The organism is Caulobacter sp. GW821-FHT12D05, assembly GCF_058807295.1.
In genome coordinates, this window is record NZ_JBXAQO010000006.1 from 162,731 (window position 1) to 216,168 (window position 53,438).

The following is a 53,438-nucleotide window of genomic DNA, read 5'->3' on the forward strand; positions in this document are numbered from 1 at the left end:
CCGACCCGCACGCCGTGAAGGGCGCGGCGCGAGCGTGGGGGCTGTCCGGCCTGTGGCGGCTGAAACAGTCCGGGCGTGATCGATTGCCGGCGGACTGGACGCAGGCGGACGTGAAGCGTCGCGTCGAGGACCAGCTGAAAGCCGCGCGCGGCGAGGTGAGGGGCCTACCCGTGGCGGCCTTCCCGGCCGTGGCTCCGGCGGCGTTGGCGCGGGCCTATGTGGCTGGGCGTCAGATGGGCGAACTGGAGAAGAAGGCCCGCCTCACCTTGGCGGTGGCGACGGGGAAGCTCTAACCCCCAACCGTTTTCCCGGCGAAAGCCGGGACCCAGATCGTATGGCTGTGAGGCGCATGCAGAAACGCCCGCGATCCTATCGGGGACCGCGGGCGCTCTTGCATCTGGGCCCCGGCTTTCGCCGGGGGAAACGGGATTGGGTTAGATCACTTGCCGGGACGGTTATTCCCCGTCCACTGGTCCAGCCAGTCCAGCACTTCCTTGTGCCACTGCACCGAATTCTGGGCCTTCAGCACCCAGTGGTTCTCGTTCGGGAAGTACAGGAACTTGCTGGGCACGCCCTTGCGCTGGAGGGCGGTGAAGGCGCCCAGGCCCTGTTCGACCGGGATGCGGTAGTCCAGCTGGCCCTGCACGATCAGCTGCGGCTTGGTCCACTGCGCCACGTGATCGACCGGGTTGAACTTGTCGTAGGTCGTGCCCGCTTGCCACGGCGTGCCGCCGTTCTCCCACTCGGTGAACCACAGCTCCTCGGTGGCGTAGCCCATGGCGCGGGTGTCGAAGACGCCGTCGTGGGTGACCAGGCACTTCCACGGCTCGGCCCAGTTGCCGGCGATCCAGTTGACCATGTAGCCGCCGTACGAAGCGCCCAGGGCGCAGGCGCGGTCGGCGTCGAGGAAGCTGTACTTCTGGGTCGCGAACGCCCAGCCCTTCTGCAGGTCCTCCAGCGGGCGGTCGCCCCAGTGCTGGCTGATCGCGTCGGTGAAGGCCTGACCGTAGCCGGTCGAGCCGTGGAAATCGACCATCACCACGGCATAGCCGGCGTTGGCGTAGACCTGCGGGTTCCAGCGGTACGACCAGCTGTTGCTGAACGAGCCCTGCGGGCCGCCGTGGATCAGGAAGGCCACCGGATACTTCTTGGCCGGGTCGAAGTTGGCGGGTTTCAGCACGAAGCCGTGCACGGTCTCGTCGTTCCAGCCCTTGAAATCGAACTGCTCGGGCTCGCCCCAGGCCACGTCCTTGAGGGCCTCGTCGCTGACGCTGGCCACGCGGATCGGCGGACCCTTCTTGGCGGGCAGCAGGAACAGCTCGGACGGGCTTTTCAGCGAGTCGGAGGCGTAGACGATGCCGTTCGGCCCCACGTCGAAGGCGGTGACGTGGCCGTCGCCGGTTAGGGCGGTGACCTTGCCGGTCTTGACGTCGATGGCGAACAGCTTGCCTTGGCCCACGTCCAGGGCGGTGGCGTAGATGGTCTTGCCGTCACGGCTCCAGGCGATGGCGTCGGCCGAGCGGTCCCAGGTCGGGGCCAGTTCGCGCTCGGTCTTGGCCGCCTCGTCCCAGATCATGATCGCGAAGCGGTCGGCCTCGAAGCCCGGGCGCTTCATGGCGCGATAGGCCATCAGCTTGCCGTCCGGGGAGGTGATCTCGACCGTGTCCCAGGCCTTGTTCTTGGCGGTGTAGTTCTCAGGCTTGGCCGAACCGTCCAGCGGGACGCCCCACATGTCGTAGTTGGTGGTCCAGGGCTCGTCCTTGCCGGCGATCTTGGCCGAGAAGATCACGAGCTTGCTGTCGGAGCTGATCGAGAAGTCGTCGTCACCGCCGTAGGGCTTGGTCGGCGTATCGCCGTCGAAGCCCTTCATCAGGTCGACGGGCTGGCCCGCCGCCACGCCGTTGGCGTCCAGGCTCCAGGCGAAGAGGTGGTTCTTGGTGCCGTCGTTCCACGTATCCCAGTGGCGCACGAACAGCTTGTCATAGACCACGCCGGTGGCCTTGGTCGCGGTCTTGGCCGCCAGGCGGGCCTCGGTGCACGACAGGTCGGGGCAGTCGGGGAACACGGCCTGGCCGACGACGATGCTCTTGCCGTCCGGCGCGACCTTGTAGGCCAGCACGTCGAACGGGGCCGAGGTCACCTGGGTCGCGGTTTCGCCGCTGACGTCGGTCTTGAACACCTGCTCGGTCCCGCCGGCGCGGCTGGACGAGAAATAGATGGCCTTGCCGTCGGCGCTCCAACGGCCGCTGGACGCGCCGCCGTCCGAGATCTTCAAGCGGCGCGGGGCCATCTTGGTCTTCAGGTCGGCGACCCACAGGGACATCGCGGCCTTGTTGGCCGGATAGTTCATGGTCCGCACCGAATAGAGCACGAAGCGGCCGTCGGGCGAGACGCGCGGATCGGACAGGCGATCCAGGCTGGCCATGTCCTTGGCGGTGAAGACGTGCGGCTTTTGCGGCGCCTGCGCATGAGCCACGCCGGCGAGGGCGGCTGAGAGGGCGACAGCCGAAGCCGCGAAACGCAAGGTCTTGATCATGAAACCGAAAATCCCGGAAACGGTTATCCCATCTGGCGGCGGAGCCTAGTCCCGCTTTTCGCCACCGGCTAGGGCCGCCGGGCAAGAGATTCCCGACCACGGATCGCCGATCGGCGGTCTGTTTCGGCGTATGCGTTCGCGTGACAAATCCGTAATAAAATCCGTCGCTTAGCGCGTAACAATCCGAAACAGGACTTGCTTTGCCGCGACGCAGCATCCTCCTTACATGCTTAAGCGGGGCGATAGGATAGCCGCAGAGCTGTCCGTCCAACGATAAGGGTCTCTAGTGTCGGCTTCGGGTTATTTTCAGCACACGGTCGCAGGGCCGGTGATCTTTGCGGGGATCGGCCTGCACACGGGCGCGCATGTGCGCGTCGCCGTGCGCCCGGCGGCTCCCGACGCGGGGATCATCTTCGTGCGGACCGATGTGCATGACCGCGACAATCGTGTCCCCGTCACTGCCGAGTCGGTCTGCCAGACGCAACTGGGCACCGTGATCTGCAATGGCGACGACGTTCGCGTCTCGACCATCGAACATCTGATGGCGGCCCTGGCCGCCCTGTCGATCGACAACTGCGTCGTCGAACTGGACGGCCCGGAAGTGCCGATCATGGACGGCTCGTCCGAGCCCTTCGTCCAGATCCTGGACCGCGCCGGCCGCCGCAAGCAGGAAGCCGTCCGCCAATATATCGAGATCCTGGCGCCGATCACGGTCGAGGACGGCGACAAGCGCGCCAGCCTGCTGCCGGCCGATCGTTTCGAAGTGGCCTTCGAGATCGCCTTCGGCTCCAAGGCCATCGGCCGTCAGGCCGTGGATCTGGTCGTCGACGAAGAATCGTTCCGCGCCGAGCTGTCGGACTGCCGCACCTTCGGCTTCGTTCGCGACGTCGAAGCCCTGCGCGCCATCGGCCTGGCCCGTGGCGGCTCGATGGAAAACGCCGTGGTCATCGACGGCGACCGCGTGCTGAACCCGGAAGGCCTGCGTCGTCCGGACGAGTTCGTGCGCCACAAGGCCCTGGACGCCATTGGCGACCTGTATGTGCTGGGCAAGCCCATCCTGGGCCGCTTCGAAGGCGTTCTGGCCGGTCACGGCCTCAATAACGCCGTGGTTAGAGCGTTGCTGTCCCAGCCGCGCGCCTGGCGCCTTCGCGCTCTCGCGTCGGAACTAGCCGAAGCGGTCTAAAGGGGAGCTCCCCGCGTACGGACTTTGCCTTCGCATTTGCGCCTTTCACGGCGTGGTGTAGAAGCCTTGCACGGCGCAGGGGCGCGCGTTTGCTTCGAAGGTGAGAGACTCCGTGCTTCGTAATTTCTCGGGACGTTCGGCCGTCACTATCGCCGCTGTGCTTGCCGCCGTGTCGGTGGCGGGCTGCGCCGGCAAGTCCAAGAAGCCGAGCCTCGCCTACGAAGAGCGCCCCGTCGAGCTGCTGTATTCCACCGGCGCCGATCGCCTGGACCGCGGCAACTGGAACGAGGCCGTCGACTATTTCCGCGAGGTCGAGCGCCAGCACCCGTATTCGGAATGGTCGCGCCGCTCGATCCTGATGACCGGCTACGCCCACTACCAGGGCAACCAGTACAATGAGGCCATCGGCGACGCCGACCGCTTCATCTCGCTGTACCCGGGTAACCCGTCGGCCCAGTACGCCTTCTATCTGAAGGCCATCTGCTACTTCGAGCAGATCGTCGACGTGAACCGCGACCAGGCCGCCACCGAGCAGGCCCTGGCCTCGCTGCGCGACGTCGTCCAGCGCTATCCGAACACCGAATACGCCACCGACGCCCGCCTGAAGATCGACATGGTCAACGACCAGTTGGCCGGCAAGGAAATGGCCATCGGTCGCTACTACCTGAAGAACGGCCAGACCCTGGCCGCGATCGGCCGCTTCAAGACCGTGCTCGAGCGTCACCAGACGACCTCGCACACGCCCGAAGCCCTGTTCCGCCTGGTCGAGGGCTACATGACCCTGGGCCTGCTGGACGAAGCCAAGCGCAACGGCGCGATCCTGGGCTACAACTTCCCGGGCGACCGCTGGTACGCCGACGCCTACAAGCTGCTCAACGACAACGGCCTGCGCCCCGCCGTCGAGCCGCTGAAGGCCGGCACCAAGCGCAATGCGCTGGAACGCGTGCTGACGCGCGACAAGACTACGACCCTGGCGCCCCCCGGCGAAAAGAAGGCCAAGAAGGGCCTGATGGGCGTTCTGGGCATGTAACGACGACAGGATCGGACGTCGGAAACGGCCTGATCCTGTTTTGTTCTGTCTTTGCGCTTTGAAAAACTCTGATTCCCGGCGATCTTGCGTTTCATGCTGATCGGCCTCTCCATCCGTGACGTCGTGCTCATCGAGAGCCTGGACCTTGCCATTGGCGAGGGCCTGACCGCGTTGACCGGCGAGACCGGGGCCGGCAAGTCGATCATCCTGGACGCTCTGGGCCTGGCCACCGGCGCGCGCGCCGACGCCGGCCTGGTGCGTCGCGGGGCCGCCGGCCACGCCTCGGCCACCGCCATGTTCGCCTTGGCGGCCGACCATCCCGCCTTCGCCTATCTGGACGAGAAGGGCCTGGATTACGCCCGCGACGAGGACCTGGTCTTGCGTCGTCAGCTGTCGCCGGACGGCCGTTCCAGAGCCTTCGTCAACGATCAGGCCACCAGCGTCGGCGTGCTCAAGGACCTGGGCGCGCTGCTGCTGGAGGTGCATGGCCAGCACGAGACGGTCGGCCTGCTGGACCCCAAGACCCATCGCGGCCTGCTAGACGCTTTTGGTGGCGTGTCGGTCGGCGCTGTCGGCGCGGCCTGGAGCGGCTGGCGCGCCGCCCGCACGAAAGCCGACGAGCTGCGCGACCTAGCCAGTCGCGCCGCCGCCGAGACCGAGGAACTGACCCTGCGGCTCTCCGAGTTGGACCGCCTGGATCCGCGCGAGGGCGAGGAGACGGCCCTGGCCGACGAGCGGGCGCTGCTCAGCTCGGCCGAGAAAGCCATGGCCGACATCGCCTCGGCTCAGGACGCCTTGGGCGGCGACAACTTCACGGGCAAGCTGGCCCAGGCCTATCGCGCCCTGGAACGGGCCCGCGACCGCGCCCTGCAAGCCGGCGCGCCCGCCGAGGGCACGGCCATGACCCGTCTGTCGGCCGCCTGCGAGGCTGTCGACCGCGCCATCGTCGAAGCGCAGGAAGCTACCGCCGCCATCGACACTGTCGCCGAGAGCTTCGAGTTCGAGCCCGACCGCTTGGAAAAGGCCGAGGAGCGCCTGTTCGCCCTGCGCGGCATGGCCCGCAAGCTGAATGTCCTGGTCGAGGACCTGCCGGCCAAGCGCGCCGAGTTCGCCGCCCGCCTGCAAGCCATCGAGACCTCGGAAGACGCCCTGAAGGTCGCCGACGCCGAGGCCGCCGAGGCCCGCGAGGCCTTCCTCTACGCCGCTGAAGCCCTGTCGGCCGAACGCCGCGCCGCTGGCGACGCCCTGGCCAAGGCCGTCGAGGCCGAGCTGACGCCGCTGAAGCTGGAAAAGGCCAAGTTCCGCGTCGCCGTCGAGCCGCTGGCCGAGGACCGCGCCGGTCCGACAGGCCTGGACCGCATCGCCTTCGAGATCTCGACCAACCCCGGCGCGCCGTTTGGCCCGATGGAGGCCATCGCCTCGGGCGGTGAGCTGGCGCGTTTCGCGCTGGCGCTGAAGGCCGCTCTAGCCACCCGCAGCGGCGGTCCGCAGCCGCTGATGATCTTCGACGAAGTGGATCAGGGCGTTGGCGGGGCCGTTGCTGACGCGGTCGGTCTGCGTCTGAAGCGCCTGGCCGCCAACGCCCAGGTGCTGGTCGTGACCCACTCGGCCCAGGTGGCGGCGCGCGGCGACGCCCACTGGCGAATCTCGAAGTCGGGCGACGACACCTCGACCCGCACCAAGGTCGAACCCCTGACCCCGGCTCAGCGCGAGGAAGAGATCGCCCGGATGCTGTCGGGCGCCGAGGTCACCGAGGCCGCGCGCGCGGCGGCGCGGGCCTTGATGGCATAACCCACACTCCGCTCATCCCCGCGAAAGCGGGGACCCAAGCCGAGTCAGATGTTCGTCCCGAACCGTGCAGCCAGCGGAGAGGCCGCTTGGGTCCCCGCTTTCGCGGGGATGAGCGGTTGTTGGGAACGGCTCTTGATCCACTTTTGCAGCGGCGCATCCACCACGCGCTCGAACACCCAGGCCACGGCGATCGTGGCCGGAATGGCCGCCGCCCACAGCGTCCACTCGGCCGCCGTCGGCAGGCCCAGCTTGGCCTCGGCCATCCGCACCACGCCGAACCACACGGCCGCCGTCAGGGTGTTGGTCAGGAACAGCGAGAAGCTCAGCTTTCCAGCTTGACCCGCCCAAGCCCACGCACGCGGCTTCGAAGCGCCGGCCGCGTAGATCAGGAAGGCCAGCAGGGCCAAGCTGAAGTGGTCGAAATTCCCCAGGCCCTGGATGCCGATGACGATGGCCAGGGTGGCCAGCGCCAGCGGCAGCGCTTGGCGGCGGGCCAGGGTCGTGACCGGCAGGCGGGCGACCAGCAGGCCGATCATGAACAGCGGCACGCCCCGGATCAGGCCGAACCGCAGCGGCAGCTGATAGCTGGGCACGTCGAAGACCATCAGGGCGGTGAAATCGATGGCCACCCAGGCGCAGACGCCCATGGCCAGCAGCTGCAGCGGACGCTGGGTGGCGGCGACCTTGCGCCAGACCATCGGGAACAGGGCGTAGGCGGCGATCAGGGCCGACAGGGTCCAGGTCGGCATGTTCCAGCCCGAGGTCCCCGGCACGAACCAGGCCTGGACCAGGAAGATCTGCGGCAGCAGCTGATCCCAGGCGAACCACTGCGGGTTCTGCGGCGCGAGACCGATGGCCGAGGTGCCGACGAAGAAGGCGACGAAGGCGGCCAGCATCACCAGGTGCGACGGCCAGATGCGCTGCACGCGGCGCTTCAGGAAGGTCAGGGTGTCGACTTCAGCCCCCAGAACGCGCGGACCGTAGGTGCGAGCCAGCACATAACCCGACAGCATCAGGAAGAAGTCGGTCGCCAGATAACCACGCCCAAAGGCCGGCGACAGGCTGAACAGCGACACCGGGGCCCGCTCGGCCACGTGGTAGAGCACAATGAACAGCGCCGCCAGGAACCGCAGGGCGTCCAGCGGACCGTCCCGCGACAGGACAGGCAGGGCGGTATTTGTGCCGGCTTTGAACATCGAAGGCTCCTTCAAGCCTTCGGTCGCAAGCATCGCGCCACGTTGCTAACCTGCCGGAACTTCCCGCCTTCCGGATTCGCCGACGTGTCCCTGATCCCCATCGCCGACCTCACCGAAGCCCAGGCCGTCGAGGAACTGGAGCATCTGGCCGACGCGCTGACCGCTCACGACCTGGCCTATCACCAGCAGGACGCGCCCACGATCAGCGACGGCGAGTACGACGCCCTCAAGCGCCGCAACCTCGACATCGAGACCCGCTTCCCGCACCTGATCCGCGACAACTCCCCGTCCATGCGGGTGGGCGCGGCGCGGGCCGAGCAGTTCTCGCCCGTCGAGCACGGCGTGCCGATGCTGAGCCTGGACAATGCCTTCTCCAATGACGAGGCGACCGAGTTCGACGCCCGGATCCGGCGGTTCCTGCGTCTGTCGCCGTCCGACACCGTCGCCTATACCGCCGAGCCCAAGATCGATGGCCTGTCGGCCTCGCTGCGCTACGAGAAGGGCGTGCTGGTCCAGGGCGCGACGCGCGGTGATGGCCGCGTGGGCGAGGACGTCACCGCCAACCTGCGCACCATCGCCGACATCCCCCACCGCCTGAAAGGCTCGGGCTGGCCCGACGTGGTCGAGGTGCGCGGCGAGGTCTATGTCGAGCTGGCCGCCTTCGCCGCCTTCAACCAGGCCGCCGAGGAGGCCGGCCAGCGCACCTACGCCAACCCGCGCAACTTCGCCGCCGGTTCGCTGCGCCAGATCGATCCCAAGATCAGCGCCCAGCGGCCGCTGCGGTTCTTCGGCTATGCCTGGGGCCTGGTCTCCGCGCCATTCGCCGACAGCCAGTGGGGCGCGCTGGAGAAGCTAGCGGAATGGGGCTTCGTCACCACGGCCCCGCCGGCCAAGCGGGTCGAGAACGCCCAGGGGCTGCTGGAGGTCTACGCCGCGTTCGAGACCCTGCGCCCGACCCTGGACTTCGACATCGACGGCGTCGTCTACAAGGTCGACGACCTGGAACAGCAGCGCCGCCTGGGCTTCGTCTCGCGCTCGCCGCGCTGGGCCATCGCCCGCAAGTTCCCGGCCCAGCAGGCTCGCACCACTCTGGAAGCCATCGACATCCAGGTCGGCCGCACCGGCGCCCACACCCCGGTGGCGCGCCTGAAGCCAGTCACCGTCGGCGGCGTCTCGGTGACCAACGCCACGCTGCACAATGGCGACGAGATCGCCCGCCTGGATGTGCGCATCGGCGACACCGTCGTCCTGCAGCGCGCCGGCGACGTGATCCCGCAGATCGTCGAGGTCGACATCGCCGCGCGTCCCGATCCGGCGCCGCCGCCTTACGAATTCCCCCATGTCTGCGAATGCCCGCTAAAGACGGCCCTGGCCCGCGAGGTCACCGCCTCGGGCCAGGAGTCGGTGGTGCGCCGCTGCACCGGCGAGTTCGCCTGTCCGTTCCAGCGGGTCGAGCACCTGCGCCACTTCGTGTCTCGCCGCGCCTTCGACATCGAGGGCCTGGGCGAGAAGCAGCTGCAGGCCTTCTTCGACGAGGGCTGGATCACCGAACCGGCCGACATCTTCCGCCTGGCCAAGGACGAGGAGAAGCTGGCGGCCCTGCGCGAGCGCGACGGCTATGGCGAGACCTCGATCGCCAACCTGGTCAAGGGCATCGACGCCCGCCGCACCATCGGCATGGACCGGATGATCTACGGCCTGGGCGCGCGCGACATCGGCGAGACGACCTCGACCGTGCTGGCCCGCAACTTCGACCGCTTCGAGGATCTGCAGGCCGCCGCCGAGGCCGCCGCCAAGGGGCTGCCGGGCGAGACCTACCTCGAACTCTCCACCGCCCAGGGCGTCGGCCCCAAGGCGCTGGACCTGCTGATCGAGGCGGGGAAGGGCGGGCTGCTGGCCGACCCCTGGCCGGAAGCCGCCGACCTGGAGATCAAGATCGGCCACGCGGTCCCCAAGCTGACCAAGCCCGCCAAGGCGGCCCTGGCCCAGCGCTACGGGACCTGGGAGGCCTTCGCCCAAGGCTTGGTCGAGGCCGCCTCGGGCGCGCCGGGCGACGACTATCTGCACCTGGCCGCTGTCGACGGCGTCGGTCCGGTAGCCGCCCAGTCGCTGGCCCGGTTCTTCGCCGAAGAGCACAACCGCCGGAAGGTCGACAACCTCGTCGCCGAGCTGGACATCCAGCCGGTCGCCAAGCCCAAGACCGACACGGCCGTGGCCGGTAAGACCATCGTCTTCACCGGCTCGCTGGAGAAGATGACCCGCGACGAGGCCAAGGCTCAGGCCGAGGGCCTGGGCGCCAAGGTCGCTTCGTCGGTGTCCAAGAAGACCGACCTCGTGGTCGCCGGCCCCGGCGCGGGCTCCAAGCTGAAGACCGCTACCGAGCTTGGCATCCAGGTGATGACCGAGGACGAGTGGCTGGAGATGGTCGCCAAATGAAGGTCATCGCGCTGGACTTCGAGACCGCCAACGAGCAGCGGTCCAGCCCGTGCTCCATCGGTCTGGCCTGGATCGAGGACGGTCAGGTGGCGCGGGTCGAGCACCACTGGATCCGCCCGCCCGGCAATCGCTTCGCGCGGTTCAACATCGCCTTCCACGGCATCGGCCCGCAGGATGTCGAGGACGCCGAGGAGTGGCCGGATGTGCTGGCGCGCTTGCGGCCCGAGCTGGAGGGCGCGCTGGTCCTGGCCCACAACGCCTCGTTCGACATCAGCGTGATCCGTCGGTCCTGCGAGCACTACGACGTGCCGGCGCCGGGCTTTGACTATCTGTGTACGGTGCAGGTGGCGCGCGGCGTCTGGCCGGATCTGCCGTCGCACAAGCTGAACGTGGTCTGCGGCCACCTGGGCGTCGACTTCAAGCACCACGACGCGGCCGGCGACGCCTATGCCTGCGGGCAGGTGGCCCTGGCGGCGACCAGCTTGAACAGCCTGGGCCATGTGCGTGAGCTGCCGGGACGCTTAGGGATGAGCCTGGGCCGGCTGGATCACGACGGCTATACGCCCTCGCGCGCGGCGGCGGGCGCTCGCAAAGCCCGCGCCTGGGCCTGAGGCGCATCGCCGCAACCGCAATTCCCGCCTCGTTTTCGCCTTGGCTCTTGTCCTGACTGGATGGATCGCGCAACGAGGGACCCAAACGCGCGTTTCAGCCGCGCACTAGGGAGAAACAGATGATCCGCACCGCCTTGATCGCCGCCGCCCTGACGCTCGTGTCGGGCTCGGCCTTCGCCGCCGACGTCACCGGCCTGTGGGCCACGCCCGGCAACGGCGGCCAGGTCGAGATCGCCCACTGCGGCAACAGCCTGTGCGGCAAGCTGGTGACCTCGGACCACATCAAGACCGACCCGACCCGCAAGGACGTCAAGAACAAGGACGAGGCTCAGCGCGGCCGCACCTTGAAGAACCTGCAGATGCTATACGACTTCACCGGTGGCCCGACCAAGTGGACCGGCGGCAAGGTCTACAACCCCGAGGACGGCGGCACCTATTCGGGCACCATCGAGCTGCTCAGCGCCAACGAGCTGAAGCTGAAGGGCTGCATCGTCGCGCCGCTGTGCAAGACCCAGAAGTGGACACGCCTGAAGTAGGGCGCGTCGACTCGGGGCCAGGTCTGACCTAGCCTTCCCTCAAATCCTTGGGGGAGGTTCCGCATGTACCAGAAGATCGTCCTGGCCTTCGACGGCAGCCACGAGGCGCGCAGCGCCCTGCGTGAGGGGGCGTTGCTGGCCTTGCGCTGCGAGGCCAGGGTCTGGCTGCTCTGCGTGCTGGGCGACAACGCCGCCGTGGCCATGGCCGAGGGCGTGCAGCCCGGCGCGGCCGAACAGATCGCCGCCGCCAGCCAGCAGCTGGTCGACGAGGGCGTCGGCAAGCTCAAGAGCGTCGGGCTGAACGCCACCGGTCACGTCGTCCGGGGCGACCCGTCCTCGGCGATCAGCAACTTCGTCCGCGAGGTCGGCGCCGACCTGGTCGTGCTGGGCCATCGACGCCGCAGCTTCCTGGAGCGCTGGTGGAGCGGCAAGTCGGGCGCCTACATCATCGACAATGTCGACTGCAGCCTTTTGGTCGCCCAGCAGCCGGTCAGCGACGCGGAGTTCGCCGCCGAGATGGCCCTGCACGCGGTCAAGGCGCCGACCTAGAGCGGCGCGCAGACCTCTTCCATCCAGGCGCGGATCTCGGGTTCGACCCGCGGTCCGATCTCGGCCAGCACGCGGGCGTGGTAGGCGTCGAACTGCGCCACTTCCTCGGCCGTCAGCAGGGTCTTGTCGATCAGGCGGCGGTCGATCGGGGCCAGGGTCAGGGCCTCGAAGCGGTGCATCGGGCGGTCGCCGCCCGTGACGTCCTCGGCCGGCATGACGACTTCCAGGTTCTCGATCCGGATGCCGTATTCGCCGTCCTTGTAGTAGCCGGGCTCGTTCGAGACGATCATGCCGGGCTGCAGGGCGATGACGTTCGGAGCCTTGGAGATCCGCTGCGGACCTTCGTGGACGCCCAGATAGACACCGACGCCGTGACCCGTGCCGTGGTCGTAGTCCAGGCCGTGCGCCCACAGCGCCATCCGCGCCAGGGCGTCGATGGCCGAGCCGGTGGTGCCGGCCGGGAACCGCAGGCGGGCGATGGCCAGGTGGCCCTTCAGCACCAGGGTGTTGCGGTTGACCATCTCCGCCGACGGCTCGCCGATCGCGACCGTGCGCGTGACGTCGGTGGTGCCGTCCAGATATTGGCCGCCGCTGTCGACCAGCAGCAGCGAGCCCAGGGCGGCGCGCTCGTTGCTGCGCTCGGTCGGGCGGTAGTGGGGCAGGGCGCCGTGGCCGTTGGCAGCGCCGATGGTGTCGAAGCTGAGGTCCTTCAGCCGACCGGTGGCTTCGCGGAAGCCTTCCAGCTTGGCGACGGCCTCCTTTTCGTCCGGCGGGTTGATCTGGCCTTCGGTGGCCAGCCAGTGCAGGAAGCGGGTCAGGGCCGCGCCGTCGCGCTTGTGCGCTTCACGCGTGCCGTCCAGCTCGATGTCGTTCTTGCAGGCGCGGGGCAGGGTGCAGGGGTCCATGGTCCGCACCACCTTGGCGCCGGCGGCGGCCAGCATGTCGAAGTACCAGGCCGAGGACTGGGTCGGGTCGACCACGACGCTCTTGCCCGAAAGGTCGCCCAGCGCTTCGGCCAGCTTGTCCGGCGTTTCCAGCGACACCTGGTTGCCCAGCCACGCGGGCAAGTCGGCAGTCACCTTGGCCGCCTCGATGAACAGGCGGGCCGTACCATCGGCGTTCAGGATGGCCTGCGACAGCGGCAGGGGCGAGCGGATGACGTCGCCGCCACGGATGTTGAACAGCCAGGCGATCGAGGCCGGGGCGGTGATCACCGTGGCGTCTGCGCCGAAGGCGGCCACCGAGGCGCCGACGCGGGCGCGCTTGGAGCTCGACTCCTCGCCGGCATATTCGACGTGGTGGGGAACGATGGGGGCCATCGGCTGGGCCGGGCGGGCCTCGCCCCAGGCCTGGTCGACCGGGTTGGCGGCGACGGGCTTGAGCACCGCGCCGGCGCGGTGGGCGGCGGCCTTCAGGCCGTCCAGGGCGGCGGGGCTGTGCAGGCGGGCGTCATAGCCGATCACCGCGCCCTTTTCGGCGGTCTCCAGATAGGCGGGCACACCGCCCTCGACGAGGTCGCGGATCTCGAAGACGCCCTGGTCGACCTGGTCGCGGACCTGCAGCGTGTAGCGGCCATCGACGAAGACGGCGGCGCGGTCCTTCAGGATCACGCCGGCCCCGGCCGAACCGGTGAAGCCGCTAGCCCAGGCCAGGCGGTCATTGGCGGCGGGCAGGTATTCGTTCTGGTGCTCGTCCTCGTGTGGCACGAGGAAGCCGTCCAGACCCTGCGCGGCCATGGCGGCGCGGATCAGCGGGACGTGCTTGGGACCAAAGGACGGGTCGGTGGATTCATCGAAGGTCTGGCGCATGCCTCGGATGTAATCCCCCGACCCGAGCCTGGGAAGGGTCGATTATTTCAAGATTACTGCTGGGGCTGCGCGGGCGGGTTGTCCGGCGAGGCAGCCTGGTCGTTGGGGCTGGAGGCGACGCGGTCGGCGGCGTCCTGGGCCGACTGGGCGGCGCTGCGGGCGGCCTGCGCCGTGTCGGCGCGCGCCTGATCAGCCGTGGTGCGGGCTTCGCGGGCGGCGTTCTCGGCGGCCATCTGGGCGTTCTGGGCCGCGCCCTGGGCGCCTTCGACCAGTCCGGCCTGGCGGCCCTGTTCCTGGGCGGCCTGCAACTGGTTCGGATCGTTCGAGGTCGGGCGCATCGCCAGGAAGCCGACGGCGATCACCGCGACGATGGCGATCATGCCGGCGACCAGCCAGCCGCCGACACCGCCGCGCTCGCGGATCTCGACGTGACGCTCGACGGGGCGTTCCTGCGGGGGAAGGTTGGGATCGGTATAGGTCATCGGGGCGGCTCCTCGGCCAATGTCTCTGGCCGAGAAAACGTGACCCCGATGCTGGAGGTTCCTAGGGCCGCTGGAGAACCAGCGTCGCCCAGGCGTCGCGGTGGATGCGCGTGACCACCTTGAAGCCGCGCGAGAGGTAGGCGGCCTTGACCATCCGCTCCTGGGTGCGCAGCAGGCCCGACAGGATGACCGTGCCGCCCGGGACCAGGGCGTGCTTGATGTCCTGGACCAGGCTGATCAGCGGGCGGGCCAGGATGTTGGCGAACACCAGGTCGTAGGGCGCGTTCTGAGCGACCAGGCGGTGACCCAGGCCCGAGGCGTGCACGAAGCGGGCGTTGGCCTTGTTGACCTGGGCGTTTTCCTTGGCGATCCGCACCGACGGCTTGTCGATGTCGGTGCCGACGGCCAGCTTGGTGCCCGTGCGGGCGGCGGCGATGGCCAGCAGGCCCGTGCCGGCGCCGACGTCCAGCACCTTGTTGAACTTGCGCGCCTTCAGCAGACGGTCATAGGCCTGCAGGCAGCCGACGGTGGTGCCGTGGTGACCCGTACCGAAGGCCGCGCCGGCCTCGATGCGCAGGTTGACGGTGCTGGCCGGCAGGCGGCCGCGATCGTGCATGCCATAGACGAAGAAGCGGCCGGCGCGCACGGGCGGCAGGCCCGACAGCGCCATGGCCAGCCAGTCGGCGTCGGCCAGGGTGTCGCGCACGACCTTCAGGTCGTACTCGCCCAGCAGGGCCATCAGGCCCTCGTCTTCTTCCTCGGTCGTCGGGAAGGCGTCGATGCGCCAGACGTTCTTGTCCTCGTCCTCTTCCAGGATCGAGTAGGTCGCGCCTTCCAGGCCAGGGTGGTTGTCGATGGCGTCGGCGGCGGTCTCGGCTTCGACGCGCGTTCCGCGGGCGACGATCTGCTGGGGCGTGTAGTCGGTCATGCGCGCCTGTTAGCCGCAAAGGCGGCGAAAAGCGAGCCTTCAGCGCGAGGTCATGCCGGTGGCCGCGACGTCGGCGGCCTCTGCCAAGACCGTCGGGACGGGCGGCTGTCGCGGCTGCCGGTCCTCGGGCAGGGAGACGTTCAGGATGTCGCCACGCTCGGACGCCCAATGCGGCGCGTCGGCGGGCGGAGGCGGCGTCGCGGGACCATGCTGGGCGACGACATGGGGCGGCACGTCCATCTCCGGCGGCGGCGCATAGGCCGGCTCGTCGTACGAGACCATCTGCACGGGCGGCGGCTGGCTCATCTTCAGGAAGTCGGTGCCGACCACATAGTCAGGCGTCTTGCCGGCCGGCCAGGCGATCGGTTCGGCCTGGGCCTCATAGGCGGCGAGCACGGGCTCCATCTCGGGCGTATAGCCCGCGTCCTGCGGTCCGGTCTTCATGGCGAGACCCGCCAGGATGCCGATGACGGCGCAAGCCGGCGCGCCATAGGCCACCGGGCGGGTGAGGGTGAAGCCCTTCAGCTGGGCCAGCATATGTTCGAGGCGGGCGTCCATGTCGGCATAGCGCGCGAGAGGCCGAAAAGGTTCGCGAGACTCGCCTTAGTGTGAGGGGCGAGGGGACCCCGCATGACCACGACCCGCCCGCTGCTGCGCGAACGCCACAAGCACGAACACGCCCGCGTCACCTATGTGGAGCTGTTCTTCGACCTGGTCTTCGTGTTCGCGGTGACTCAGCTGTCGCATGCGGTTCTGCATCATCCGACGCCGCTGGGCGTGCTGCATGCGGCCATGCTGCTGGCGGCGGTCTGGTGGGCCTGGGTCTGCACGTCGTGGATCACCAACTGGCTGGATCCCGAGCGGGTCCCGGTGCGGCTGATGATGTTCCTGCTGATGGCGGCGGGGCTCGTCCTGTCGGCCGCCATCCCCAATGCGTTCGAGGGCGGCGGCCTGATGTTCGCCGGCGCCTATGCCTTCATCCAGGTCGGCCGCAGCCTGTTCTTCCTGATCAGCACGTGGCGCGAGCCGGCGCATCGGATGAACGTCGCGCGCATCTTCGCCTGGGTGACGCTGTCGGCGGTGTTCTGGATCGCCGGCGGCCTGCTGCACGACGAGGCGCGCCTGATCGCCTGGGCGATCGCCATCGGCATCGACTACCTGTCGGCGCTGGTCGGGTTCTGGACGCCGGGGCTGGGGCGCTCGGCCACCAGCGACTGGGTCGTCGAGGGCGGCCACCTGGCCGAGCGCACCGCGCTGTTCACGATCATCGCCTTAGGGGAGTCGATCATCGTCACGGGGGGCACGGTGGTCGGCATGCCCTGGACGCTCGAGACCGTGGCGGCCTTCGCCACCGCGCTGGTCGGCAGCATCGCCATGTGGTGGATCTATTTCTCGTTCACCGCCGAGGCGGCCAGCGAGGCCATCGCCGAGTCCGAGGACCCTGGGGCGATCGCCCGCCTGGCCTATACCTACAGCCACCTGATCCCGATCGCCGGGATCATCGTGGCGGCGGTCGGCGACGAGTGGGTGATCCACCACGCGTCGGGTCACACGGACGTCAAGGTCGCCGCCGCCGTGATCGGCGGGCCGGCCCTGTTCCTGCTGGGCGTACTGGTCTTCAAGCTGGCGGTGTTCAAGCAGTGGTCGCTGACGCGACTGGTCGGCTTAGGCCTGTTGGCGGCCTTGGTTCCGATCGCGGGGCATGTGAGCCCGCTGGTGCTGTCGATGCTGTCGACCCTGGCGCTGGTGGTGGTCGGCGCCTGGGAGACGTTGTTGGTCAGCCGATCTGGTCGATGACGATGTCGCGCAGCTGGGCGCGGGTCAGGCCGGGCCAGACCCAGTCGGATTGAGCGGCGCGCGTCGGCGCGGTGTTGGTGCGGATAGTGTTGGTCTTGCGGGGCGCGCGCTTGGCGGCTTCGCGGGTAACAGTGGTTTTCATAAAGTTCCAGACAGGGGTCGAGCGTACGCTGGACCCGATATTCCTTAAAGGGTGGAGATAAAGCGCCCGGTGGCCGTTTGCGGCGGTGGGCGGTAGGAGCGCCGTGAGGTTCAGCCGTCTTGGGCTGAAGCGTTTGGCTGCTTCCTGAGTACCATATGGTTAGCCGAATGTCGCGTTCAACCCCTGCGGCATCGGGGCGCGGAGCGGCTGGCTCAGCACTGGCCCCCACCTGACCTGCTTACGCAGGTCTGTCCGCCCCCAAGCGGGGCGGAGAGGAGCTACGCCTCCCACGCCTTGCGTTTCTTCCTCTCCTCCCTGTTAGGGGAGGGGGACCGGCGAAGCCGGTGGAGGGGCCAGCGCCGGCCTCAAGCCTTCTCGACGAAGCTGTCGATGACCTTCTTCTCACCCGCCTTGTCGAAGCTCACCGTCAGCTTGTTGCCCTCGATGCTGCTCACCTGGCCGTAGCCGAACTTGACGTGGAACACGCGGTCGCCGCGCGAATAGGCGCTGCTGGTCGGGGCCGAGACGGCGACCAGGCGGCCTTCGCCTTCGATCGGGGCCGAGCGGGCGGACGAGCCAGAGCGGACGCCTTGCGGGCCGCGCCAGGCGGCGTTGCGTTCGCCGAAGCCCGCCGTGCGTTCCTGGGCGCGTTTCCAGCCGGGGCTGTCGTAGCTGCCGGCCTGGAAGGCGGACGTGCCGGGGTCGTCCCAGCGCGAGGCGGCCGTAGACTGCATGCCGGGACCGCCGCCATAATAGCCGGTCTCGGACGCCGCATCGACGTGGGCCAGGGGCAGCTCATCCACGAAGCGCGACGGCAGCTGCGACGTCCAGCGGCCATAGACTTGCCGGTTGGCCACGAAGCTGATGCGGGCCTCTTCGCGGGCGCGGGTGATGCCGACATAGGCCAGGCGGCGCTCTTCCTCGAGGCCCTTCTCGCCCTTGTCGTCCATGCTGCGCTGGCTGGGGAACACGCCTTCTTCCCAGCCGGGCAGGAAGACCAGCGGGAACTCCAGGCCCTTGGCCGAGTGCAGGGTCATGATCCAGACGGCGTCGCCGGTGGCTTCGCGGTCCAGGTCCATGACCAGCGACACGTGCTCCAGATAGGCTTCCAGCGTGTCGAAGGCGCCCATCGACTGGACCAGTTCCTTCAGGTTCTCCAGCCGCGTCTGGCTGGTCGGACCCTTGTCCAGGCGCAGGGCGTCCGTATAGCCGCTCTCTTCCAGCACCGTTTCCAGCAGGCGCTGGTGGTGCACATTGCCGATCAGCGAGCGCCAGCGGTCCAGGTCGCGGATGAAGTTGCTGAGCGCCGTGCGCGTGCGGGCCGGCAGCTCGTCGCTGGCGATGATCTGGCGGGCGGCCTCGACGGTCGAGACGCCGTTCAGCCGGGCGATCTGCAGCAGCTTCTGCACCGAGGTGTCGCCGATGCCGCGCTTGGGCGTGTTGACGATGCGCTCGAAGGCCAGGTCGTCGTCGGGCGATTGAATCAGGCGCAAATAAGCGTGGGCGTCGCGGATCTCGGCCCGTTCGAAGAAGCGCGGCCCGCCGACCACCTTGTAGGGGATCTGCAGCAGCACGAAGCGCTCTTCAAAGGCCCGCATCTGGAACGAGGCCCGCACCAGGATGGCCATCTGGTTGTACTTGCGGCCGGCCTTCTTGGCCCGCTCGATCTCGTCGGCGATCATCCGGCTCTCGGCCTCGCCGTCCCAGACGCCGCTGACCTTGACCTTCTCGCCGCCCTTGGACGGGGTCCACAGGGTCTTGCCCAGGCGCCCCTTGTTGGCGGTGATCAGGCCGGAGGCGGCGGCCAGGATGTGCTCGGTCGAGCGGTAGTTGCACTCCAGCCGCACGACCTTGGCGCCGGCGAAGTCGCGCTCGAAGCGCAGGATGTTGTCGACCTCGGCGCCGCGCCAGCCATAGATCGACTGGTCGTCGTCGCCGACGCAGCAGACGTTCTGGCGGCCTTGGGCCAGCAGGCGCAGCCACAGATATTGAGCGACGTTGGTGTCCTGGTACTCGTCGACCATCACGTATTTGAAGCGGCGCTGGAACTCGTCCAGCACATCGGGATGGCCGGTGAACAGGCTGATATTGTGCAGCAAAAGGTCGCCGAAGTCGCAGGCGTTCAGGATGCGCAGGCGCTCCTGGTACTGACGGTACAGGCTGATGCCCTTGCCGTTGGCGAACTCGCCGGCCTCGCTGGCGGGGACGCGGTCGGGCGTCCAGCCGCGGTTCTTCCAGTTGTCGATGATCTGCGACAGGATCCGTGGGGTCCAGCGCTTGGCGTCGATGTTCTCGGCCTCGATCAGCTGCTTGAGCAGCCGTTCGTTATCGTCGGTGTCGATGATCGTGTAGTTCGACTTCAGACCCACCAGCTCGGCATGGCGGCGCAGGATCTGGGCGGCCACCGAGTGGAAGGTGCCCAGCCAGCGCAGGCCCTCGGCCTCCGGGCCGATGATGTGGGTGATCCGCTCGCGCATCTCGCGCGCGGCCTTGTTGGTGAAGGTGACGGCCAGCATTTCCCACGGCCGCGCCTTACCGGTCGCCAGGATGTGGGCCAGGCGGGTGGTCAGCACGCGGGTCTTGCCGGTGCCGGCTCCGGCCAAAACGAGCAGCGGGCCTTCGGTGGTCTCGACCGCCTCGCGCTGTTCGGGATTCAGGCCGTCCAGGTAGTTGGGCATGGCATGACCGCCCGTCGGCGGTTGCGGCCGGGCCAGGTCGGAGATGCGCGGAGAGGGGAGGTCGCCCGGGAATCCGGCCGAGTCATCATCGGGATACATGGGAACATATGTAGCACAAAGTGCGCGGGACTTAAGTCCCTAGAGACAGCCGAAGCGGAACCTCCCGGCTCGCGTACCGTTGATCCGCCAACAGCAACAACGCCAGCATGGCGCGGAGACTCTCATGGCCGAAGGTACCAGCAACAGCGGTGGCAACAGTGGCTTGGCGTTCATCGTAGGCGGGCTTGTGGTCATCGTCGCGGTGCTCGCCTTCTTCATGATGTCCGGCGGCTTCACGCAGAAGAAGAAGGTCGACGTGAACATCTCGGCCTCGGCGCCCAAGCTGCCCGACGCGCCGAAACTGCCTGAAGCGCCCAAGGCGCCGGGCGGCTGATCATGGCGCGCACACTCGCTCATAACGACCATGCTCATCGCGGCGACGGTGGCGGCGGCCTGATGGCCGCGCTGCTGGTCGTGGCGGTGCTGGTGCTGGCGGTCTGGGGCGCCTGGAAGCTGGGCGTGATGGCCGGCGACCGTGTCGACCTGCGCCAGAGCATTCGCGACATCCCCTCGGCCCTGCGCAAGGGCCCGAACCCGCAGCCCATGCCGATCCCGACGCAGCGGCGTCCGGCGGTGGAGCAGCGGTAGGGGCTGTCCTCGTCCTTCGACAAGCTCAGGATGAGGACTACTTTTGATGCCGTACCACTAGAAACCTCATCCTGAGCTTGTCGAAGGACGAGGTTTCGCTAGGCGCTGGCTCGCTCCAGCGCGAACACTCGACACGCCGAAGCCAGCGGACGCTCCCCACGTTCCAAGTCGATCTTCTGAATCAGGCCGGCCAGGCTCAGCGCCTGGTCGGTCGCCGCGCGTTCCAGCACGGCCCAGAACTCCGGCTCCAGGGCCAGCGAGGTTGCGTGGCCAGCTAGGTTCACCGACCGCTTCTTCAAACCAGCCAGGGTCTCAATCCTCGCGCTTGGCGCCGTCGAGGTCGCGCTTGAGCTTGTCGGCGCGGGCGACGTCCAGGGTCTTCTCGCCCTTGGTGCGGCCGAACTTGGCGCGGTTCTCGGCGGCGCGGGTCTTGTCGTCGGCTTTCGCCTTGGCCTTGCGGGCCTGGTTCAGGTTGACGATGTCGGCCATGGATCTACGGGGTCTTCTTCTTCGCGACGGGACGGATCACCAGCGTCTCCTGCAGGCGCAACACCTCGTCCTTCCTCAGGACCAGCGGCGCGCGGCCGGGGAAGACGCAGTTCTGCATCGAGCGGTCATTATACAGCATCCAGCGCGTGATCGCTTGGCCGTTCGCCTTGCAGGCCAGGCCCACCGCCCAGGCGGGCGAGGCGGCGTCGGTCCAGGCAAAGCCCATATTGGCCCCAGCCGTGATCGCCGAGCCGTTCGGGACGATGGCCTTGCCGCCCGACGAGAAGGTCAGCTTCTCGGGCTCGACCAGGCGGATCGAGAAGCCACCGAAGCCACGATCGTCCTCGCTGCCGCCCAGGCCCAGGGCGTCGACGCGGGACTTGATCGTCGTATCGAACTCCACGCGCCGTGCGCCGGCCTTCAGCGGGCGCACCGTGACCTTGGTGGTCTCGGTGGCGATGTAGACCAGCTCCGGACCCGAATTGACCATCCAGTCGACATCGACCGTCAGGGTCCCGCCGCCCTCGGCGTCGCCCAGGAATGTCTTCGAGCGGACGAAGTAGGTCAGGCCCTTCATGTACCAGCCGTCGGCGACCGTCTTGCCGTCGGACTGCACCTTCATCCAGGCCCACCAGGCGCCGCGCTGGTGCGGGTGGTCGCCGGGCTTGTCCTCGGTCAGGGCCGTGCCGTCGGGGGCGTAGAGCTGGCCGACATAGTTGGCGCGGCCGGGCTCGGCGGCGGGATCCAGCGGCTTGGTGCGATAGACCAGAACGGTCTTGCCGGCCTCGGTCAGGGTCACCGCGTCGTCGGCGAAGACGGCGTCGACGCGCTTGCCGATCGCGGGATCGGCGAGGGCAGGGCCGGCGACCAGCAACAGGGCGGCGGTGAAAAGGGCGCGGAAGCTCATGCCTCGTCCTCTAAGTTTTCAGGAACGTATCAAGAACAATCCATGCGTGCATGGCAAGCTGAAACTTCACTGGAGACGTGGCCGTTTGATGTCGCGAGGGACCGCGACGGTCCCGCTCTAACCCAGGAGACGACGGATGATCGACCTCTCGCAGATCAAGGAACACCAGGAAGTCGTCGGTTCGGATGGCGGTCATGTCGGCCGCGTGGACCACATCGCCAATGGCGAGATCGAACTGGCCAAGCTGGACCTGGGCGGCGGCTTCAAGCACCACCTGATCCCGCTGTCGTGGGTGGAATATATCGACGATGACAAGGTGCACCTCGCCCTGACCAAGGACGACGCCAAGGCGCAGTGGCGCGAGAAGCACTGAGCCGCGCACGTTCGGTGACCATGAAAGGCCTCCGCCCGAAAGGGCGGGGGCCTTTTGCTTGACCGCCTCCCAGAAGCAGCCGCCTATGCCGGCGCATCAAGCGGGAGGGTTCGATGTACACGCTCTATGGTTCGCCCAGCACGGCCGGCACGGCTATCCACTGGATGCTGCTGGAGCTGAACGTCCCGTTCGAGGCTCGCCTGCTGGACTTCGACAAGGCCGAGCACAAGACGCCCGAATATCTGGCGCTGAACCCGGACGGCGTGGTGCCGACCCTGATCATCGACGGCGCGCCGGTCACCCAGATGGCCGGGATCGCCACTCTGCTGGCCGAGCGCCATCCCGAGGCCGGCTTCGCCCCGCCGCTGGGCACGATCGAGCGAGCAGAGTATCTGAGCTGGACCCTCTGGCTGGCCAACAGCTTCCAGCCCAACTTCCGCGCCTGGTTCTATCCGCACGAACCGGCGGGCGGCGAGGCGCAGGACGCGGTGCAACAGGCGGCGCGCGAACGGATCGAAGCCGGGCTGGCGCGGATGGACGCGCGACTGGCGGATCGCGACTACCTGGTCTCCGACCACTTCACGACGGTGGACCTGCTGGCGACGATCCTGTGCCGCTGGACCCGCAACATGCCCAAGCCCGCGACGGCGTGGCCGAACCTGAAGCGCTACCTCGACACGATCCGCCAGCGCCCGGCGCTGCGCGAGGTCCACGCGCGCGAGGGGCTGACGGACTGGATCAACGGCTAGGGCCTAGCGCCCGCCGCCGGTGATCTCCTTGATCAGCGCCTGGACCGGAGCCTTGCCGCCGTTGTTCCAGACCAGCTTCAGGTGAGCCAGGGTGCGTTCGGCGGCGTCGTCGAACTTCCACTCGCAGTTTTCAAAGCGGCAGTTGTCGAAGATCGGCGCTTCGCCGCCGGAATAGACGAGGCGGCAGCCACGGAACTCGCAAGCAGAGAAATGCTCGCCGTCGAGAGCGACGGTCTCGTGGTTGTAGTTGGTTGAAGTGATCACGAACGCTCTTTCAATTGCCGTCTTGGTCTTGGGGAGGGGTCTCGCCCGGTTGAGCGGCCTGTTTGGCGGCGGCTTTCTCGGCCGCCTTTTCGGCGGCCTTACGCGCTTTCTGACGTTCGCGTTCCTGACGTTCGAAGGAGTAGTTCGGCGTGCGAGCCATGTCGGCGGCCTCCATATGGCCGCCTAGCGCGACAGCTGTTCATTAGCGTGAAATCATCCCGCCGATCCACCCGAGGGGCGGACCGGCGGGCGATGGATGACTATTTTACGCTGGCGCAGAAGCGCTGGATGCGTTGGCAGGCGTCTTCCAGCACGTCGCTGCTGGTGGCGTAGCTGATGCGGAAGAACGGCGACAGGCCGAAGGCCGCGCCGTGCACGACCGCCACGCCCTCGGCTTCCAGCAGTTCGCCGGCGAAGTCTTCGTCGCTCTCGATGACCTTGCCCGAGGGGGCGGTCTTGCCGATCAGGCCGGCGCACGAGGGGTAGACGTAGAAGGCGCCTTCCGGCGTCGGGCAGTGCAGGCCCTGGGCCTGGTTCAGCATCGACACGACCAGGTCGCGGCGTTCCTGGAACAGCTTGGCGTTCGGCTTGATGAAGTCCTGAACACCATTGAGCGCTTCCAGCGCCGCCCACTGCGAGATCGAGCAGGGGTTGGACGTCGTCTGGCTGATCATCTTGCCCATGGCCTTGATCAGCGCTTCGGGACCGGCGGCATAGCCGATGCGCCAGCCGGTCATCGAATAGCCCTTCGAGACGCCGTTCATCGTCAGCGTGCGGTCGTAGAGCTTGGGCTCGACCTGGGCGATGGTGGTGAACTCGAAGTCGTCGAACACCAGGTGCTCGTACATGTCGTCGGTCAGCACCCAGACCTGCGGGTGGCGCAGCAGCACGTCGGCGATGGCCTGCAGCTCGGCGCGGCTATAGGCGCCGCCCGAGGGGTTGGACGGGCTGTTGATGATCAGCCACTTGGACTTGGGCGTGATCGCCGCTTCCAGGGCTTCCGGCGTGATCTTGAAACCGCTCTCGGCGGTGGTCTCGACCGAGACGGGGGTGCCGCCGGCCAGCAGGGTCATGTCGGGATACGACACCCAGTACGGCGCGGGGATGATCACCTCGTCGCCCGGGTTCAGGGTGGCGACCAGGGCGTTGAAGATCACCGGCTTGCCGCCCGGGGCGACGTGGACCTGGCTCGGCTTGTACTCCAGGCCGTTCTCGCGCTTGAACTTGGCGCAGATGGCGGCCTTCAGTTCGGGCATGCCGTCGGGGTCGGTGTATTTGGTCTTGCCGGCCTTGATCGCGTCGATGGCGGCATTCTTGATATTGTCCGGCGTGTCGAAGTCCGGTTCGCCCGCGGAAAGGGCGATTACGTCACGACCGGCGGCTTTCAGCGCGCGCGCCTTGGCGCTGATGGCGATGGTGGCCGACGGTGCGATGCGCCGCAGTGCGGCGGACTCGAGCGACATCTTGCAGAACTCCCCTGGGGTGACTTGGTCTGTTGGAAGGACCGTTTCAGGATTGCGGCGGTCTTTACGCTCCCGCTGGCCATGGCGCAACGCAGCAAGGCCGCGCTCCAAGACATTTTGGCGACGCTTTTGGGGACCGGCGTTCTTGCGCGTCGCCGATCTCCAAGATACCGCTACCATTTGTAGGATCGATCTCCGGCGAACGGGGACGGCCCTCGGGGGAAACGCAAGGCCGCGATGACGGCCAAGGGGGGAGGGAAACCACCATGAAGACGAAGATTCTGTATTTCGCCCTGGCCGTCGTGGCCTTGGCGCTGGGCGCGGCCTCGTCGGGATTCGCCCAGTCGGACGACGGCGACATCCTGCAGAAGGCGATCAACAAGCCGTCGGCCAACTGGACCGTCTATGGGGCGAACCAGAAGAACAGCCCGGTGAAGGACAAGACCGTCGCCGGCGGCGGCGGCATGCGGGTCGAGGTCTCGAAGGCCAGCGACAAGCCGTGGGAAGTCGGCGCCCAGCAGGCGATCACCGGCAAGGTCAGCAAGAACGACGTCATCCTGGTCGCCTTCTGGGCCAAGGCCGAGGCGGTCGACGGCGGCGCGGCCGAGGCCAATCTGTCGGCGGTGCGCGTCCAGCAGGCCGCCGCGCCCTATGACGCGGCGACGCAAGGGGCGGTGAAGGTCAGCGGCGCCGAGTGGAAGATGTACACCGTGCCCGGCCGGGCCTCGATGGACATCCCGGCCGGTGGGGCGAACGTGTCGCTGCACCTGGGTTCGGCCAAGCAGACGGTGTTCCTGGGGCCGGTGTTCGTGCTGGACTTCGGGCCGGACTACGACCTGAAGAAGCTGGCTCAGTAGGGCCGTGCGTGATCCTCGTCCTTCGACAGGCTCAGGATGAGGATCATGGCGGGCTCAGTAGAAACCTCATCCTGAGCTTGTCGAAGGACGAGGTTTCGGACCCGCTGAATTATCGGCTGCGCAGAACCGCCGCGAAGCTCGCCAGGTGACGCGCGATCGCCTGGCGGGTGCGCTCATCGATCAGCTTGCCGTTCTCGAACTTGGTGTGGGCCTGGCCCACCAGAATGTCGCTGAGCGGGGCGAGATCCGCGCCCGTGCGCTTGAGGTTCAGACGCAGGGCGTCCTGGGCGCGGACCGTGCCGGTGATGCCGGGGCTGGCCCCGAGGGCGCAGGCCAGCTTGCCGTCCAGCGGGGCGGGCTTGCCGCGCGAGGCCCAGTCGATGGCGTTCTTCAGCACCGCCGTCAGGCCGCCATTATATTCGGGGCAGGCGATCAGCAGGCCGTCGGCGGCGCGCACGGCGTCCTTCCAGGCGGCTACCGGCGCGGGATCGCCTTGCGCCTCGACGTCCTGGTTGAAGAACGGCAGGTCGCCCAGGCCGAAGACCTCGATCTGCATCTCTTCCGGCGCCAGCTCGCGGGCGGCATGGAGCAGGGCGGTGTTGTACGAGGCGGCGCGCAGGCTGCCGGAGACGGCGAGAATCTTCATCGTGGCTCCATCGCTGAGGCGTCGACCCTAGTCAGGCCCGGTCTCGCGAAGAAGGTAGGAATGGTCGAGCGGCGTTATCCCGCCAGGGCGGCCGGCATCTGCGCGGGCTGTTGGCCGCCCAGATTGGCCTCGACGAAGGCCCAAAGCAGCGCCAGGTCGCGACCCGCGGGTCCGGCCTTTTCCCACTCGGCCACGCAGCGGCCCCGGGCCATGGCCTTTTGAAACGCGTCGCGCGAGCGCAGGCCATGCGGCGCCAGGGGCAGGCCGCAGAAGCGCAGCACCTCGAGAATGTCGGGACAGGCCGCCGGAGAGGCGTCGGGCTTGCTTGTGTGGATCTGGTTGAGCACCAGGAAGCCGCCCTTACCCAGCCGCCGCACGGCCTCCGCGGTGCGCACGATCGGCGCCAGGTCCAGGAACGAGGGGCGTCCGACCACCAGGCACAGGTCGGCCAGGTTCACCGCCTGGGCGACGTCGCCCTCGCACGCCGACGGCGTGTCGATGATCAGATAGTCGTAGCCCTCGCGCATGGCGTTCGATTTGGCGTTGAACAGCTTGCCGCCGCCGCCCTCGAAGAGGCTCGGGCCCGGGGCTGCGCGCGCTCTGAGCGCGTCCGACGCGGAGCGTTGTGGATCGATATCGGCCAGCATGACCTTGCGGCCGGCCAGAAAGGCCATCAGGGCCAGGTTCACGGCCAGTGTCGTCTTGCCCGAACCGCCCTTACGCGACAGTACCGCAATCGTCTTCACGGCTTACTCGCTCCGTCCCCCGGCTCGCGACTTCTAGAGGTCGCAAGACCACCGACGGCGATCATTGTTATGGTGAAGGTGTAAACAGAAACTCAATCTGGGGATTTATTGGCGTCAGGCTCGCGTGGCTGCTTGGCGTCCTCCGAAATCTCGAAGGCAGACGCCTAGACCGCCTGGGCGCTGTGGCTCCGATCCGCTGTCAGCAGCATCGGGGCGATCAGGTCCCACAGGCGCGAGATTTCCTCGGCGGCGGCGCTGCCGGGCTCCCATTCGCACACCGACCGACCATGGGCGACCGACTGCTGGAAGGCGGTGCGGGCGCGCAGGCCGATCGGAGCCAGGGGCATGCCGGTGAAGCGCAGGGCCTCGGCGGCCTTCAGCACGGCCGGCGGCTCGAAGCCGTTGCGGCGCGAGGGGGCCTGGCTGAGGACGATGAGGCCCTTCTTGCCCAGGCGGCGGACGGCTTCGGCCGAGCGGACCACCGAGGCGATGTCCAGGAAGGTCGGGCGGCAGACCAGGATGCACAGGTCGGCGCAGTTGATCGCCTGCAGGCCGTCGGCTTCCGGCGCGGCGGGGGTGTCGATGACCAGGGCGTCGTAATTGCTGTGCTGGGCCTGGACCTGGGTCGAGAACAGCTTGCCGGCGTTGATCTCGGACAGGACCGGACCGTCGCCCGTGCGGGCGCGCAGGGAGTCCGAGGCCGAGCGTTGCGGGTCGATATCGGCCAGCATGGTCCGCAGGCCGGCCAGGTGGGCCGTGATGGCCAGGTTGACCGAAAGCGTCGTCTTGCCGGCGCCGCCCTTGCGGGAGATCACAGCCAGGGTCTTCACGATCAAACTCCTTACCGGGCCAAGGTTTTCTGCCCTTGCAGCCTGTGGATAAGTAACGCTGTCATGTGAAGCTCACGCAACCGAAATGTCGCAGCGCGCGAATCATGTCGTCCCCGGATCGCGTTTCGGGGCTGTGGTCCGAAAAACGCCTCGTTCTCCGGCAGATGTCCGCCCGCCGTTTCAGCGGCGCCGCTTGACCCTGGCCGGCGCCTGCGCGAGGAGGGGCCGTGATCCGCCGCATTATCGACTTTCTCACGAACATGGACGCCCGCGCCTGGCGCACGGTGGCGGTCTCGTTCGTGCTGTTCGGCGGGGTGGGCGTGGTCTTCCTGTTCGGCGCGCAGCTGCTCGGCGTCAACGGCGAGGCAGCGGTCGAGCACTGGCTGGGCGCGGCCAGCGGGCCGTGGGCCCTGCCGGCGGCCGTGGCGGCCTTCGCGGTCATGGCCTTCCTGGGCGTGCCGCAGTTCGTGCTGATTGCCGCGGCGGTCGTGGCCTTCGGTCCGTGGACCGGTTTCGCCTACAGCTGGATCGGCACGCTGGTCTCGTCCCTGGTCGGCTTCTGGCTGGGCCGGGCCTATGGCGCGAAGATCCTGCGCGACTTCGCGGGCGAGGGCGTCAACAAGTTCATGCGGATGATCGGCAAGAACGGCTTCATGGCCAGCCTGATCGTGCGCCTGGTGCCGTCTGCGCCGTTCATTGTCGTCAACATGGCCGCCGGCGTCACGCCGATGAAGCTGCGCCACTTCGCGGCCGGCACCGCCATCGGCATCATCCCGAAGATCGCCCTGACCGCCTTCGCCGGCAATTCGATCGTCCAGGCCATGAAGGGCGGCGGCAAGCAGCACATCGTCATGATCGCCCTGGCCATCGTCATCTGGCTGGCCATGGGCCTGGTCAGCCGCGCCTGGCTCAAGAAGCGTGAGGCGGCGGAAGAGCAGGAGGGCTAAGGCCTGCTGCTTGGTAGGTGGCTTCGCGCCACGCCCTGACGATTTCGCCGAACCAGCGTGTGCGGGTCTCGTCGTCCATGCCGTCGGTCTCCTCGACCCCTGCCGCCCAAGCCTCGATCACGAACGGCATGAAGGTGCGGGCCGCGTGCTTGCACGTCGCGCGCTGGGTCTCGGTTGCGCCGGGCGTAGGGGCTACGAATGGCTCGATCAGTTTGGTCAGCAGCGCCTCAAGGGCCTCTCGCCAGGCCAAAGCCTCCGGTGCGCCTCGCGCATCGCGCAGCAGCAGTAGAGCCAGCTTAGGGTTGCTCCGCGACAAAGCCACCAGCCTCGCGATGCTGGAGCCGTAGCCGCCCCAGGGCCGGCCGGCGTCGGCCTCGATCCGGGCCAGGATGTCGCCGAACAGGGCGTCGATGATGCTCTGGCGCGAGGGATAGAGCCGGTAGATCAGGATTTTGGCCACGCCCATGCGGTCGGCGACGTCCTGCATGGTGGCGACCTGCAGGCCCTTCTCGGCGAACACTTCGACGGCGGCCTCCAGCACCGCCAGCCCCCGCGCGGCCTTGTCGACGCGCGGCTTGGGCTGGCCGGGACGACCTCTCGGAACGGAAACTTTCGCGACGTCTCTCATTGGTGCTATGTAGAATGAAACTATAAAGTTTCAAATAAGAAGCGGGAGGGCGGAATGCGTAAGGGAATGGTCGCGGCCAGTGTGCTGGCCTTGGTCATGGCGACGAGCGCGGCGCGGGCAGGGGATCCGGCCAGCGCGATCACGGCCGAGAAGCAGAAGGCCTTCGCGGCCAGCCTGCCCGTCGAGGACCGACAGGACTTCGACTTCGCCGACAAGGGTTTCCTGGGCACCCGCGCCGATCCGCTGATCAAGCGCGACGACGGCCAGCCGGCCTGGAACCTAGCGGCCTACGACTTTCTCAAAGGCGCGCCGCCGGCGACCGTGAACCCCAGCCTGTGGCGGCAGGCGCAACTGCTGTCCAAGCACGGCCTCTTCCAGGTGTCGGACCGTGTGTATCAAGTGCGCGGCTTCGACATCTCCAACATCACCTTCGTGCGCGGCGACACCGGCTGGATCATCATCGACCCGCTGACCATGAAGGAAACGGCCAAGGCGGCCCTCGATTTGGTCAACGACAAGCTGGGCAAGCTGCCGGTCAAGGCGGTGGTCTACACCCACAGCCACAGCGACCACTTTGGCGGCGTGCGTGGGGTCGTGGACGAGGCCGACGTCAAGGCGGGCCGGGTGGCGATCGTCGCGCCCAAGGGCTTCATGGAGGAGGTCGCCGCCGAGAACATCCTGGCCGGCAACGCCATGAGCCGCCGCGCCCAGTACCAGTTCGGCATCATGCTGCCGCCGGGCGTGGAGGGGCAGATCACCTCCGGCATCGGCCAGACCATCGCCCGGGGCTCGATCACCTTGATCCCGCCAACCGTGATCGTCGACCACACCGGCCAGGAGCTGACCCTGGATGGCGTGAAGGTCCGCTTCCAGTACACACCCTCGACCGAGGCCCCGGCTGAGATGAACCTCTATTTCCCGGACCTGCGCATTCTCGATATGGCCGAGAATGCCAATGTCTCGATGCACAATATCCTTACGCCACGCGGCGCGCTGGTTCGCGACAGCAAGGCCTGGGCTGACGACCTGACCGAGTCCCTGCGGCTGTTCGGCGACGTGTCCGACACCATGATCACCAGCCATGGCTGGCCGCGCTTTGGCGGGGCGGTGGTGCGCGACTTCCTGGCCGATCACCGCGACGCTTATAAGTACCTGCACGACCAGACGGTGCGGATGATGAACCTGGGCCTGACCGGCGACGAGATCGCCGCGAAGATCCAGCTGCCGCCGGCGCTCTCCAAGGACTGGTTCAACCGCGGCTACTACGGCTCGATGAGCTTCAACAGCCGGGCGGTCTATCAGCGCTACATGGGCTGGTACGACGCCAATCCGGCGCATCTCGTACCATCGCCACCGGCCGATGCGGGTAAGCGCTACGTCGCGGCCATGGGCGGGGCGGCCAAGGTCAAGGCGATGGCCAAGGAGGCGGCGGGGAAGGGCGACTATGCCTGGGCCGCGTCCTTGCTGAATCACGCGGTCATGGCCGACGACGCTGACAAGGAGGCCAAGACGCTGCTGGCCGCCGCCTACACGCAGATGGGCTACCAGACCGAGAACAGCCTATGGCGCAACATCTACCTGACCGGGGCCGACGAGCTGCGGGGCGGGGTGCGCAAGCTGCCGGCCTCGATGACGCCGATGGACATGCTGGCCGCCCTGGACAGCGCCATGATCTTCGACGTGCTGTCGGTGCGCCTGAACCCGGACAAGGCCAAGGACGCCAAGCTGAAGATCGTCTTCGCCTTCCCGGAGCGGAGCGAGCGCTTCCTGGTCGAGGTGCGCAACGGCGTGCTCGTGGCTCAGCCTTCGGCGGGCGAAGAAAAAGTCGACGCAACCCTGACGGTGGCGCGGCCGGTGTTCCTGGACTCCCTGTTCCGGGGAACCTCGCTGGTCCCGAAAATCCTGAGCGGGGAGGTCAAGCTTGAGGGCGATCGCGCGGCGATGGGGCGGATGACGGGTTGGTTCGACGCTTTCCCGACGGATTTCCCGATCGTTACGCGCCCGAATTAACTGAGGCCTGGAAAATAATTGCGCCGGCTGCGGCCGATTGGTCCGCCGGCGCAAATTGCTTGCTCGATTCTGGGCTGCTGTGTAGAAAGTGCGCCATGACCGTCGCGCGCAAGCTGCTTCCGCTTCTGCTTACCAGCCCCTGGGCGCTCTAGGGGCCGCGCATCGTCGTGGCCGGGCGCACAGGGGACAGTTGAACCCGCAGCCCGCACGCAGACACCCCATTCGACGAGTATCTCCATGACTTCCGTAGCAAACAGCGCTTCCGACAAGCGCGACAACGTCGTCATTTTCGACACGACCATGCGCGACGGCGAGCAGTCGCCCGGCGCCTCGATGTCGCTGGAAGAAAAGCTGGAACTGGCCAAGATCCTCGAGGAGATGGGGGTCGACATCATCGAGGCCGGCTTCCCGATCGCCTCGAACGGCGACTTCGAGGCCGTCCGCGAAGTGGCCAAGATCGTCAAGAACTCGACCATCGCCGGCCTGTGCCGTGCCCACCAGGTCGATATCGACCGCTGCGCCGAGGCCCTGAAGCCCACGCAGCGCGGCCGCATCCACGTAGTCATCGCCACGTCCGACCTGCACATGAAGCACAAGCTGCAGATGGAGCCGGACGCCGTCATCGACGTGATCGCCCGCTCGGTGACCCATGCCCGCAACCTGCGCGACGACGTCGAGTGGTCGGCCGAGGACGCCACCCGCAGCGACCGCCAGTTCCTGCGCCGCGCCATCGAGACCGCCATCAAGGCTGGCGCCACGACGATCAACCTGCCTGACACGGTGGGCTACACCTATCCGTCGGAATACGCCGACCTGTTCCACTGGATGGTCAACAACGTCGAGGGCGCCGATCGCGTCGTCTTCTCGACCCACTGCCACAACGATCTGGGTCTGGCCGTGGCCAACAGCCTGGCCGGCGTGCAGGGCGGGGCGCGCCAGATCGAGTGCGCCGTGAACGGCCTGGGCGAGCGCGCCGGCAACGCCGCGCTGGAAGAGATCGTCATGGCCCTGAAGGTGCGCGGCGACCGTCTGCCCTACCAGACCGGCATCGACACGACGCACATCACCCGCGCCAGCCGCTACGTCTCGGCCATCACCGGCTTCCCGGTGCAGTACAACAAGGCCATCGTCGGCAAGAACGCCTTCGCGCACGAGAGCGGCATCCACCAGGACGGCATGCTCAAGAACCGCGAGACCTACGAGATCATGACGCCGGAGTCGGTGGGCCAGGCCCCGTCGAGCCTGGTCATGGGCAAGCACTCGGGCAGCCACGCCTTCCGCGCCAAGCTGAAGGACCTGGGCTACGAGCTGGGCGAGAATGCGCTGAAGGAAGCCTTCGGCCGCTTCAAGGATCTGGCTGACCGCAAGAAGCACGTCTACGACGACGACATCATCGCCCTGGTCGACGACGCCCTGGCGCGCGGCTCGGAGAAGATCCGCGTCTCGCACCTGCGCGTGGTGGCCGGCACCGACGGCCAGTCGGCCGAGCTGACCCTGGACGTCGACGGCGTCTCGAGCACGGCGGAAGCGACCGGCGACGGTCCGGTCGACGCGGTGTTCAACGCCATCCACAAGATCGTGCCGCACAGCGCCGCCCTGCGCCTCTTCCAGGTGCACGCGGTGACCGAGGGCACCGACGCCCAGGCCCAGGTCTCGGTGCGTCTGGAGGAGGACGGCCGCATCGCCACCGGCGCGGCCGCCGACACCGACACGCTCACCGCCTCGGCTAAGGCGTACGTCAACGCGCTGAACAACCTCTTCGCGCGTAAAGAGAAGAGCCGGCCCGAAGCGGCGATCGCCAGCGGCTTCTAAACTGGAAAACCCGGCCGGGCGTGCGCCAGGCCGGGTTCCCCACAAGCTCCCAAACTGGAAGCGCGTCGCGAGCCTTTAGGCCGCGCGACGATTGCTGAACGGCCGCGTGGCCAGGATCTCGGCGCTCAGATGCGCCTGGGGCTGCACGTCCATGCCCAGCTCGCGAAGGCTGTCGGCCAGCGCGCGGCGGGGCAGTTCGTCCAGCAGGGCGCTGGCGTCGACCACCAGCGTGCCGCCCGGACGCAGCATGGTGTAGGTCGCCGCGATGACCGCGCGGGTGTCGTGCAGGTTCTGGCAGTCCATCACCAGCAGCACGTCGCTGCGTTCGTCGGCCGCGCCACAGGTGGCTCGGCGGGCGGCCTCGACGCGCTGATAGCCGCGACGCCACAGCTGGCACATGGCTTCGCCCGCGCCGGGTCCGGCGACGGCCACGAAGCACAACGGCGTGGCCTCTGCGAGGTCCAGCATGCGGTCCAGGGCGGGATTGATCCCATCGGTCGGCACGCCCAGCAGGAACTGGGCGGCTTGACGAAGTGGGTGAGGCGACATGGTCGGTAAGCCTTCTTCTGACTGGTCCGCACGGCGGGCCGACCCGGTGTTTGTGCGTCCAAGGCCCGCAAGGGCTCCATTCGGAAACAGGCCCTCGCGCATAAGGGCCGCGTAAGGATCGACGTGATGTTCGGCGACAACGCCCATGCCGCGCCGCCCGCCTGGGCGGCTATCCAGGCCCGCACGGCGGCGCTCGGCTTCGACATGCCCTCCGAGGCCGATAGCGGCGCGCTGCTGCGCCTCCTGGCCGCCAGCAAGCCCGGCGGGCGTATGCTGGAGCTCGGGACCGGCACGGGCCTGGCGACCGCCTGGCTGCTGGCCGGTCTGGACACCGGCGCGCGGCTGGTCAGCGTCGATGTCGACGCGGTGGTCCAGGACGTCGCCCGCGAGCACCTGAAGGACGAGCGCCTGCGCTTCGTCCTGGCCGACGGGCTGGACTATGTCTTGGCGCAGCCGCCGGGGTCGTTCGACCTGATCTTCGCCGACGCCTGGCCCGGCAAGTACGAGACCCTGGACCAGACCCTGGCGCTGCTGAAGCGGGGAGGGCTGTACGTCATCGACGACATGCTGCCCCAGCCCAACTGGCCCGAGGGCCACCAGGCGCGGGTCGACGCCCTGGTCGAACGGTTGGACAATCATCCCGACCTGATCGTGACGCGCCTGGCCTGGGCGTCGGGCCTGATCGTCGCGGCGAGGCGCTGAGCCATGATCTGGATCCCCATCACCATCGTCGCCACGATCTTCCAGGTCGCCCGCAACGCCGCCCAGCGCTCGGTCATGGGCGGAGCAGGGCCCTGGGGCGCGACCCTGGTTCGCTTCCTGTTCGGCCTGCCGTTCGCCGCGATCTTCGCCGGGATCGCGGTGCTGCTGACGCCGGGGCTCGACTTCCATCCGCACGCCAGGTTCTGGATCGCTTGCGTCGCCGGCGCGATGTTCCAGATCTGCGCCACGGCCGCGATGCTGACGGCCATGCACCGCTCGTCCTTCGCCCTGGGCACGGCCTTGCAGCAGAGCGGCCTGCCGTTCGCCCTGGTTTTCGGAGCGCTGGTGTTCAAGGACCATGTCGGGCCGATCGCCTGGGCCGGCGGCTTGGTGGCGACCGCCGGGCTGGCCGCCCTGTCGTGGCCGCGCGGTGAGGTCGTCATCCGCAAGGGCGCGATCCTGGCCGGCCTGGCCTCGGGCGCGGCCTTCGCCCTGTGCGCCAACTGCTTCCGTCAGGCGGCCCTGGCCCTGGACCCCGTCCATCCCCCGGCGGCGGCCTTCACCACCGTGCTGGTCGTCCAGGCCATCCAGACCGTGGGCCTGACCGCCTGGCTGGCCTGGCGCAATCCCGACTCGCTGAAGGCCGTACTGGCCGCCTGGAAGCAGTCGCTGGGCGCGGGTTTCTGCGGCGCGGCGGCTTCTGGCCTATGGTTCACGGCCATGGCCTTGTCGCCCGTCGGGCCGGTAAGGGCGGTCGGCGTGGTCGAGATGCCCGTCGCGGCGCTGGCCGGGCGTCGTCTGTTCAAGGAGCGTCTGACGCTGTTCCAGATGGTCGCCGGCGGCATAACGGCGGTCGGGGTTGTCATGGCCGCGCTCGGCTAGATTTCGCCATGTTCGGGTGCTTGGCGACCTTGGCCGCAAAAGCCTTCGGAAACCGCGCTAATAGACCTTGAATTCAACGCTTTCGCAGGGCAAACGGGCGGGCGTCAGCGTGCTTTTGGCCGTTCGGACGACGGCGCGGCCAGGGGGCGGCGCTCCCGTCGAGCGGCTGGAGAGGTTGACCGGATCGAATCCGCCAAATGCGGGAATCATGTTGTCCTCGCATTGAATTGAAGTAGGAGCCTTTTTCTCTCCGCCGACCCCGTCTTCTGGGCGGATCAGGCTCCTTCTCCTCGATCTGAAGTCCGTAACGCCCCTCATACCCCTCAGTCAGGGTTTTCAATGTTCTCTTCCCTCTTCGGCGTGATCTCGAACGACATCGCCATCGACCTCGGAACGGCCAACACCCTCATCTACATGAAGGGCAAAGGGATCGTTCTGAACGAACCGTCGGTGGTGGCGCTGCGTAATGTCGGCGGTCGCAAGATCGTCCACGCCGTGGGCATAGAGGCCAAGCAGATGCTGGGCCGCACCCCGGGCCACATGGAAGCCATCCGCCCGATGCGCGACGGCGTCATCGCCGACTTCGAAGTCGCCGAAGAGATGATCAAGTACTTCATCCGCAAGGTTCACAACCGCAAGGGCTTCGTGAACCCCAAGGTGATCGTGTGCGTGCCGTCGGGCGCCACCGCCGTGGAACGCCGCGCCATCAACGATAGCTGCCTGAACGCCTCGGCCCGTCGCGTCGGCCTGATCGACGAGCCGATGGCCGCCGCGATCGGCGCCGGCCTGCCGATCCACGAGCCGACCGGCTCGATGGTCGTCGACATCGGCGGCGGCACCACCGAGGTGGCCGTGCTGTCGCTGTCGGGCATCGTCTATTCGCGCTCGGTCCGCGTCGGCGGCGACAAGATGGACGAGGCGATCATCAGCTACATGCGTCGCCACCATAACCTGCTGATCGGCGAAACGACCGCCGAGCGCATCAAGAAGGAAATCGGCACCGCCCGCGCCCCGGCCGACGGCGAAGGCCTGTCGATCGACGTCAAGGGCCGCGACCTGATGCAGGGCGTGCCGCGCGAAGTCCGCATCTCGGAAAAGCAGGCCGCCGACGCCCTGGCCGAACCGGTCGGGCAGATCGTCGAAGCCGTGAAGGTGGCCCTGGAAGCCACCCCGCCGGAACTGGCCTCGGACATCGCCGACAAGGGCATCATGCTGACCGGCGGCGGCGCGCTGCTGCGCGGCCTGGACGCCGAGATCCGCGACCACACCGGCTTGCCGGTGACGGTGGCCGACGATCCGCTGTCGTGCGTGGCCCTGGGCTGCGGCAAGGTGCTGGAGCACCCGAAGTGGATGAAGGGCGTTCTGGAATCCACGCTGGCGTAAGCTAACATTGCTCTAGTGGCGCCTCGGGGGGCGCCGGGAGATACAAGTACGTGCCCTTTCGCGAAGGTCCCCTCGGCGACCTGAAAGTGCCGCTTACCTGGACGGCGGCGGTGGCCCTGATCGTGGCGGCCGTCATCGCCGTCGCCTTCCTGTTGGCTGACCGCCGCGAGACGCTCCAGGAGCAGGCCTATGGCGTCACCCGCCAGACGGTGGACGTCGTGGCCAAGCCGGTCAGCGGCGCCATCGCCGCGCCCGGACGCTGGACGGGCCTGGGCCTCGACTTCGTCCGCAGCTACTTCTTCACCGCCGAAGAGAACCGCCGGCTGAAGGTCGAGCTGGCCGAGATGCGGCAGTGGCGTGACCGCGCCCTGGCCCTGCAGGACCAGAACGAGCGCTTCAAGTCGCTGATGGGCCTGCGCACGGATCCGCCGATCCCGATGGCCTCGGCCCGCGTGGTCAGCGACAGCCGCGGCCCCTTCGCCAACACCCGCCTGGCCGACGCCGGCTCGGAAAAGGGCATCGTGGTCGGCAACCCGGTCCTGAACGAGCGTGGCCTGGTCGGTCGCGTGGTCGGCGTCTCGCACGGCGTCAGCCGGGTGCTGCTGCTGACCGACATCGCCTCGCGCACGCCGGTGATGATCGACCGCACCAACGCCCGCGCCATCCTGACCGGCGACGGCGGCCCAAATCCCAAGCTGGAATACCTGCGTGGCGTCGATCCGATCCAGCAGGGCGACCGGGTCGTGACCTCCGGCGACGGCGGCGTCGTGCCGCGCGGCCTGCCGGTGGGCGCGGCCGTGAAGGGCCTGGACGGTCGCTGGCGCGTGGTGCTGTTCGCCGACCAGTCGTCGATCGACTTCATCCGCATCCTGCTGTTCAAGGACTTCGCCCAGCTGGCGAACGAGAAGGAGCTGCAGGCCAAGACCCTGCCGCCGGTGACAACCGAGGATCCGCAGACCTCGATCCTGTCGGTTCCGAAGCCGGCCCCAACGCCGACCGCGCCTGCGACCACGCCGCCGCCCGCCGCAACGACGACTACGCCGAAACCCGCGACCGCGCCCAAGCCGACCGCGCCCAAGCCGGCTCAGCCGAAGCCGGCTGCGGCTGCTCCCGCACCGACGGGCGCGCCCCAATGAGCATGAGCGGCGGGCGAGCGCTGAACCCCGGACGCTGGCTGGGCGTGCCGATGCTGCTGTGCATCGTGGCCACCATCCTGTTCGCCGCGCCGATCCGCATCTGGGGCCTGCAACTGCCTGAGCCGGTGTTCGCCATGGTCCCGGCCTTCGCCTGGGCCATGATCCGGCCGTCGATCCTGGCGCCCTTCGCCCTGCTGATCCTGGGCCTGTTCCTGGACATCTTCTGGGGCGGGCCGACGGGCCTGTGGGGCCTGTCGTTGCTGGTCGCCTACGCCATGGTCCTGATCCTGCGCAACGCCATGACCGGCCAGAGCCGGCCGATGATGTGGGCCTGGTTCGCCGGGGTCACGGCCGTGACCATGGTCGCGGGCTTCCTCTTCACCATGCTCGACAGCCTGGCCATGCCCAGCCTGCTCGCCGTCTTCTGGCAGTTCCTGGTGACGGCGCTGCTGTTCCCGTTCGCCCACCGCCTGGTCGATCGCTTCGAGGACGCCGACGTGCGGTTCCGGTGAGGCCATGAGCGAACCGTCCATCTTCTTCTTCGAGGTCAACGAGCGTCAGGGGGTCTTCCACCGGCGCGCGTTCCTGCTGGGCGGCTTCACCGGCCTGGGCCTGCTGGCCCTGGGCGGCCGCCTGGCCCAGCTGCAGCTGGTCGAGGCCCAGCGCTACCAGAAGCTTTCGGCCGGCAACCAGTTCAACTACCGCCTGGTGCCGCCGCCGCGCGGCCTGATCCTGGACCGCAACGGCGTGTCGCTGGCGTCCAACCGGCCCAATTTCCGGCTGATGATCAACAAGGACAAGGGCCTGGACGCCGAGGCCGTCCTGACCGACCTGGCCAAGCTGGCGCCGATCGACGAGGCCCGCCGCACGCGCGTGCTCAAGGAACTGGCCCGCGCCCCGCGCAAGGCCCCGGTCGTGGTGATGGAGGACCTCTCGTGGGAGGAGTTCTCGCGCATCAACATCCGCGCGCCGGAACTGCCCAACGTCACCGCCGACATGGGCGAGGTGCGGGTCTATCCGTTCGGCGGCGCTTTCGCCCACGTGATCGGCTATGTGGCCAAGGTCTCTGATCGTGACCTGAAGGCGGCCGAGGGCGACGCGACTCAGGACCAGGAGCTGCTGCACCACCCGGGCTTCCGGATCGGCAAGCAGGGCGTCGAGAAGGCCTTCGACAAGCAGCTGCGCGGCCGCGCCGGCGCCACCAAGACCGAGGTGGACGCGCAGGGGCGCGTCGTGCGCCTGGATCCGGCCGGCGACATCCCGCCGTCGCCCGGCGCCGAAGTCCGCCTGACCCTGGACGCTGACATCCAGAACCGCGCCCTCGAGGTGATGGGCGACGAGAGTGGCGCGATCGTCGTGATGGACATCCGCAACGGCGACCTGCTGTGCATGGCCTCGGCGCCCAGCTTCGACGCCAACCGCTTCGTGAAGGGTTTGTCGGGGGCGGAGTACAAGGCGCTGGCCGAGTACGAGCGCAAGCCGCTGCTCGACAAGTCGCTGACCGGCACGTTCCCGCCGGGCTCGACCTTCAAGCCGACCGTCGGCCTAGCCGCGCTGACCGCCGGCATCGATCCGGAGATCCGGATCAATTGCCCGGGCAGCTGGTACTATGGCGGCCGGGTCTGGCGCTGCTGGGAAAAGGGCGGTCACGGCCCCCAGAACATGCACGACGCCATCAAGAACTCGTGCGACGTCTATTTCTACCAGACCTCGCTGAAGGTTGGCCCCGACGCGATCGCCACCGCGGCGCGGGCCATGGGCTTTGGCCAGCTGTTCGACATCGGCATCCCCGGCCAGAAGAAGGGCAACGTCCCTGATCGGGCCTGGAAGAAGCGGGCGTTCAAGAAGAATCCGGCCAACCAGATCTGGTTTCCGGGCGAGACCCCCAGCTACGGGATCGGGCAGGGGGCCCTGACGGTCAACGCGCTGCAGCTGGCGGTGATGACCGCGCGCCTGGCCAACGGCAAGAAGGCCCTGAACCCGCGCCTGATCAAGTCGGTCGGTGGCGTCGAGCAGCCCAGCGGCGCGGCCGTGCCCGACCTGCCGTTCACCCAGGAGCACCTGGAATATGTGCGCGGCGGCATGGCGGCCGTGGCCAACGACGTGCGCGGCACCGCCTATCGCCAGAGCCAGCTGGGCCTGGGCGATGTGCAGATGGCCGGCAAGACCGGTACGGCCCAGGTGCGCAGCTATGACGGCGTCGCCAACCGCAAGGGCACGGGCACGATCTGGCGCCTGAAGGACCACAACCTGTTCGTGGCCTTCGCACCCTATGACGACCCGCGCTACGCTGTGGCGGTCATCATCGAGCACGGCGGCATGGGCGGCGCCACCGCCGGCGCGCCGCGCGCCCGCGAAGTCATGCGCGTGGCGCTGCTGAAGGATCCCGAGATCCGCGCCCGCATCGAGCGTCCCGCGCCGTTGCCCGAGGTCGCCCCGGAAGACATCATGGAAGGCGTCGCGCCGGAGGATCCCGTCGAGGGCGTCGCGCCGCCGGCGCCGGACGTTGCGCCTGTTCCGCCCACCACCCCGCAGGGAGGCCCCCGATGACCCTGAGCGGCGGCCTGACCCGGCCCGGCGAACGCGATCGTCCGGTCATCAAGTTCATGGAGGTCGACTGGACCTTCTGCCTCGTCCTGGCCCTGATCGCGGGGACGGGCGGGCTGATGCTGTTCTCGATCGCCGGCGCCTCGTGGGAGCCGTGGGCCGACCGGCACCTGCTGCGCTTCGGCGTCTATTTCATCATCATGATCGCCCTGGCCATGTGCGACCTGCGATGGTGGTTCAACGCGGCCTATCCGATCTATGTGGTCGGGGTGCTGCTGCTGGTCGCGGTGGACCTGGTCGGCGACATCTCGCTGGGCGCCCAGCGCTGGCTGCAGGTCGGCCCGCTGCGCTTCCAGCCGTCCGAGGTGATGAAGATCGGCCTCGTGCTGGCCCTGGCGCGCTTTTACCACGGCCTGTCGGCCGATCGGGCGCGGATGTCGTGGTGGCTGCTGATCCCGGCGGCGATGATCGGCGTGCCGTTCCTGCTGGTGGCCAAGCAGCCTGACCTGGGCACCGCCATCCTGCTGGGCGCGACTGGCGGCGCGATCATGATGCTGGCGGGCCTGTCCTGGCGGATCATGGCCGCGCTGGGCGCCATGGCCGCCGTGGCCATCCCGCCCTTCATCATGTTCGGGCTGCACGACTATCAGCGCAACCGCATCCTGACCTTCATGAACCCCGAGAAGGATCCCTCGGGCGACGGCTATCACATCCTGCAATCCAAGATCGCCCTGGGCTCGGGCGGCCTGCTGGGCAAGGGTTTCGGCCTGGGCTCGCAGAGCCAGCTGAACTTCCTGCCCGAGAAGCAGACCGACTTCATCTTCGCCACCCTGGCCGAGGAGTTCGGCTTCGTCGGCTGTTTCGGCGTGCTGTTCCTGTACGGCGCGGTGATCTTCATGGCCCTGCGCATCGCCTCGATCAGCCACAGCCACTTCGGACGCCTGTCGGCCGCCGGGGTGACGGCGACCTTCTCGCTCTATGTGCTGATCAACGGCGCCATGGTCATGGGCCTAGCTCCGGTCGTGGGCGTGCCGATGCCGATGCTGTCGTACGGCGGCACCGTCATGCTGACGGTCATGGTGGGCTTTGGCCTGGTGCAGTCCGTGCGCGTGCACCGCTACACCGAAGTGACCAGCGGCAAGGGTTCGCTGGTCTGATGGCGGAAGGCGAGGCCGAGCTACTGCCCGTCCTCGTCACGCCGCGCCTTCGCCTCCGTTGTTTCCGACCCGAGGACGCGCAGGCCCTCAGCGCCAATCTGACACCGCCGGTGATCCGCTGGCTGACTTCGTGGCCCGATCCGGTCACGATCGAGATCGCCGCAGAACGCATCGCCGAAGCCCGGCAAGGCGCGCGTGAAGGCTGGCATGCGGGCTACGCCATCGAGCGCCTTTCGGATGGCGTGCTGATCGGTGGCTTCGGCGGCGGCGCACCCGACGGCCGGGTCGAGATCGGCTATCACCTCGCCGAGCACGCCCACGGGCAGGGTTACATGCTGGAGGCCGCGACGGCCGGCTTGGCGGCGATGTGGGACATCCTGCCGGCCCAGACGATCGTGGCCCAGGCCCATCCGGACAATCCCGGTTCGCGGGCGATCCTCACCCGGCTGGGCATGCGCCTGACGGGGGAGGGGCCGGCCTACGCTCCGGCGCGGGGGATCTGGGAACCCGGCTGCTTCTACGAGATAAGCCGGCCTTAGCTGCTGACCAGCGCCGCCTCGGTCGCCCGCACCAGCCCGTCGATGACGCCGGGCTCGGTCGAGGCGTGGCCGGCGTCCCAGACGATGTCGAAGCGGGCTTCGGGCCAGGCCTTGTGCAGCTTCCAGGCGCTGTCCAGCGGGGTGACCACGTCGAAGCGGCCCTGGACGATCCAGCCGGGGATGTGGCGGATCTTGTCGATGTTCTTCAGGATCCAGCCGTCCTGGTCGAAGAAGCCCTTGTTCGTGAAGAAGTGGCACTCGATCCGCGCGAAGGCGATCGCGAAGTCTTCTTCGTTGAATTTCGGAGGGCGCGCTTCAGGACCACGAAGGGAGATGGTGTCGCCTTCCCACTGGCTCCAGGCGGCGGCGGCTTCCAGCTGCACGCGGCGGTCCTGGGCGATCAGGCGGCGGTGGTAGGCGGCCATCAGGTCGCCGCGCTCGTCCTCGGGGATCGGGGCCAGGAACCGCTCCCAGGCGTCGGGAAACAGCATCGAAGCGCCTTCCTGGTAGAACCAGCGCAGCTCGCGCTCGGTCAGCAGGAAGATGCCGCGCAAAACGAGGCCCGAGACGCGCTCGGGATGCTTGATGGCGTAGGCCAGGGCCAGGGTCGAGCCCCACGAGCCGCCGAACACGGTCCACTTCTCGACGCCCAGATGCTCGCGCAGGCGCTCGATGTCCTCGATCAGGCTCCAGGTGGTGTTGTCGTCCAGGCTGGCGTTCGGCCGCGAGCGACCGCAGCCGCGCTGGTCGAACAGGGTCATGCGCCACTTGGTCGGGTCGAAGAACCGCCGCATGGTCGGATTGACCGCGCCGCCCGGACCGCCGTGCAGGATCACGCAGGGCTTGCCGCGCGGATTGCCGCATTCCTCGTAATAGATCTCGTGTTGGCCGCCGGTCGGCAGCCAGCCGAACGAGAACGGCTCGACCTCACGGAAGAGACCACGACGGCCGATGGAGCCCATGACGGCGGCGGAAGCGTTACGATCCATGAGACTAACCCTAACGTGGTTTGTATCCGCCTGTGAACGGATCATCGCAAACTCGCGCATCTCCCTTGAGTTGAGCCGATTTGCATCGCACGCTTGCGCGCGATCGGGGAAGCGCATGATCAAACGCAGAGATATGTTGGCCGGCCTCGCGGGCGCGGGTCTGGCGTCGGCGACACAGGCGGCCGAGAAGCCGCGCGAACGCAAGGAGATGCTGGGCGCGCCGGCTCCGGCGTACGAGGTGACGACCTTCGACTTCCGCAACTTCACGCAGGCTCAGCTGGCTGGGCAGGTCGTGGTCCTGAACTATTGGGCGACGTGGTGCATGCCCTGCCGGGCCGAGATGCTGGTCATGGACACCTACATGCGTCGGCGCACCCCGTCGGGCCTGAACATATTCGCCATCGCCACCGAGAGCTCGGTGCCGACCTACAAGCTGAAGCCCTTGTCGGACGCCTTGTCCTTTCCGCTGATCCGCCGGTTGAAGGGCAAGGGCTATGGCCTGATCGGCGGGGCGGTGCCCACGACCTATGTGATCGACCGACAAGGTCTGGTGCGCCACGCCCGAGCGGGCGCCTTCGACACGGAGAGTTTCGACACGCTGATCACGCCGCTGCTGGAGGCTTGAGTACAGAATTTCCGCGAGACGCGGGATGCGAGCGCCGCTTGAAGCGTTATGTTGCGACCATGAATCGAACGCCCGAAGACTATTCCGACGACGAACTGCTCGAGATGCTCAATCCCGCGCAGCTGGCCGAGCTTGACCGCCAGATCGGTGAGATGTTCGGGGCCGAGGGCGTTGACCGGATCGAGGCGCTGTTCGCCATGGCCAATGTCTACAGCCTGCGCGCCGCCGAGCGCGACGAGGTCTCGGCCCTGGCCATGCTGCAGCTGGCGGCCGCCATGCGCCGGCGCGCCGAGCTGATGCTGGCGTCGAAGAACTAGAAGCGCCTTAGGGGAACTTCCGGTCCAGCCAGTCGAGGATCGCCGCATTCACCTCGGCGGGTTTTTCCTGCTGGGTCCAGTGGCCGCTGCCTTCGATCAGCACCTTTTCCAGGTCCGAAATCTGGTCGCCCATGCGGTCGGCCATGGCTGGCGGCAGCACCACGTCCAGCTCGGCCATGATCATCAGGCAGGGGATGCCGTCGATCCGGCGGGGCAGGCTTTCGGCCTTCTGCCAGTTGCGGGTGAAGTTGCGGTACCAGTTGATGCCGCCGGTGAAGCCCGTGCGCGTGAAGGCGTCGACGAAGAAGGCCAGCTCGTCGGGCTCCAGGAACTGGTTGTCGTCGGTCGCCGGGTCGTAGTGAGTGAGCGCATCCTGCAAAGCCAGGCTGCGGCGCTCGGCGGGACGGCCCAGGAACTCGTCCTGGCTGCCCTTGGGCTTGCGCATGAAGAAGCGGATGGTCCGTTCCGGATCCGCGCCCAGCCGCGCGTCGGCCTCGCCGGGCTTTTGGAAGTGGACGATGTACATGTCCTCGCCATAGGCGTTGCGGAACATCTCGATCGGATCCAGCGGCAGGCGCGGGGTGAAGGGCGTGTTCAGGCCGATGACACCGGCCACGCGGTCCGGGTGCAGCAGCGGCATCTGCCAGACGACGATGCCGCCCCAGTCGTGGCCGACAAAGATCGCCTTCTCGACGCCCAGGTGATCCAGCAGACCGACGAGGTCGCCGGTCAGGTGTTCCATGTCATAGGCCTCGACGGGCTCGGGGCCGGGCGTCAGGCCATAACCCCGCTGGTCGGGCGCGATCACCCAGCGGCCGGCGGCGGCCAGGGCGGCGATCTGGTGGCGCCACGAGAAGGCCAGTTCGGGAAAGCCATGGCAGAAGACGATCGGCACGCCCACGCGCGGGCCGGCTTCGTAGTAAGCCATGCGGATGCCGTTGACGTCGGCGTACTGGGGCTCGGGCAGGCCTGGATTCTTGACCGTCATGACCGCTCGTCCTCCCGCGTTTCTAGGTGATTGCTGATCACCGTGGAGCCCGCATCGGGTCCGGGCAAGCGCCATTTGAGGTTTCCGTAGGGGCGAAAAGGCGTAGAAGGCCCCATGACTGACGCAGCTTCGCCGCCCGCCGCCGTTCCGTGGCGTCTCGTCCTGCTTCTGGGCGCGCTGACGGCCTTCGCGCCGATGTCGATCGACATGTACCTGTCCAGCTTGCCGGCGATCGGACGCAGCCTGCACGCGGGACCCGAGCAGACCCAGACGACCTTGGCGGCCTTCTTCGCCGGCATGGCCATCGGCCAGATCATCTACGGCCCGGCCTCTGACCGCTTCGGCCGTCGACTGCCAATGCTGATCGGGATCGGGGTGTTCATCGCCGCCTCGGCGGTCTGCGCGCTGGCCCCCAGCATCGAGATCCTGATCGCCGCGCGTTTCGTCCAGGCCCTGGGCGGCTGCGCGGGCGCGGTGATCGCCCGCGCCGTGGTTCGCGACCGCTTCAGCCACGCCGACACCGCCCGCGTCCTGTCGCTGATGACCCTGATCATGGGCCTTGCCCCCGTGCTAGCCCCGCAGCTGGGCGGCGTGGTGCAGTTCTTCGCCGGCTGGCGCGGCGTGTTCTGGACCTTGGTCGGCTTCGGCGCGCTGATCGCCCTGTGGGTCATGGTCAGCCTGGGCGAGTCCCGCTCGGCCGAGACCGAGGCCCAGGCGCGGTCGGAGAACCCGCTGCGGGCCTATGTCGCTCTATTCGGCATGCGCCGCCTGATGGGCTACGCGATCGCCGGGGCGCTGAACGGGGCGGTGCTGTTCACCTACATCTCGGGCGCGCCGGACCTGGTGATGGGGACCTATGGCCACTCGCCGCTGGTCTTCAACCTGATCTTCGCCTTCAATGCCGTCGGCATCATCGGGGCCAGCCAGATCAACCGGCTTCTGCTCCGCAGAAACCTCCCGGACCAGGTGCTGAGCAAGGCCAGCATCGCCTCGATCGTCGCGGCCTTCCTGCTGAGCCTGGCGGCCTTCACCGGTTGGGGCGGTCAGTGGACGGTGCTGCCGCTGCTGTTCTGCGCCCTGTCGATGTATGGCCTGATGGGCGGCAACACCATGGCCGGCGCGCTCAGCGTCGATCCGCGCCGGGCCGGCTCGATCTCGGCCCTGATGGGCTCGGCCTCGTTCGGGGCGGGGGCGCTGGCCTCGTGGGCTGGCGGCCTGCTGCATGACGGCACGCCGCGGCCGGTGGCCGGGGTGATGTTCGCCTGCCTGGTCGGCTCGGCCCTGGCGATCTTCTTCCTGGCCCTGCCGGGCGGGAAGAAGCTTCAGGCCTGATCGTCGGCGGGCCAGCCGAAGGCTCGCCAGGCCAGGACCGCCCAGCCGGTCATCAGAGACAGGCCGCCCAGCGGCGTCACCGCGCCCAGGATGCGCGGCCCGCCCAAGGCCATGGCGTACAGCGAGCCCGAGAACAGCACGGTCCCGGCCAGGAAGAAGGCCGCCGCCGCGCCCATGCCCTTGATCCCCGCCCGGTGCAGGCCGAAGGCGGCGAACACGGCCAGGGCGTGGGCCATCTGGTACTGCGAGCCGGTGTGCAGCCACTCGACCGGCTTGGGCTGCGACATGCCGTGCGCGGCGAAGGCGCCGAAGACCACGGCCAGCAAGCCGCTGACCGCCGCGAGGCCCGTCCAGATCCGGGGAGTCCAGGCCTTCATCCGCTTTACGTTCCGTCACCGTTGCAATCGCAGAGCGCGACCTTAACGTCGTTCACCTGGACGTAAAGCGACGCCGCTTCCTTACGCAGCAGAGCGCCGCATCGGACAGGGGAGGACGGCATGGCGCTCACCTGGGGCGACGATTACCCGATCCATCAGACGCCCGAGCCCGTGGCCTATGCCGGGACGGATCGGAACTTCTACGATCGTTATTTCTTCAACGGCTACGCGCCGGCAGGCGACGGCAGCGACCTGTTCTTCGCCGCCGCCTTCGGGGTCTATCCGCACCTCAACATCGCCGACGCGGCCTTCTGCGTAATGCGCGATGGCAAGCAGGTGAACCTCCACGCCAGCCGTTGGCTGAAGATGGAGCGGATGGACCTGAACGTTGGGCCGATCAGCATCGCCGTCGAGACGCCGCTGCAGCGCTTGAAGCTGACCGTCATCGCGCCCGAGCAGGGCATCGCCGCCGAGATCGTCTTCGAAGGCCGCGCCTTCCCGATCGAGGAGCCGCGCTTCGTCCGCCGCAACGGTCCGCGCACCTTGCTGGACTACACCCGCCTGACCCAGAACGGCCGCTACGCGGGCTGGATCGAGGTCGATGGCGTGCGCACCAGCGTCGACGGCTTCGTCGGCACCCGCGACCGCTCGTGGGGTGTTCGGCCCGTGGGCGCTCGCGATCCGCAGGAGCTGGCCCCGCCGGCCTTGCCGCAGTTCTTCTGGCTGTGGGCGCCGTGCAATTTCGAGGACGGGAGTCTCTTCTTCCACACCAATGATGACGAGCTGGGCCGGGCCTGGAACCGTCGCGCGGTCTGGCTGGAGGACGGCGGTCGCGAGGACGACTTCGGCGGTTTCGCCCAGTCTGCCTGCGCCATCGCCTGGAAGAGCGGCACGCGCCACGCCTCTGCCGCCACGATCGATCTCGGCGCCGACGGCTCCGTGACCGTCGAACCCAAGACCGAGTTCTTCATGCTGGGCCTGGGCTACAACCATCCCGTCTGGGGGCACGGCCTGAACCACGGCGCGCTGAAGGTCGAACGCGAGGACTTCGTCACCGCCGAAATGGACCGCAAGATGCCGCACTTGCTGCACGTCCAGGCGCTGAGCGACGTGACCTATGTCGATGGCGCGGGCCGCGCGCGGACGGGCAGGGGCGTTTTCGAGCAATTGGCCATCGGCCCGCACGCGCCGTCGGGCTTCGCTTCGATCCTGGACATGGCCCCGTGAGCCTGGCCGAGCGCCTGGAGGCGTACCTCACCCGCACCTGGGACCAGCCGGTCACGGTCGCCGATCTCTCGCGCATCCCCGGCGGGGCCAGCCGCGAGACCTATCGTTTCGCCGCCAAGGTCGGGGACGAGACCCGGCCGCTGATCCTGCGCCGTGACCCGACCGGCAGCCTGATCGAGACCGACCGCAATCTCGAATATCTCGCCCTGGAGAGCTTCCACGACAAGCTGCCCGCGCCGCGCCCGGTGGCCATGGATGCGGAAGGCGCGGAGCTGGAGCGGCCGTTCTTCATCATGGAGCGGGTCGAGGGCGGGGCGGCGGCTTCGCCGTTCACGGTGCTGCCGTATGGCGACCATGCCAGGGCGATCGGCGAAAGTTTCTTCCAGATCCTCGGGATCATCGCCGCCGCCGATCCAGCCAGCTTGCCCCTGGCCAAGGCCGCGCCTGCGCCGACGCCCGAGGACTGCTGGCGCGTGGCCCTCGATCAGTGGTCCGACGTGATCGAGGCCGACGAGCAGCATCCGCAGCCGATCGTCCGCGCCGCCATCCGCGCCTTGCGTCGCAAGCCGCCGCCGCCCGCAACGGCGGTGCGGGTGGTGCATGGCGACTATCGCACCGGCAATTTCCTGCACGACGGGGCGGGCAAGATCCTGGCGATCCTGGACTGGGAGATGGTCCATCTGGGCGACCCGCTGGAGGACCTGGCCTGGGCGATCGATCCGCTGTGGGGCCATTTCGACGCCGCCAATGTCTCGGGCATGATCCCGCGCGCCGACGCCTTGGCGGTGTGGTCGCAGGCCAGCGGTCTGCCGGTAGACGAAGAAGCGCTGTCCTGGTGGTCGCTGTTCGCGGCCGTGAAGGGGCAGGCGATCTGGACCTCGGCGGCCAAGGAATATCGCGACGGCGGCTTCAAGGAGCCGATCCTGGCGGTCTCCGGCTGGTACACCGCCCGCCGCCACGACGAGATCCTGGCGGCCATGCTGCTGCGTCTGGAGGACCTGTCATGACCCCCAGCTTGCCCGACGTCCTGGTCGGCAACTTCCTGTGCATGATGGACCCCGGCCCGCCCGAGCAGCAGGGCGAGTTCATGGCCGGCAAGGTCGCCATCGTCGCCATCCTGTCGCTGCTGGCCGCCCAGGAGACCGAGCGCGGCGTGGCCGCGCGGGTCGCCGAGAACATCGCCATCCGGGCGGTGCTGGACGAGGCGGCGGTCGATTACGGACTGGACGTCGCGGGGCTTCCGTCGACCGAGGGCCTGACCTTCTCGGCCCTGGACCGGGTCAACGCGGCCCTGCGCACGGCGTTGATCGGTCTGCACGAAGAGGTCGAGACGCGGGGCGACACGGCGCGCCACCACGCGATCCTCAGGCTCTACGCCAAGATGGCCGAGCTGCGACGACTGGACCTGCCGCCGCTACCGGGGCGCTGAACGCCCCGGCTACTTGTGCTTGTTGTGCTGGGCCACTTCGTCCGGCTGGATGTCCAGCGGGGCCGGGGCGGCGGCGTTGTAGGCGCCCGTCTGGTGCAGGTCCATGACCACGCTGCGGTGGCCTTCCCAGATCATGTGCAGGGCGACGTACAGCACGATGGCCAGGCCGACGAAGCCGATCCAGCGGTGCTTGTGCAGCAGGTTGGCGATGGCGCTGGCGGCCAGGCCCATCAGGGCGATCGACAGCAGCAGGCCGAAGATCAGGATGCCGGGGTGCTCGCGGGCCGCGCCGGCCACGGCCAGCACGTTGTCCAGCGACATCGAGACGTCGGCGATCAGCACCTGGATGAAGGCCTGCTTGAAGGTCTTGGCCTGGCGGACGGGCGGTTCGGTGCTGTCATCGCCGTCGATCGCGGCCATGGCCTCGGCGTGAGCGGCCTGCTCGCGCATCTCGCGCCACATCTTCCAGCAGACCCACAGCAGCAGGAAACCGCCGGCCAGCAAGAGGCCGATGACGCCCAGCAGCCAGGTGGTGATCAAGGCAAAGCTGATGCGCAGCACGACGGCGGCGCCCAGGCCGTACAGGATGACCTTCTTGCGGTCCTTGGGCGGCAGGCCGCCGGCGGCCAGGCCCACGGCCACGGCGTTGTCGCCGGCCAGGACCAGGTCGATCATCAGGACCTGGAGCAGGGCGGTCAGCGGGCCTTGCAGGCCGCCGAGATTGGCGCTCAGAGCTTCGAACATGCGTCCTCAATGCGGTGACGCGCCCAGCGATGCAAGGCGCAAAACGCCGGGTCAGGCGCAAAAGCAAAGACGCCCCGGATCGGTGATCCGGGGCGTCCGCTTTTCAGGCGCTCGCCTTAGTGGGCGTGCTCGGGTTCTTTCGCAGCATGGGGGGCATGGTGCGGGTCGTGAGCCGCATGGCCGTGGTCGCCGTGATGGGCGTCGTGGCCATGGTCGCCATGCCCGTCAGCCGGAGCGTGGTGCTCGTCATGGCCGTGGCCATGATCGGCCGCCGGGGCGTGAGCCTCGTGACCGTGGCCGTGGTCGTCATGGCCCGACGTGTTGGCCATGAAGGGGTTGGTGTACGAGACGTGCTCGGCCGGCGCGTGCGGCTCGGGATGAGCCTGGGCGTGCAGGTCGTGGCCATGGCCGTGATCAGCGTGGCCATGGTCGGCGTGACCGTGATCGTCATGACCGTGGCCGTGGTCGGCCGGCGCGGCATGGGCGTCGTGATGACCATGGTCATCATGGCCGTGGCCGTGATCGTCATGGTGCGACATGGCCGAGGCGGCGACCGCGCCCACGGCCGCGCCACCGGCGGCGGCCACGAACGGGTTCACGTACGAGACGTGGGCCGATGAGGGCTTGGGATCCTCGAACTCCATCTCGTTGCGGCCGTAGTCGGTCAGGGTGCGGTACTTGCGCTGACGCTCGGCCTTGCGGCGGGCCGCCGAGGCGCTGCGCGAGACGCCGACCAGGATGATCAGAGCCAACAGCACCAGGGCCACGCCCAGGGCGGTCTTGATCGGCACCGAGCCCAGGCCCGGCAGCGAGATGTTGCCGTTCAGGGCGCCCAGGTCGAGCTGGCCGAAGCCCTTCTTGACCTTTTCCGGCAGGGCGGCGACGCGCTTGCTGATCGTGCCCAGGGCGAAGCCTTGCGGCTGCTTGGCGCCGTTCAGCTCGAGGCCGAAGTCCGACTTCAGCTGACCCTTGGCTTCCGGACCCGGCTTGACCTGCCACGCGAAGGTGGTGGGCTCGCCCGGCTTGACCACGGCGGTCTGGCGACCGTTCGGGGTGACTTCATAGCCTTCGCCCGACAGTTCGGCGTAGGCGCTGGTCTTCTTGGCGGCCTTGGTCAGGCCCAGCTTGGCGGCTTCCTGCTTGATCAGGTCGCCCAGCGTGGCCGGCAGCGACAGGGTCACCTGGCCGGGCTGGTTCTTGCCCAGGCTCTCGCCGGCGGCCAGGACGGCGCCGTTGGTGGCTTCAGGCGCGACGGCGGCCTGCAGCTTTTCGAGCTTGGTGGCCGGCTTGGCCGGAGCGGCCGGGACGACCGGCGGCTTGGCGGCCACGACGGGCGGCTTGTTCAGCGGCGTCGCGGGCAGCACCGGCTTGGCGGCCTGCACGGGCGCGGGCGCCGGAGCGACCGTCTTCGGTGCGACGGGCTTGGCCACGATCGCCGGCTTGGCGGCCGGATGGTGGGCGACCGGCGCCGGCTTCGCCGCCGTCGGGATCGTCGCGTAGACGCGGTGCGGCTTGGCGGCCGGGCGCTGTTGCTCGTAGCGGCTGGAGCCCTTCGGATTGGCGATCGGGCGCATGGCCGTGACCAGCGTGCCGTCCGGACGGCGCCAGGTCTTCAGATGCGAGTTGCGCGCGGGCGGCGGAGGCAGGGGCTGCGACGACACGCTGGTGTCGCCGGTCGCGGCCACCGGACCACCCAGCAGGCCGTCCTGGGCCTGGCTGGCGTCCGGCGCCGGCGCGGCGCCCATCAGGTCCGGCGTACCCGCATCGGCCTGCTGGTAGTCGCTGCGCGGCGGCGGCGCACTGGCCTGGTCGCCAGCGCTGCACCCGGCGAGCAGCAGCACACCGGCCGCCGAAGTCGCCAGAGCGGCCACGCGTACATTACGTACAAACATCGGGTCCCCCGATCCCATGTCGAAATTCTCCGCGAGCAGGCGCTCGCGGACCACTGTTCGCGAGAAAAGCACGAGCTTGCGACGAAATCAAAACGGTTAAAGAGGATTCACGAACTCAATTCTTCCCTGAGGCGAACTCTGGACGCCTCGTAGAGTGCGATCGCGGCCGCTGCCGAGACATTCAGGCTCTCAAAACCACCCGGCATCGGGATCTTTCCCAAGGCATCACAATGCTCTGCGACCAGGCGGCGGACACCTTCGCCCTCCGAACCCAGAACAAGTACAGTCGCCTGTCCGTCGAGTACGGCTTCGAGACTTTCTTCGGCTTCGCCGGCCAGGGCGATGGCGCGCCAGCCCAGTTCGGCCAGTTCCTCGAGCGCTCGGGAAAGATTGATCACGCGCGCGTAGGGCACCTTGTCGACCGCGCCGACGGCGGTCTTGGCCAGCACGCCCGACAGAACCGGCGCATGGCGGTCCTGCAGGATGACGCCGGTGGCCCCGAACGCGGCGGCCGAGCGGAAGATGGCGCCGATGTTCTGCGGGTCGGTGATCTGGTCCAGCATGACCAAGAGGCCCTTCGCCGGCGTCCCCATCTCGGCGAGGCTCATGGCCTCGGGCTCATCGATCTTCAGCGCCAGGCCCTGGTGCACCGCGCCCTGCGGCAGCTGCTTGGCGATCTCCTGGCCTTCCATCACCTGCAGGCAGGAAAGCTTCTGGAGATTCGGGGCGAGTCGCTTGGCCCGGTCCGGGGTCGCCAGAAGGCGCTTCGGAGCCGGTCGGCGGGGGTTCGAAAGCGCCGCTTCCACGGCGTGAGTCCCCCAGATCCAGTCCTTGGCGTCACCTTGGCCGCGAGAAAAGCTGTTTTCTTTCCGGGGCTTGGAACGAAAATCGCGTCCGGGTGCAGAAGGACGTTTCCGGTCGTTGCGTTCGGAATGAGAGGACACTATAAGACGCGCTCCGATTTGGGGCCCCAAGGGCTTCTCGGGCCGCCGGCGCTGCTCTTAGCATCGTCCGTCACCGGTCCAAGAAGCTTTTGTTCCAGTTCGAAGTTCAACGGCTTGCTGTTGCGCATTGAACCGGGTAAAGGCCGCCGGCTTCGGAACTCCGTCGCGTGCTTGGGGGAATGTCCCGAGTGGCAAAGGGGGGGGACTGTAAATCCCCTGGCGTACGCCTTCGCAGGTTCGAGTCCTGCTTCCCCCACCATGCACGCGACGAGTTCCGAGGGCAGGGCGTCCTGAACCCAGGACGGGTCCCAGAGCCAGAGACCGGGAGCCGATCGCGACCCCGCTAGCCCTCACTGGGTGATTAGGCGGGTATAGCACAATGGTAGTGCAGCAGCCTTCCAAGCTGAGGATGCGGGTTCGATTCCCGCTACCCGCTCCAGCTCCCCATATGAGTCACCCCAACAACACCCGCCGGCGCGAAGGTAAGAGACGATGGCCAAGGAAAAGTTCGAACGTAATAAGCCGCACTGCAACATCGGCACCATCGGTCACGTTGACCATGGCAAGA

At 68.0% G+C, this 53,438-nt stretch carries 57 protein-coding genes and 2 tRNA genes (1 of these 59 cut by a window edge); 34 read left to right on the forward strand and 25 right to left on the reverse strand.

Going from position 1 to position 53,438, the window contains the following annotated elements:
• On the forward strand, positions 1–293 hold the 3' end of the coding sequence (locus tag AC1RRR_RS25680) for a squalene/phytoene synthase family protein (protein WP_492817467.1). The gene continues 421 nt to the left of window position 1, outside the view; the window shows 293 of its 714 coding nt (coding positions 422–714); the start codon falls outside the window, past its left edge; the stop codon is at positions 291–293.
• A 146-nt stretch (positions 294–439) separates the two neighbouring features.
• Here the strand turns inward: AC1RRR_RS25680 and AC1RRR_RS25685 are convergent, their stop codons facing one another.
• A complete protein-coding gene (locus AC1RRR_RS25685; RefSeq protein WP_492817469.1) occupies positions 440–2,536 on the reverse strand; it encodes a dipeptidyl-peptidase 5 in 2,097 nt (698 codons plus the stop codon).
• Positions 2,537–2,822: 286 nt separating this feature from the next.
• Between AC1RRR_RS25685 and lpxC the strand changes: the two genes are divergently transcribed.
• The 3 genes from lpxC to recN all read left to right on the forward strand — a co-directional run bounded on the left by lpxC (position 2,823) and on the right by recN (position 6,540).
• Positions 2,823–3,719, forward strand: a complete 897-nt coding sequence (gene lpxC, locus AC1RRR_RS25690) for a UDP-3-O-acyl-N-acetylglucosamine deacetylase (protein WP_492817471.1) — start codon at positions 2,823–2,825, stop codon at positions 3,717–3,719.
• 100 nt (positions 3,720–3,819) lie between these two features.
• Complete coding sequence (locus AC1RRR_RS25695; protein ID WP_492817473.1) at positions 3,820–4,749, forward strand: outer membrane protein assembly factor BamD; 930 nt, start codon at positions 3,820–3,822, stop codon at positions 4,747–4,749.
• Positions 4,750–4,842: 93 nt separating this feature from the next.
• Positions 4,843–6,540, forward strand: a complete 1,698-nt coding sequence (gene recN / locus AC1RRR_RS25700; RefSeq protein ID WP_492817572.1) for a DNA repair protein RecN — start codon at positions 4,843–4,845, stop codon at positions 6,538–6,540.
• 44 nt (positions 6,541–6,584) lie between these two features.
• Here recN and AC1RRR_RS25705 read toward each other — a convergent pair whose 3' ends face one another.
• The gene (locus AC1RRR_RS25705; protein WP_492817475.1) at positions 6,585–7,736 is read right to left on the reverse strand and encodes an acyltransferase family protein; all 1,152 of its coding nucleotides are present in this window, start codon (positions 7,734–7,736) and stop codon (positions 6,585–6,587) included.
• An 84-nt stretch (positions 7,737–7,820) separates the two neighbouring features.
• Between AC1RRR_RS25705 and ligA the strand changes: the two genes are divergently transcribed.
• The 4 genes from ligA (at position 7,821) to AC1RRR_RS25725 (ending at position 11,868) form a co-directional block, all read left to right on the forward strand.
• On the forward strand, positions 7,821–10,172 hold the full coding sequence (gene ligA / locus AC1RRR_RS25710) for an NAD-dependent DNA ligase LigA (protein WP_492817477.1): 2,352 nt from the start codon (positions 7,821–7,823) through the stop codon (positions 10,170–10,172).
• The gene (locus AC1RRR_RS25715) at positions 10,148–10,783 is read left to right on the forward strand and encodes a 3'-5' exonuclease (protein WP_492817479.1); all 636 of its coding nucleotides are present in this window, start codon (positions 10,148–10,150) and stop codon (positions 10,781–10,783) included. The genes ligA and AC1RRR_RS25715 overlap by 25 nt, the downstream gene beginning before the upstream one ends.
• A 119-nt stretch (positions 10,784–10,902) precedes the next feature.
• On the forward strand, positions 10,903–11,319 hold the full coding sequence (locus AC1RRR_RS25720; RefSeq protein ID WP_492817481.1) for a DUF2147 domain-containing protein: 417 nt from the start codon (positions 10,903–10,905) through the stop codon (positions 11,317–11,319).
• Positions 11,320–11,382: 63 nt separating this feature from the next.
• Complete coding sequence (locus tag AC1RRR_RS25725) at positions 11,383–11,868, forward strand: universal stress protein (RefSeq protein WP_492817483.1); 486 nt, start codon at positions 11,383–11,385, stop codon at positions 11,866–11,868.
• Here AC1RRR_RS25725 and AC1RRR_RS25730 read toward each other — a convergent pair.
• From AC1RRR_RS25730 to AC1RRR_RS25745, 4 genes are all read right to left on the reverse strand, one after another.
• Positions 11,865–13,676 (reverse strand): aminopeptidase P family protein, encoded by a 1,812-nt coding sequence (locus AC1RRR_RS25730; RefSeq protein ID WP_492817485.1) that lies wholly within the window; start codon positions 13,674–13,676, stop codon positions 11,865–11,867. The two genes, AC1RRR_RS25725 and AC1RRR_RS25730, sit on opposite strands and share 4 nt — an antisense overlap.
• 53 nt (positions 13,677–13,729) lie before the next feature.
• Positions 13,730–14,158: a hypothetical protein gene (locus AC1RRR_RS25735; RefSeq protein ID WP_492817487.1), complete on the reverse strand. Its 429-nt coding sequence runs from the start codon at positions 14,156–14,158 to the stop codon at positions 13,730–13,732.
• Between the two features lie 61 nt (positions 14,159–14,219).
• Positions 14,220–15,086: a 50S ribosomal protein L11 methyltransferase gene (locus AC1RRR_RS25740; RefSeq protein WP_492817489.1), complete on the reverse strand. Its 867-nt coding sequence runs from the start codon at positions 15,084–15,086 to the stop codon at positions 14,220–14,222.
• Positions 15,087–15,125: 39 nt separating this feature from the next.
• Positions 15,126–15,644: a hypothetical protein gene (locus AC1RRR_RS25745; protein WP_492817491.1), complete on the reverse strand. Its 519-nt coding sequence runs from the start codon at positions 15,642–15,644 to the stop codon at positions 15,126–15,128.
• A gap of 72 nt (positions 15,645–15,716) precedes the next feature.
• Here AC1RRR_RS25745 and AC1RRR_RS25750 point away from each other — a divergent pair, with 72 nt between their 5' ends.
• A complete protein-coding gene (locus AC1RRR_RS25750) occupies positions 15,717–16,883 on the forward strand; it encodes a low temperature requirement protein A (RefSeq protein ID WP_492817493.1) in 1,167 nt (388 codons plus the stop codon).
• On the opposite strand, the gene AC1RRR_RS25755 is transcribed toward AC1RRR_RS25750, so the two are convergent.
• Positions 16,864–17,025, reverse strand: coding sequence for a hypothetical protein (locus AC1RRR_RS25755; RefSeq protein ID WP_492817495.1), 162 nt, complete (start codon positions 17,023–17,025; stop codon positions 16,864–16,866). The two genes, AC1RRR_RS25750 and AC1RRR_RS25755, sit on opposite strands and share 20 nt — an antisense overlap.
• A gap of 365 nt (positions 17,026–17,390) precedes the next feature.
• Positions 17,391–19,802, reverse strand: a complete 2,412-nt coding sequence (locus tag AC1RRR_RS25760; RefSeq protein ID WP_492817497.1) for a DUF3553 domain-containing protein — start codon at positions 19,800–19,802, stop codon at positions 17,391–17,393.
• Positions 19,803–19,926: 124 nt separating this feature from the next.
• On the opposite strand from AC1RRR_RS25760, the gene AC1RRR_RS25765 reads away from it, so the two are divergent.
• Positions 19,927–20,136: a hypothetical protein gene (locus AC1RRR_RS25765; RefSeq protein ID WP_492817499.1), complete on the forward strand. Its 210-nt coding sequence runs from the start codon at positions 19,927–19,929 to the stop codon at positions 20,134–20,136.
• A 2-nt stretch (positions 20,137–20,138) separates the two neighbouring features.
• Positions 20,139–20,390: a hypothetical protein gene (locus tag AC1RRR_RS25770; RefSeq protein ID WP_492817501.1), complete on the forward strand. Its 252-nt coding sequence runs from the start codon at positions 20,139–20,141 to the stop codon at positions 20,388–20,390.
• 98 nt (positions 20,391–20,488) lie between these two features.
• On the opposite strand, the gene AC1RRR_RS25775 is transcribed toward AC1RRR_RS25770, so the two are convergent.
• Genes AC1RRR_RS25775 through AC1RRR_RS25785 form a run of 3 tightly spaced genes read right to left on the reverse strand, consistent with a single transcriptional unit; the run spans position 20,489 to position 21,786 of the window.
• The gene (locus tag AC1RRR_RS25775) at positions 20,489–20,698 is read right to left on the reverse strand and encodes a ribbon-helix-helix domain-containing protein (RefSeq protein ID WP_492817574.1); all 210 of its coding nucleotides are present in this window, start codon (positions 20,696–20,698) and stop codon (positions 20,489–20,491) included.
• Between the two features lie 4 nt (positions 20,699–20,702).
• Positions 20,703–20,879, reverse strand: coding sequence for a DUF4169 family protein (locus AC1RRR_RS25780; protein WP_492817502.1), 177 nt, complete (start codon positions 20,877–20,879; stop codon positions 20,703–20,705).
• A 4-nt stretch (positions 20,880–20,883) separates the two neighbouring features.
• Positions 20,884–21,786 (reverse strand): DUF6807 family protein, encoded by a 903-nt coding sequence (locus AC1RRR_RS25785; RefSeq protein WP_492817504.1) that lies wholly within the window; start codon positions 21,784–21,786, stop codon positions 20,884–20,886.
• Positions 21,787–21,922: 136 nt separating this feature from the next.
• Between AC1RRR_RS25785 and AC1RRR_RS25790 the strand changes: the two genes are divergently transcribed.
• Complete coding sequence (locus AC1RRR_RS25790) at positions 21,923–22,159, forward strand: DUF2171 domain-containing protein (RefSeq protein WP_291870538.1); 237 nt, start codon at positions 21,923–21,925, stop codon at positions 22,157–22,159.
• Positions 22,160–22,272: 113 nt separating this feature from the next.
• Positions 22,273–22,908: a glutathione S-transferase family protein gene (locus AC1RRR_RS25795; RefSeq protein WP_492817507.1), complete on the forward strand. Its 636-nt coding sequence runs from the start codon at positions 22,273–22,275 to the stop codon at positions 22,906–22,908.
• A 3-nt stretch (positions 22,909–22,911) separates the two neighbouring features.
• On the opposite strand, the gene AC1RRR_RS25800 is transcribed toward AC1RRR_RS25795, so the two are convergent.
• The 3 genes from AC1RRR_RS25800 to AC1RRR_RS25810 all read right to left on the reverse strand — a co-directional run bounded on the left by AC1RRR_RS25800 (position 22,912) and on the right by AC1RRR_RS25810 (position 24,635).
• Entirely contained in the window at positions 22,912–23,172 is a 261-nt protein-coding gene (locus AC1RRR_RS25800) for a hypothetical protein (protein ID WP_454715241.1), read from the reverse strand.
• 10 nt (positions 23,173–23,182) lie between these two features.
• Complete coding sequence (locus AC1RRR_RS25805; RefSeq protein WP_492817510.1) at positions 23,183–23,347, reverse strand: hypothetical protein; 165 nt, start codon at positions 23,345–23,347, stop codon at positions 23,183–23,185.
• A gap of 85 nt (positions 23,348–23,432) precedes the next feature.
• Positions 23,433–24,635 (reverse strand): pyridoxal phosphate-dependent aminotransferase, encoded by a 1,203-nt coding sequence (locus tag AC1RRR_RS25810; RefSeq protein ID WP_492817512.1) that lies wholly within the window; start codon positions 24,633–24,635, stop codon positions 23,433–23,435.
• A 266-nt stretch (positions 24,636–24,901) separates the two neighbouring features.
• Between AC1RRR_RS25810 and AC1RRR_RS25815 the strand changes: the two genes are divergently transcribed.
• Positions 24,902–25,492 carry a hypothetical protein gene (locus AC1RRR_RS25815; RefSeq protein WP_492817514.1) on the forward strand — a complete coding sequence of 197 codons (591 nt, stop codon included), beginning with the start codon at positions 24,902–24,904 and terminating at the stop codon, positions 25,490–25,492.
• A gap of 109 nt (positions 25,493–25,601) precedes the next feature.
• Here the strand turns inward: AC1RRR_RS25815 and AC1RRR_RS25820 are convergent, their stop codons facing one another.
• The 3 genes from AC1RRR_RS25820 to AC1RRR_RS25830 form a co-directional block, all read right to left on the reverse strand.
• On the reverse strand, positions 25,602–26,138 hold the full coding sequence (locus tag AC1RRR_RS25820) for an NADPH-dependent FMN reductase (protein WP_492817516.1): 537 nt from the start codon (positions 26,136–26,138) through the stop codon (positions 25,602–25,604).
• Positions 26,139–26,212: 74 nt separating this feature from the next.
• On the reverse strand, positions 26,213–26,884 hold the full coding sequence (locus AC1RRR_RS25825) for an AAA family ATPase (RefSeq protein ID WP_492817518.1): 672 nt from the start codon (positions 26,882–26,884) through the stop codon (positions 26,213–26,215).
• Positions 26,885–27,048: 164 nt separating this feature from the next.
• Entirely contained in the window at positions 27,049–27,714 is a 666-nt protein-coding gene (locus AC1RRR_RS25830; RefSeq protein WP_492817520.1) for an AAA family ATPase, read from the reverse strand.
• Positions 27,715–27,941: 227 nt separating this feature from the next.
• Here AC1RRR_RS25830 and AC1RRR_RS25835 point away from each other — a divergent pair, with 227 nt between their 5' ends.
• Positions 27,942–28,661 (forward strand): TVP38/TMEM64 family protein, encoded by a 720-nt coding sequence (locus tag AC1RRR_RS25835; RefSeq protein WP_492817522.1) that lies wholly within the window; start codon positions 27,942–27,944, stop codon positions 28,659–28,661.
• On the opposite strand, the gene AC1RRR_RS25840 is transcribed toward AC1RRR_RS25835, so the two are convergent.
• Entirely contained in the window at positions 28,624–29,289 is a 666-nt protein-coding gene (locus AC1RRR_RS25840) for a TetR/AcrR family transcriptional regulator (protein ID WP_492817524.1), read from the reverse strand. The genes AC1RRR_RS25835 and AC1RRR_RS25840 overlap by 38 nt on opposite strands.
• A 54-nt stretch (positions 29,290–29,343) precedes the next feature.
• Between AC1RRR_RS25840 and AC1RRR_RS25845 the strand changes: the two genes are divergently transcribed.
• Together AC1RRR_RS25845 and AC1RRR_RS25850 are read left to right on the forward strand one after the other, a co-directional pair.
• Positions 29,344–31,299, forward strand: a complete 1,956-nt coding sequence (locus tag AC1RRR_RS25845) for an alkyl/aryl-sulfatase (protein WP_492817526.1) — start codon at positions 29,344–29,346, stop codon at positions 31,297–31,299.
• 237 nt (positions 31,300–31,536) lie between these two features.
• Positions 31,537–33,111, forward strand: a complete 1,575-nt coding sequence (locus tag AC1RRR_RS25850; RefSeq protein WP_492817528.1) for a 2-isopropylmalate synthase — start codon at positions 31,537–31,539, stop codon at positions 33,109–33,111.
• A gap of 75 nt (positions 33,112–33,186) precedes the next feature.
• Here the strand turns inward: AC1RRR_RS25850 and AC1RRR_RS25855 are convergent, their stop codons facing one another.
• Complete coding sequence (locus AC1RRR_RS25855; protein ID WP_492817530.1) at positions 33,187–33,660, reverse strand: hypothetical protein; 474 nt, start codon at positions 33,658–33,660, stop codon at positions 33,187–33,189.
• A 126-nt stretch (positions 33,661–33,786) separates the two neighbouring features.
• Here AC1RRR_RS25855 and AC1RRR_RS25860 point away from each other — a divergent pair, with 126 nt between their 5' ends.
• The 8 genes from AC1RRR_RS25860 to AC1RRR_RS25895 all read left to right on the forward strand — a co-directional run bounded on the left by AC1RRR_RS25860 (position 33,787) and on the right by AC1RRR_RS25895 (position 42,006).
• Positions 33,787–34,362 carry an O-methyltransferase gene (locus AC1RRR_RS25860; RefSeq protein WP_492817532.1) on the forward strand — a complete coding sequence of 192 codons (576 nt, stop codon included), beginning with the start codon at positions 33,787–33,789 and terminating at the stop codon, positions 34,360–34,362.
• Between the two features lie 3 nt (positions 34,363–34,365).
• Positions 34,366–35,244, forward strand: coding sequence for a DMT family transporter (locus AC1RRR_RS25865; RefSeq protein ID WP_492817534.1), 879 nt, complete (start codon positions 34,366–34,368; stop codon positions 35,242–35,244).
• A gap of 339 nt (positions 35,245–35,583) precedes the next feature.
• On the forward strand, positions 35,584–36,627 hold the full coding sequence (locus AC1RRR_RS25870; RefSeq protein WP_004623009.1) for a rod shape-determining protein: 1,044 nt from the start codon (positions 35,584–35,586) through the stop codon (positions 36,625–36,627).
• Between the two features lie 50 nt (positions 36,628–36,677).
• Complete coding sequence (mreC, locus tag AC1RRR_RS25875; protein ID WP_492817537.1) at positions 36,678–37,763, forward strand: rod shape-determining protein MreC; 1,086 nt, start codon at positions 36,678–36,680, stop codon at positions 37,761–37,763.
• A complete protein-coding gene (locus AC1RRR_RS25880; RefSeq protein WP_291870563.1) occupies positions 37,760–38,275 on the forward strand; it encodes a hypothetical protein in 516 nt (171 codons plus the stop codon). The genes mreC and AC1RRR_RS25880 overlap by 4 nt, the downstream gene beginning before the upstream one ends.
• 4 nt (positions 38,276–38,279) lie before the next feature.
• Complete coding sequence (gene mrdA, locus AC1RRR_RS25885; protein ID WP_492817539.1) at positions 38,280–40,313, forward strand: penicillin-binding protein 2; 2,034 nt, start codon at positions 38,280–38,282, stop codon at positions 40,311–40,313.
• Positions 40,310–41,467, forward strand: a complete 1,158-nt coding sequence (rodA, locus tag AC1RRR_RS25890) for a rod shape-determining protein RodA (RefSeq protein WP_492817541.1) — start codon at positions 40,310–40,312, stop codon at positions 41,465–41,467. The genes mrdA and rodA overlap by 4 nt, the downstream gene beginning before the upstream one ends.
• Positions 41,467–42,006, forward strand: coding sequence for a GNAT family N-acetyltransferase (locus tag AC1RRR_RS25895; RefSeq protein ID WP_492817543.1), 540 nt, complete (start codon positions 41,467–41,469; stop codon positions 42,004–42,006). Before rodA ends, AC1RRR_RS25895 begins: the two co-directional genes overlap by 1 nt.
• Here AC1RRR_RS25895 and pip read toward each other — a convergent pair.
• Positions 42,003–42,995, reverse strand: coding sequence for a prolyl aminopeptidase (gene pip / locus AC1RRR_RS25900; RefSeq protein WP_492817545.1), 993 nt, complete (start codon positions 42,993–42,995; stop codon positions 42,003–42,005). The genes AC1RRR_RS25895 and pip overlap by 4 nt on opposite strands.
• 115 nt (positions 42,996–43,110) lie before the next feature.
• Between pip and AC1RRR_RS25905 the strand changes: the two genes are divergently transcribed.
• Positions 43,111–43,620, forward strand: coding sequence for a TlpA family protein disulfide reductase (locus AC1RRR_RS25905; RefSeq protein WP_492817547.1), 510 nt, complete (start codon positions 43,111–43,113; stop codon positions 43,618–43,620).
• Positions 43,621–43,679: 59 nt separating this feature from the next.
• The gene (locus AC1RRR_RS25910) at positions 43,680–43,937 is read left to right on the forward strand and encodes a low temperature requirement protein A (protein WP_492817549.1); all 258 of its coding nucleotides are present in this window, start codon (positions 43,680–43,682) and stop codon (positions 43,935–43,937) included.
• Positions 43,938–43,944: 7 nt separating this feature from the next.
• On the opposite strand, the gene AC1RRR_RS25915 is transcribed toward AC1RRR_RS25910, so the two are convergent.
• Positions 43,945–44,925 carry an alpha/beta fold hydrolase gene (locus AC1RRR_RS25915; protein WP_492817551.1) on the reverse strand — a complete coding sequence of 327 codons (981 nt, stop codon included), beginning with the start codon at positions 44,923–44,925 and terminating at the stop codon, positions 43,945–43,947.
• A 114-nt stretch (positions 44,926–45,039) separates the two neighbouring features.
• On the opposite strand from AC1RRR_RS25915, the gene AC1RRR_RS25920 reads away from it, so the two are divergent.
• Entirely contained in the window at positions 45,040–46,257 is a 1,218-nt protein-coding gene (locus tag AC1RRR_RS25920; RefSeq protein ID WP_492817553.1) for a multidrug effflux MFS transporter, read from the forward strand.
• Here AC1RRR_RS25920 and AC1RRR_RS25925 read toward each other — a convergent pair.
• Positions 46,248–46,634, reverse strand: coding sequence for a DUF423 domain-containing protein (locus AC1RRR_RS25925; protein WP_492817555.1), 387 nt, complete (start codon positions 46,632–46,634; stop codon positions 46,248–46,250). The genes AC1RRR_RS25920 and AC1RRR_RS25925 overlap by 10 nt on opposite strands.
• Positions 46,635–46,754: 120 nt before the next feature.
• Here AC1RRR_RS25925 and AC1RRR_RS25930 point away from each other — a divergent pair, with 120 nt between their 5' ends.
• From AC1RRR_RS25930 to AC1RRR_RS25940, 3 genes are read left to right on the forward strand one after another with little or no spacing between them, the layout of a single operon-like run.
• Positions 46,755–47,861, forward strand: coding sequence for an Rv3169 family protein (locus AC1RRR_RS25930; RefSeq protein ID WP_492817557.1), 1,107 nt, complete (start codon positions 46,755–46,757; stop codon positions 47,859–47,861).
• Complete coding sequence (locus AC1RRR_RS25935) at positions 47,858–48,868, forward strand: phosphotransferase family protein (protein WP_492817559.1); 1,011 nt, start codon at positions 47,858–47,860, stop codon at positions 48,866–48,868. Before AC1RRR_RS25930 ends, AC1RRR_RS25935 begins: the two co-directional genes overlap by 4 nt.
• Positions 48,865–49,290: a hypothetical protein gene (locus AC1RRR_RS25940; protein WP_492817561.1), complete on the forward strand. Its 426-nt coding sequence runs from the start codon at positions 48,865–48,867 to the stop codon at positions 49,288–49,290. Before AC1RRR_RS25935 ends, AC1RRR_RS25940 begins: the two co-directional genes overlap by 4 nt.
• A gap of 9 nt (positions 49,291–49,299) precedes the next feature.
• Here the strand turns inward: AC1RRR_RS25940 and AC1RRR_RS25945 are convergent, their stop codons facing one another.
• The 3 genes from AC1RRR_RS25945 to rlmB form a co-directional block, all read right to left on the reverse strand.
• Positions 49,300–50,034: a TerC family protein gene (locus AC1RRR_RS25945; RefSeq protein WP_492817563.1), complete on the reverse strand. Its 735-nt coding sequence runs from the start codon at positions 50,032–50,034 to the stop codon at positions 49,300–49,302.
• A 116-nt stretch (positions 50,035–50,150) separates the two neighbouring features.
• On the reverse strand, positions 50,151–51,926 hold the full coding sequence (stpX, locus tag AC1RRR_RS25950; RefSeq protein ID WP_492817565.1) for a stalk-specific protein StpX: 1,776 nt from the start codon (positions 51,924–51,926) through the stop codon (positions 50,151–50,153).
• A gap of 107 nt (positions 51,927–52,033) precedes the next feature.
• Positions 52,034–52,870, reverse strand: a complete 837-nt coding sequence (gene rlmB / locus AC1RRR_RS25955; protein ID WP_492817567.1) for a 23S rRNA (guanosine(2251)-2'-O)-methyltransferase RlmB — start codon at positions 52,868–52,870, stop codon at positions 52,034–52,036.
• Between the two features lie 173 nt (positions 52,871–53,043).
• Here rlmB and AC1RRR_RS25960 point away from each other — a divergent pair.
• The 3 genes from AC1RRR_RS25960 to AC1RRR_RS25970 all read left to right on the forward strand — a co-directional run.
• Positions 53,044–53,129 (forward strand) — tRNA-Tyr (locus AC1RRR_RS25960).
• A 106-nt stretch (positions 53,130–53,235) separates the two neighbouring features.
• Positions 53,236–53,309, forward strand: a tRNA-Gly gene (locus AC1RRR_RS25965).
• Between the two features lie 53 nt (positions 53,310–53,362).
• The coding region (locus AC1RRR_RS25970; RefSeq protein ID WP_334349513.1) for a hypothetical protein at positions 53,363–53,438 on the forward strand (76 nt) is incomplete at its 3' end.

What these genes read in the sequence shown, in the direction of transcription:
- AC1RRR_RS25805 (WP_492817510.1), bottom strand. Translation starts at nt 23,347, where the DNA reads ATGGAGGCCGCCGACATGGCTCGCACGCCGAACTACTCCTTCGAACGT.
- AC1RRR_RS25810 (WP_492817512.1), bottom strand. Translation starts at nt 24,635, where the DNA reads ATGTCGCTCGAGTCCGCCGCACTGCGGCGCATCGCACCGTCGGCCACC.
- AC1RRR_RS25930 (WP_492817557.1), top strand. Translation starts at nt 46,755, where the DNA reads ATGGCGCTCACCTGGGGCGACGATTACCCGATCCATCAGACGCCCGAG.
- AC1RRR_RS25850 (WP_492817528.1), top strand. Translation starts at nt 31,537, where the DNA reads ATGACTTCCGTAGCAAACAGCGCTTCCGACAAGCGCGACAACGTCGTC.
- AC1RRR_RS25765 (WP_492817499.1), top strand. Translation starts at nt 19,927, where the DNA reads ATGGCCGAAGGTACCAGCAACAGCGGTGGCAACAGTGGCTTGGCGTTC.
- AC1RRR_RS25740 (WP_492817489.1), bottom strand. Translation starts at nt 15,086, where the DNA reads ATGACCGACTACACGCCCCAGCAGATCGTCGCCCGCGGAACGCGCGTC.
- AC1RRR_RS25860 (WP_492817532.1), top strand. Translation starts at nt 33,787, where the DNA reads ATGTTCGGCGACAACGCCCATGCCGCGCCGCCCGCCTGGGCGGCTATC.
- AC1RRR_RS25750 (WP_492817493.1), top strand. Translation starts at nt 15,717, where the DNA reads ATGACCACGACCCGCCCGCTGCTGCGCGAACGCCACAAGCACGAACAC.
- recN (WP_492817572.1), top strand. Translation starts at nt 4,843, where the DNA reads ATGCTGATCGGCCTCTCCATCCGTGACGTCGTGCTCATCGAGAGCCTG.
- AC1RRR_RS25720 (WP_492817481.1), top strand. Translation starts at nt 10,903, where the DNA reads ATGATCCGCACCGCCTTGATCGCCGCCGCCCTGACGCTCGTGTCGGGC.
- AC1RRR_RS25915 (WP_492817551.1), bottom strand. Translation starts at nt 44,925, where the DNA reads ATGACGGTCAAGAATCCAGGCCTGCCCGAGCCCCAGTACGCCGACGTC.
- AC1RRR_RS25945 (WP_492817563.1), bottom strand. Translation starts at nt 50,034, where the DNA reads ATGTTCGAAGCTCTGAGCGCCAATCTCGGCGGCCTGCAAGGCCCGCTG.
- AC1RRR_RS25790 (WP_291870538.1), top strand. Translation starts at nt 21,923, where the DNA reads ATGATCGACCTCTCGCAGATCAAGGAACACCAGGAAGTCGTCGGTTCG.
- AC1RRR_RS25760 (WP_492817497.1), bottom strand. Translation starts at nt 19,802, where the DNA reads ATGTATCCCGATGATGACTCGGCCGGATTCCCGGGCGACCTCCCCTCT.
- AC1RRR_RS25685 (WP_492817469.1), bottom strand. Translation starts at nt 2,536, where the DNA reads ATGATCAAGACCTTGCGTTTCGCGGCTTCGGCTGTCGCCCTCTCAGCC.
- stpX (WP_492817565.1), bottom strand. Translation starts at nt 51,926, where the DNA reads ATGTTTGTACGTAATGTACGCGTGGCCGCTCTGGCGACTTCGGCGGCC.
- AC1RRR_RS25820 (WP_492817516.1), bottom strand. Translation starts at nt 26,138, where the DNA reads ATGAAGATTCTCGCCGTCTCCGGCAGCCTGCGCGCCGCCTCGTACAAC.
- AC1RRR_RS25795 (WP_492817507.1), top strand. Translation starts at nt 22,273, where the DNA reads ATGTACACGCTCTATGGTTCGCCCAGCACGGCCGGCACGGCTATCCAC.
- AC1RRR_RS25735 (WP_492817487.1), bottom strand. Translation starts at nt 14,158, where the DNA reads ATGACCTATACCGATCCCAACCTTCCCCCGCAGGAACGCCCCGTCGAG.
- pip (WP_492817545.1), bottom strand. Translation starts at nt 42,995, where the DNA reads ATGGATCGTAACGCTTCCGCCGCCGTCATGGGCTCCATCGGCCGTCGT.
- AC1RRR_RS25785 (WP_492817504.1), bottom strand. Translation starts at nt 21,786, where the DNA reads ATGAGCTTCCGCGCCCTTTTCACCGCCGCCCTGTTGCTGGTCGCCGGC.
- mrdA (WP_492817539.1), top strand. Translation starts at nt 38,280, where the DNA reads ATGAGCGAACCGTCCATCTTCTTCTTCGAGGTCAACGAGCGTCAGGGG.
- AC1RRR_RS25730 (WP_492817485.1), bottom strand. Translation starts at nt 13,676, where the DNA reads ATGCGCCAGACCTTCGATGAATCCACCGACCCGTCCTTTGGTCCCAAG.
- AC1RRR_RS25755 (WP_492817495.1), bottom strand. Translation starts at nt 17,025, where the DNA reads ATGAAAACCACTGTTACCCGCGAAGCCGCCAAGCGCGCGCCCCGCAAG.
- AC1RRR_RS25845 (WP_492817526.1), top strand. Translation starts at nt 29,344, where the DNA reads ATGCGTAAGGGAATGGTCGCGGCCAGTGTGCTGGCCTTGGTCATGGCG.
- AC1RRR_RS25705 (WP_492817475.1), bottom strand. Translation starts at nt 7,736, where the DNA reads ATGTTCAAAGCCGGCACAAATACCGCCCTGCCTGTCCTGTCGCGGGAC.
- AC1RRR_RS25870 (WP_004623009.1), top strand. Translation starts at nt 35,584, where the DNA reads ATGTTCTCTTCCCTCTTCGGCGTGATCTCGAACGACATCGCCATCGAC.
- AC1RRR_RS25925 (WP_492817555.1), bottom strand. Translation starts at nt 46,634, where the DNA reads ATGAAGGCCTGGACTCCCCGGATCTGGACGGGCCTCGCGGCGGTCAGC.
- AC1RRR_RS25745 (WP_492817491.1), bottom strand. Translation starts at nt 15,644, where the DNA reads ATGGACGCCCGCCTCGAACATATGCTGGCCCAGCTGAAGGGCTTCACC.
- AC1RRR_RS25895 (WP_492817543.1), top strand. Translation starts at nt 41,467, where the DNA reads ATGGCGGAAGGCGAGGCCGAGCTACTGCCCGTCCTCGTCACGCCGCGC.
- AC1RRR_RS25905 (WP_492817547.1), top strand. Translation starts at nt 43,111, where the DNA reads ATGATCAAACGCAGAGATATGTTGGCCGGCCTCGCGGGCGCGGGTCTG.
- AC1RRR_RS25940 (WP_492817561.1), top strand. Translation starts at nt 48,865, where the DNA reads ATGACCCCCAGCTTGCCCGACGTCCTGGTCGGCAACTTCCTGTGCATG.
- AC1RRR_RS25780 (WP_492817502.1), bottom strand. Translation starts at nt 20,879, where the DNA reads ATGGCCGACATCGTCAACCTGAACCAGGCCCGCAAGGCCAAGGCGAAA.
- AC1RRR_RS25880 (WP_291870563.1), top strand. Translation starts at nt 37,760, where the DNA reads ATGAGCATGAGCGGCGGGCGAGCGCTGAACCCCGGACGCTGGCTGGGC.
- rodA (WP_492817541.1), top strand. Translation starts at nt 40,310, where the DNA reads ATGACCCTGAGCGGCGGCCTGACCCGGCCCGGCGAACGCGATCGTCCG.
- AC1RRR_RS25865 (WP_492817534.1), top strand. Translation starts at nt 34,366, where the DNA reads ATGATCTGGATCCCCATCACCATCGTCGCCACGATCTTCCAGGTCGCC.
- AC1RRR_RS25815 (WP_492817514.1), top strand. Translation starts at nt 24,902, where the DNA reads ATGAAGACGAAGATTCTGTATTTCGCCCTGGCCGTCGTGGCCTTGGCG.
- AC1RRR_RS25920 (WP_492817553.1), top strand. Translation starts at nt 45,040, where the DNA reads ATGACTGACGCAGCTTCGCCGCCCGCCGCCGTTCCGTGGCGTCTCGTC.
- AC1RRR_RS25910 (WP_492817549.1), top strand. Translation starts at nt 43,680, where the DNA reads ATGAATCGAACGCCCGAAGACTATTCCGACGACGAACTGCTCGAGATG.
- AC1RRR_RS25770 (WP_492817501.1), top strand. Translation starts at nt 20,139, where the DNA reads ATGGCGCGCACACTCGCTCATAACGACCATGCTCATCGCGGCGACGGT.
- AC1RRR_RS25855 (WP_492817530.1), bottom strand. Translation starts at nt 33,660, where the DNA reads ATGTCGCCTCACCCACTTCGTCAAGCCGCCCAGTTCCTGCTGGGCGTG.
- AC1RRR_RS25840 (WP_492817524.1), bottom strand. Translation starts at nt 29,289, where the DNA reads ATGAGAGACGTCGCGAAAGTTTCCGTTCCGAGAGGTCGTCCCGGCCAG.
- AC1RRR_RS25725 (WP_492817483.1), top strand. Translation starts at nt 11,383, where the DNA reads ATGTACCAGAAGATCGTCCTGGCCTTCGACGGCAGCCACGAGGCGCGC.